The 56360-nt window shown below is 60.5% G+C and carries 51 protein-coding genes and 3 pseudogenes (2 of these 54 running past the window's edge); 28 read left to right on the top strand and 26 right to left on the bottom strand.

Going from position 1 to position 56360, the window contains the following annotated elements; translation table 11 throughout:
- The 5 genes from AC3IX1_RS16000 to AC3IX1_RS16020 all read right to left on the bottom strand — a co-directional run.
- A protein-coding gene (locus tag AC3IX1_RS16000; RefSeq protein WP_489384905.1) for an ArnT family glycosyltransferase crosses the window boundary here: on the bottom strand, positions 1–1378 show its 5' portion. The gene continues 173 nt to the left of window position 1, outside the view; 1378 of the gene's 1551 nt are visible here — the first part of the coding sequence; it begins with the start codon at positions 1376–1378; the stop codon falls past the left edge of the window.
- A 3-nt stretch (positions 1379–1381) separates the two neighbouring features.
- Complete coding sequence (locus AC3IX1_RS16005) at positions 1382–1660, bottom strand: lipid-A-disaccharide synthase N-terminal domain-containing protein (RefSeq protein ID WP_150754601.1); 279 nt, start codon at positions 1658–1660, stop codon at positions 1382–1384.
- Positions 1657–2397 carry a glycosyltransferase family 2 protein gene (locus tag AC3IX1_RS16010; RefSeq protein WP_489384906.1) on the bottom strand — a complete coding sequence of 247 codons (741 nt, stop codon included), beginning with the start codon at positions 2395–2397 and terminating at the stop codon, positions 1657–1659. Before AC3IX1_RS16010 ends, AC3IX1_RS16005 begins: the two co-directional genes overlap by 4 nt.
- A gap of 49 nt (positions 2398–2446) precedes the next feature.
- Positions 2447–3424 (bottom strand): NAD-dependent epimerase, encoded by a 978-nt coding sequence (locus AC3IX1_RS16015; protein WP_489384907.1) that lies wholly within the window; start codon positions 3422–3424, stop codon positions 2447–2449.
- A 198-nt stretch (positions 3425–3622) separates the two neighbouring features.
- On the bottom strand, positions 3623–4255 hold the full coding sequence (locus AC3IX1_RS16020; RefSeq protein ID WP_489384908.1) for a cell wall hydrolase: 633 nt from the start codon (positions 4253–4255) through the stop codon (positions 3623–3625).
- Between the two features lie 142 nt (positions 4256–4397).
- On the opposite strand from AC3IX1_RS16020, the gene AC3IX1_RS16025 reads away from it, so the two are divergent.
- Complete coding sequence (locus tag AC3IX1_RS16025) at positions 4398–5249, top strand: CAP domain-containing protein (RefSeq protein WP_489384909.1); 852 nt, start codon at positions 4398–4400, stop codon at positions 5247–5249.
- Positions 5250–5378: 129 nt separating this feature from the next.
- On the opposite strand, the gene AC3IX1_RS16030 is transcribed toward AC3IX1_RS16025, so the two are convergent.
- The 4 genes from AC3IX1_RS16030 to AC3IX1_RS16045 all read right to left on the bottom strand — a co-directional run bounded on the left by AC3IX1_RS16030 (position 5379) and on the right by AC3IX1_RS16045 (position 10422).
- Positions 5379–5534 carry a DUF2474 domain-containing protein gene (locus AC3IX1_RS16030; protein WP_489384910.1) on the bottom strand — a complete coding sequence of 52 codons (156 nt, stop codon included), beginning with the start codon at positions 5532–5534 and terminating at the stop codon, positions 5379–5381.
- On the bottom strand, positions 5521–6537 hold the full coding sequence (gene cydB / locus AC3IX1_RS16035; RefSeq protein ID WP_489384911.1) for a cytochrome d ubiquinol oxidase subunit II: 1017 nt from the start codon (positions 6535–6537) through the stop codon (positions 5521–5523). Before cydB ends, AC3IX1_RS16030 begins: the two co-directional genes overlap by 14 nt.
- A 17-nt stretch (positions 6538–6554) precedes the next feature.
- Positions 6555–7976, bottom strand: coding sequence for a cytochrome ubiquinol oxidase subunit I (locus AC3IX1_RS16040; RefSeq protein WP_489384912.1), 1422 nt, complete (start codon positions 7974–7976; stop codon positions 6555–6557).
- A gap of 121 nt (positions 7977–8097) precedes the next feature.
- Positions 8098–10422 (bottom strand): FdhF/YdeP family oxidoreductase, encoded by a 2325-nt coding sequence (locus AC3IX1_RS16045; protein WP_489384913.1) that lies wholly within the window; start codon positions 10420–10422, stop codon positions 8098–8100.
- Between the two features lie 456 nt (positions 10423–10878).
- On the opposite strand from AC3IX1_RS16045, the gene moaA reads away from it, so the two are divergent.
- Positions 10879–11877 (top strand): GTP 3',8-cyclase MoaA, encoded by a 999-nt coding sequence (gene moaA / locus AC3IX1_RS16050; RefSeq protein WP_489384914.1) that lies wholly within the window; start codon positions 10879–10881, stop codon positions 11875–11877.
- Between the two features lie 5 nt (positions 11878–11882).
- Positions 11883–12782, top strand: a complete 900-nt coding sequence (locus AC3IX1_RS16055; protein WP_489384915.1) for a bestrophin family protein — start codon at positions 11883–11885, stop codon at positions 12780–12782.
- Positions 12783–12903: 121 nt separating this feature from the next.
- Here AC3IX1_RS16055 and AC3IX1_RS16060 read toward each other — a convergent pair whose 3' ends face one another.
- Together AC3IX1_RS16060 and moaB are read right to left on the bottom strand one after the other, a co-directional pair.
- A complete protein-coding gene (locus AC3IX1_RS16060) occupies positions 12904–14109 on the bottom strand; it encodes a molybdopterin molybdotransferase MoeA (RefSeq protein WP_489384916.1) in 1206 nt (401 codons plus the stop codon).
- Complete coding sequence (gene moaB / locus AC3IX1_RS16065; protein WP_007976036.1) at positions 14106–14645, bottom strand: molybdenum cofactor biosynthesis protein B; 540 nt, start codon at positions 14643–14645, stop codon at positions 14106–14108. The genes AC3IX1_RS16060 and moaB overlap by 4 nt, the downstream gene beginning before the upstream one ends.
- A gap of 286 nt (positions 14646–14931) precedes the next feature.
- On the opposite strand from moaB, the pseudogene AC3IX1_RS16070 reads away from it, so the two are divergent.
- The 6 genes and pseudogenes from AC3IX1_RS16070 to AC3IX1_RS16095 all read left to right on the top strand — a co-directional run bounded on the left by AC3IX1_RS16070 (position 14932) and on the right by AC3IX1_RS16095 (position 19310).
- Positions 14932–15821: pseudogene (locus tag AC3IX1_RS16070) on the top strand (LysR family transcriptional regulator).
- Between the two features lie 248 nt (positions 15822–16069).
- A pseudogene (locus AC3IX1_RS16075) lies at positions 16070–16180 on the top strand (formate dehydrogenase accessory sulfurtransferase FdhD); the annotation flags it as partial.
- 43 nt (positions 16181–16223) lie between these two features.
- Positions 16224–16730, top strand: a complete 507-nt coding sequence (gene moaC, locus AC3IX1_RS16080) for a cyclic pyranopterin monophosphate synthase MoaC (protein ID WP_489384917.1) — start codon at positions 16224–16226, stop codon at positions 16728–16730.
- Positions 16727–16978: a molybdopterin converting factor subunit 1 gene (gene moaD, locus AC3IX1_RS16085; protein WP_489384918.1), complete on the top strand. Its 252-nt coding sequence runs from the start codon at positions 16727–16729 to the stop codon at positions 16976–16978. The genes moaC and moaD overlap by 4 nt, the downstream gene beginning before the upstream one ends.
- A gap of 3 nt (positions 16979–16981) precedes the next feature.
- Complete coding sequence (moaE, locus tag AC3IX1_RS16090; protein WP_489384919.1) at positions 16982–17497, top strand: molybdopterin synthase catalytic subunit MoaE; 516 nt, start codon at positions 16982–16984, stop codon at positions 17495–17497.
- 529 nt (positions 17498–18026) lie between these two features.
- A complete protein-coding gene (locus AC3IX1_RS16095) occupies positions 18027–19310 on the top strand; it encodes an NAD(P)/FAD-dependent oxidoreductase (RefSeq protein ID WP_489384920.1) in 1284 nt (427 codons plus the stop codon).
- Positions 19311–19519: 209 nt separating this feature from the next.
- Here AC3IX1_RS16095 and AC3IX1_RS16100 read toward each other — a convergent pair whose 3' ends face one another.
- The gene (locus AC3IX1_RS16100) at positions 19520–20302 is read right to left on the bottom strand and encodes a DeoR/GlpR family DNA-binding transcription regulator (protein WP_489384921.1); all 783 of its coding nucleotides are present in this window, start codon (positions 20300–20302) and stop codon (positions 19520–19522) included.
- Between the two features lie 401 nt (positions 20303–20703).
- Here AC3IX1_RS16100 and speF point away from each other — a divergent pair, with 401 nt between their 5' ends.
- The gene (speF, locus tag AC3IX1_RS16105) at positions 20704–22887 is read left to right on the top strand and encodes an ornithine decarboxylase SpeF (RefSeq protein ID WP_489384922.1); all 2184 of its coding nucleotides are present in this window, start codon (positions 20704–20706) and stop codon (positions 22885–22887) included.
- Between the two features lie 50 nt (positions 22888–22937).
- On the opposite strand, the gene ppk2 is transcribed toward speF, so the two are convergent.
- Entirely contained in the window at positions 22938–23756 is an 819-nt protein-coding gene (gene ppk2 / locus AC3IX1_RS16110; protein WP_489384923.1) for a polyphosphate kinase 2, read from the bottom strand.
- Between the two features lie 58 nt (positions 23757–23814).
- Entirely contained in the window at positions 23815–25536 is a 1722-nt protein-coding gene (locus tag AC3IX1_RS16115; RefSeq protein WP_489384924.1) for a SulP family inorganic anion transporter, read from the bottom strand.
- A gap of 322 nt (positions 25537–25858) precedes the next feature.
- On the opposite strand from AC3IX1_RS16115, the gene AC3IX1_RS16120 reads away from it, so the two are divergent.
- Positions 25859–26311 carry a hypothetical protein gene (locus AC3IX1_RS16120; protein WP_489384925.1) on the top strand — a complete coding sequence of 151 codons (453 nt, stop codon included), beginning with the start codon at positions 25859–25861 and terminating at the stop codon, positions 26309–26311.
- 280 nt (positions 26312–26591) lie between these two features.
- On the top strand, positions 26592–27539 hold the full coding sequence (locus AC3IX1_RS16125; protein WP_489384926.1) for a helix-turn-helix transcriptional regulator: 948 nt from the start codon (positions 26592–26594) through the stop codon (positions 27537–27539).
- Positions 27540–27652: 113 nt separating this feature from the next.
- Here AC3IX1_RS16125 and AC3IX1_RS16130 read toward each other — a convergent pair.
- The 3 genes and pseudogenes from AC3IX1_RS16130 to AC3IX1_RS16140 all read right to left on the bottom strand — a co-directional run bounded on the left by AC3IX1_RS16130 (position 27653) and on the right by AC3IX1_RS16140 (position 30920).
- A pseudogene (locus tag AC3IX1_RS16130) lies at positions 27653–29572 on the bottom strand (tyrosine-protein phosphatase).
- Positions 29573–29856: 284 nt separating this feature from the next.
- Positions 29857–30372 (bottom strand): hypothetical protein, encoded by a 516-nt coding sequence (locus AC3IX1_RS16135; protein ID WP_489384927.1) that lies wholly within the window; start codon positions 30370–30372, stop codon positions 29857–29859.
- Between the two features lie 98 nt (positions 30373–30470).
- Positions 30471–30920, bottom strand: a complete 450-nt coding sequence (locus tag AC3IX1_RS16140) for an anti-virulence regulator CigR family protein (RefSeq protein WP_489384928.1) — start codon at positions 30918–30920, stop codon at positions 30471–30473.
- Positions 30921–31536: 616 nt separating this feature from the next.
- Here AC3IX1_RS16140 and AC3IX1_RS16145 point away from each other — a divergent pair.
- A complete protein-coding gene (locus tag AC3IX1_RS16145; RefSeq protein ID WP_056727952.1) occupies positions 31537–31830 on the top strand; it encodes a hypothetical protein in 294 nt (97 codons plus the stop codon).
- 53 nt (positions 31831–31883) lie between these two features.
- Here AC3IX1_RS16145 and AC3IX1_RS16150 read toward each other — a convergent pair whose 3' ends face one another.
- A complete protein-coding gene (locus tag AC3IX1_RS16150; protein WP_489384929.1) occupies positions 31884–32306 on the bottom strand; it encodes a hypothetical protein in 423 nt (140 codons plus the stop codon).
- Between the two features lie 235 nt (positions 32307–32541).
- On the opposite strand from AC3IX1_RS16150, the gene AC3IX1_RS16155 reads away from it, so the two are divergent.
- From AC3IX1_RS16155 to AC3IX1_RS16170, 4 genes are all read left to right on the top strand, one after another.
- Entirely contained in the window at positions 32542–32958 is a 417-nt protein-coding gene (locus AC3IX1_RS16155) for a YMGG-like glycine zipper-containing protein (RefSeq protein WP_414918587.1), read from the top strand.
- Between the two features lie 251 nt (positions 32959–33209).
- Positions 33210–35240 (top strand): alkyl/aryl-sulfatase, encoded by a 2031-nt coding sequence (locus tag AC3IX1_RS16160; RefSeq protein WP_489384930.1) that lies wholly within the window; start codon positions 33210–33212, stop codon positions 35238–35240.
- A gap of 201 nt (positions 35241–35441) precedes the next feature.
- Positions 35442–35732, top strand: a complete 291-nt coding sequence (locus AC3IX1_RS16165) for a hypothetical protein (protein ID WP_489384931.1) — start codon at positions 35442–35444, stop codon at positions 35730–35732.
- A 265-nt stretch (positions 35733–35997) separates the two neighbouring features.
- Positions 35998–36705: a CatB-related O-acetyltransferase gene (locus AC3IX1_RS16170; RefSeq protein ID WP_489384932.1), complete on the top strand. Its 708-nt coding sequence runs from the start codon at positions 35998–36000 to the stop codon at positions 36703–36705.
- 129 nt (positions 36706–36834) lie between these two features.
- Here AC3IX1_RS16170 and AC3IX1_RS16175 read toward each other — a convergent pair whose 3' ends face one another.
- The 4 genes from AC3IX1_RS16175 to AC3IX1_RS16190 all read right to left on the bottom strand — a co-directional run bounded on the left by AC3IX1_RS16175 (position 36835) and on the right by AC3IX1_RS16190 (position 42205).
- Positions 36835–37383 (bottom strand): cupin domain-containing protein, encoded by a 549-nt coding sequence (locus AC3IX1_RS16175; protein ID WP_046042404.1) that lies wholly within the window; start codon positions 37381–37383, stop codon positions 36835–36837.
- A 437-nt stretch (positions 37384–37820) separates the two neighbouring features.
- Entirely contained in the window at positions 37821–39104 is a 1284-nt protein-coding gene (locus tag AC3IX1_RS16180; RefSeq protein WP_489384933.1) for an NAD(P)/FAD-dependent oxidoreductase, read from the bottom strand.
- A gap of 52 nt (positions 39105–39156) precedes the next feature.
- Entirely contained in the window at positions 39157–40647 is a 1491-nt protein-coding gene (locus AC3IX1_RS16185) for an aldehyde dehydrogenase (RefSeq protein WP_489384934.1), read from the bottom strand.
- A 181-nt stretch (positions 40648–40828) separates the two neighbouring features.
- Positions 40829–42205, bottom strand: a complete 1377-nt coding sequence (locus AC3IX1_RS16190; RefSeq protein ID WP_108232164.1) for a glutamine synthetase family protein — start codon at positions 42203–42205, stop codon at positions 40829–40831.
- A 283-nt stretch (positions 42206–42488) separates the two neighbouring features.
- Here AC3IX1_RS16190 and AC3IX1_RS16195 point away from each other — a divergent pair, with 283 nt between their 5' ends.
- The 5 genes from AC3IX1_RS16195 to AC3IX1_RS16215 all read left to right on the top strand — a co-directional run bounded on the left by AC3IX1_RS16195 (position 42489) and on the right by AC3IX1_RS16215 (position 47834).
- Complete coding sequence (locus AC3IX1_RS16195; protein ID WP_489384935.1) at positions 42489–43250, top strand: gamma-glutamyl-gamma-aminobutyrate hydrolase family protein; 762 nt, start codon at positions 42489–42491, stop codon at positions 43248–43250.
- Positions 43251–43585: 335 nt separating this feature from the next.
- Positions 43586–44728: a polyamine ABC transporter ATP-binding protein gene (gene potA, locus AC3IX1_RS16200; RefSeq protein ID WP_489384936.1), complete on the top strand. Its 1143-nt coding sequence runs from the start codon at positions 43586–43588 to the stop codon at positions 44726–44728.
- Positions 44725–45639: an ABC transporter permease subunit gene (locus AC3IX1_RS16205; RefSeq protein ID WP_489384937.1), complete on the top strand. Its 915-nt coding sequence runs from the start codon at positions 44725–44727 to the stop codon at positions 45637–45639. The genes potA and AC3IX1_RS16205 overlap by 4 nt, the downstream gene beginning before the upstream one ends.
- Positions 45636–46520, top strand: a complete 885-nt coding sequence (locus tag AC3IX1_RS16210) for an ABC transporter permease subunit (RefSeq protein ID WP_489384938.1) — start codon at positions 45636–45638, stop codon at positions 46518–46520. Before AC3IX1_RS16205 ends, AC3IX1_RS16210 begins: the two co-directional genes overlap by 4 nt.
- Positions 46521–46736: 216 nt before the next feature.
- On the top strand, positions 46737–47834 hold the full coding sequence (locus AC3IX1_RS16215) for a polyamine ABC transporter substrate-binding protein (protein ID WP_489384939.1): 1098 nt from the start codon (positions 46737–46739) through the stop codon (positions 47832–47834).
- Positions 47835–48093: 259 nt separating this feature from the next.
- Here AC3IX1_RS16215 and thpR read toward each other — a convergent pair whose 3' ends face one another.
- Complete coding sequence (gene thpR, locus AC3IX1_RS16220; protein ID WP_489384940.1) at positions 48094–48636, bottom strand: RNA 2',3'-cyclic phosphodiesterase; 543 nt, start codon at positions 48634–48636, stop codon at positions 48094–48096.
- A 122-nt stretch (positions 48637–48758) separates the two neighbouring features.
- Between thpR and AC3IX1_RS16225 the strand changes: the two genes are divergently transcribed.
- On the top strand, positions 48759–48953 hold the full coding sequence (locus AC3IX1_RS16225; RefSeq protein WP_056727280.1) for a hypothetical protein: 195 nt from the start codon (positions 48759–48761) through the stop codon (positions 48951–48953).
- Positions 48954–48966: 13 nt separating this feature from the next.
- On the opposite strand, the gene AC3IX1_RS16230 is transcribed toward AC3IX1_RS16225, so the two are convergent.
- Together AC3IX1_RS16230 and AC3IX1_RS16235 are read right to left on the bottom strand one after the other, a co-directional pair.
- Positions 48967–49320 (bottom strand): DUF1428 domain-containing protein, encoded by a 354-nt coding sequence (locus AC3IX1_RS16230; protein ID WP_489384941.1) that lies wholly within the window; start codon positions 49318–49320, stop codon positions 48967–48969.
- Positions 49321–49337: 17 nt separating this feature from the next.
- Entirely contained in the window at positions 49338–50402 is a 1065-nt protein-coding gene (locus tag AC3IX1_RS16235) for a hypothetical protein (RefSeq protein ID WP_489384942.1), read from the bottom strand.
- 383 nt (positions 50403–50785) lie between these two features.
- Between AC3IX1_RS16235 and AC3IX1_RS16240 the strand changes: the two genes are divergently transcribed.
- Positions 50786–51046: a hypothetical protein gene (locus AC3IX1_RS16240; RefSeq protein WP_489384943.1), complete on the top strand. Its 261-nt coding sequence runs from the start codon at positions 50786–50788 to the stop codon at positions 51044–51046.
- Between the two features lie 37 nt (positions 51047–51083).
- Here AC3IX1_RS16240 and AC3IX1_RS16245 read toward each other — a convergent pair whose 3' ends face one another.
- Positions 51084–51320, bottom strand: coding sequence for a hypothetical protein (locus AC3IX1_RS16245; RefSeq protein WP_085728697.1), 237 nt, complete (start codon positions 51318–51320; stop codon positions 51084–51086).
- A 178-nt stretch (positions 51321–51498) separates the two neighbouring features.
- On the opposite strand from AC3IX1_RS16245, the gene AC3IX1_RS16250 reads away from it, so the two are divergent.
- The 4 genes from AC3IX1_RS16250 to glcF all read left to right on the top strand — a co-directional run.
- A complete protein-coding gene (locus AC3IX1_RS16250) occupies positions 51499–53262 on the top strand; it encodes an L-lactate permease (protein WP_489384944.1) in 1764 nt (587 codons plus the stop codon).
- 178 nt (positions 53263–53440) lie between these two features.
- Complete coding sequence (glcD, locus tag AC3IX1_RS16255; protein WP_489384945.1) at positions 53441–54940, top strand: glycolate oxidase subunit GlcD; 1500 nt, start codon at positions 53441–53443, stop codon at positions 54938–54940.
- The gene (glcE, locus tag AC3IX1_RS16260) at positions 54940–56004 is read left to right on the top strand and encodes a glycolate oxidase subunit GlcE (protein ID WP_489384946.1); all 1065 of its coding nucleotides are present in this window, start codon (positions 54940–54942) and stop codon (positions 56002–56004) included. Before glcD ends, glcE begins: the two co-directional genes overlap by 1 nt.
- Before the next feature lie 3 nt (positions 56005–56007).
- Positions 56008–56360, top strand: partial view of a glycolate oxidase subunit GlcF gene (glcF, locus tag AC3IX1_RS16265; RefSeq protein WP_489384947.1) — the 5' portion only. 865 nt of this gene lie beyond the right edge of the window; the window shows 353 of its 1218 coding nt (coding positions 1–353); its start codon is at positions 56008–56010; the stop codon falls past the right edge of the window.

Consider the following 56360-nt stretch of genomic DNA (forward strand, 5'->3'; position numbering starts at 1 on the left):
AGCACTGGTTCAGTACGTCATCGGGCACCAAGGCGTAGGCCTTGGGGTGTTCGCGCAAGTAAAGCGCGGCCTTTTCGATGGTCGAATTGTCCATGCCGAAATGCACGATCGGTTGCCGGGCGAACAACCAGTGCCCCTCCTCCCAGTTGACCAGCACCAGATCGGCGCCCTGGGTCATGGTCGCCGCCTGGGTCATGAGCACCTGATCAACGTTGGTGCCGTCCTTGAGCGGTTCGATGAAACCACGGGCGAACCACAACGCGAACCAGGTCGCCACCAGTGCCGGGAACACCCGACGCAAACGCGGGTGCCGTTTGAACCAGCGCTTGAGCAGCCACGGGATCAAGGGCGCGGCGACCAGCACCAGACCGGGCAGCGCCGGGTAGATGTACAACTTGCGCTTGCCCGTGCTGATGCAGAAAAACAGCACCACCAGCAGCACCCAACCGAGCAATACCAACACCCGGCCGTCGCGTTTTTGCAACTGACGGCGCCAGGCCGGCACCAGCCATGGCAGCACCAACACCAACGGCAGCCAATACTGCGGAATTACCTTGGTGAAGAAGTACCAGAACGGTTCGCGGTGATGCCACGCGGCGGCATAGCGGCCCGCGGTCTGGCGCAGGAGAATCTCCCGCGCATAGGCCACTTCGTCTGCGCTGCCATTGAAGATGATGGACAAGGCCAGGGGCAGCAGCCAGATCGCAATCGCCGCAAGCATCAGTGCAAACCCGAGCAACCACTTGCGCGCCTCGCCGGGCATCGCCACCACACCGGGCCAGCCTTTGCGCACCCCATAGGCGTAAGGAATCAGCAACAGCCCCGGCAGGAAACCCACGCCTTTGGTGATCACGCCAATGCCCATGGCCGCGCAGCCCGCGTAGAACCAGCGCCACGCAGGTCCCAGCAGCAGGTGTCGCGCCAGGCCGTACAGGCCCAGGGAGGTGAACAGAATCAGCAAGCTGTCGATCTGGCCGGTGCGCAGGATGCTGTAGGTCTGGTACGTCGCCAGGTACAACAGCGCGGCGTTGCGCCCGGTACGCTGGGTCCACAGGCGACGGCCCAGGTCATAGACCATCGCCGTGACCGTCACCGCCGAAAACAGTCCCGGGATATAAAGGGCGATGTTGGGCTTGCCGGTCAACCAGGTGAAGAACGCCACCGTCCACATGAAAATCGGCGGCTTGTCGCCGTAGATCTCGGCGGCCCGGTGCGGGATCAGCCACGACCCGTTCTGCAGCATCTCCAGTGCGACACCGAGGAAACGCTCCTCATCCACATTCTGCGCCTGACGCAGCCCCATTCCCGCGCCGATCAGCAACAGAGCAAGCAGCATCAGGCCCAGGCACTCGACCCTGGGCGACAACGATCTACGCATTGCTTATTCCTTTACGCTTCTGCTTTTGGCAATCAATTGCAGGTTGCGAAAATAGACGAGGGAGCCAAAGGCCTGCCCGACGATGAACACCGGGTCCTGGCGGTAAATGGCGTAGGCGAGCAACAAGGTGCTGCCGACGATGCTCAGGTACCAGAAGTTGGTCGGGATCACGCTGCGTTTCTTGTACTCGCTGTACAACCACTGCAAGACAAACCGCCCGGTAAAGGCCGCCTGCCCGGCAAAGCCGACCAGCAACCACAGGGTTTCACGGGTCAGAATCATCCTTCGAGCTCCTGGGCCTGGGTGTTCAGGCGCGTGCGTTTGATCAGCCACCAGACGCCGATCAGGTCAAGAATGCCGACCAGCGCGCGGTCGAGGTTGCCGTATTTCGAGACCCCGGCCGTACGCGGACGGTGGTTGACCGGGTGCACGATCATGCGCCCGTTATGACGCTGGATCAGCGCCGGAATATAGCGATGCATGTGGTCGAAGTACGGCAGGCGCAAGAACGCCGCGCGCTCGATCAGCTTCAGGCCGCAACCGGTGTCCGGGGTGGCGTCCTTGAGCAGGCGCCGGCGCAGGTTGTTGGCGAACCGCGAGGCGTAGCGTTTGCTCGCGGTGTCACGGCGATTGACCCGGTGCCCGGCCACCAGTTGCACATCGACCTTGCCCGGTTCGCCACGCACCAGCGCGAGCATGCCGGGAATGTCCGTCGGGTCGTTCTGGCCGTCGCCATCGAGAGTCGCCAGCCACAGACCGCGAGCCTCACGGGCCGCGTGGTACAGCGAGGTGCTCTGCCCCAGCGAACGTTCGTGATGCAGGATGCGCAAGGTGTGCAAGCCGTTTTGGCGGATCTGCCGCAGTTCATGCAGGGTCCCGTCGGTGCTGCCATCATCGACCACGATGATTTCGTAAGCCTCATCGGCCAGCGCCACGCGGATTTCCTCAAGCAATGGCTTGAGGTTGTTTGCTTCGTTCTTGGCGGGAATCAGTACGGATACAAAAATGTCTTGGCTCATGGGGTCTCTCTCGCCCTTTTTGATTTTTTCGAGATCAGAGGCGAACGCTTCAAATCCGGTAGAACTGCCGATACCACTTCACAAATTCTTTAACGCCGGTTTCCAGCGTCACCTGCGGGCTGAAGCTCACCCACTCGGCCAGTGCCGAGACATCGGCCCAGGTCTTGACCACATCTCCGGCCTGCATCGGCAGGTAGTTGCGCCGAGCCTGCAGGTCCAGGGCGGATTCCAGGCACTCGACGAAATCCAGCAACGCCACCGGCATGCCACGTCCGATGTTGAACAGCCGGTTGACGCCGACGGCGGAGCCTTCCGGCACCGGAGGCCTTGGGCGCAGTCGGGCGATACCTTCGACAATGTCGTCGACGTAGGTAAAGTCGCGGGACATCTGGCCCTGGTTGTAAATGTCGATGGGCAGGCCTTTGAGGATGGCGTCGGTAAACCTGAACAGCGCCATGTCCGGGCGCCCCCACGGGCCATAGACGGTAAAGAAGCGCAGGCCACTGGCTTTCAAGCCATACAAATGGCAGTAACTTTCGGCCAACAGTTCATTGGCGCGCTTGCTGGCGGCGTACAGCGAAACGGGATGTTCGACAGGGTCCTCGACACTGAACGGCATCTTGCTGTTGGCGCCGTACACCGAACTGCTCGAGGCGTAGATCAGGTGCTCGGGGCGATGGTGCCGACAGGCTTCCAGCACATTGAGGAAACCCACCAGGTTCGATTGCCCATAGACATCCGGGTTGTCCAGCGAGTAACGCACCCCTGCCTGGGCGGCCAGGTGCACCACCTCGGTAAAAGCGTGTTGTTGAAACAGGCTGATCAGGGCCGGTTTGTCGACGATGTCCATTTTCCGGAAGCGAAAACCCGGCAGCGTCTCCAGCACCCTGAGGCGTGCGTGCTTGAGTTCCACATCGTAGTAGTCGTTGAGGTTGTCGATACCGACGACCTCCTGCCCCTCGCGGCACAAGCGCTGGACCGTATGAAAGCCGATGAAACCGGCCGCACCGGTGACCAGGACGGTCATGGGAAACGCGCCGGCGACTGCGTCGCGATCGACGCGAGGTTACTGATCCGGGCCCTCGTCAACTTCATGTGTAGTCCCTGTTTATGGCGTCATTCACGCACGGTTGCGTTATGAAGCTTATAAAACAGACACATTTCAGTTTGGATAACGCCTGGCACTACCTCGGAAAAATAAAATATCTGGCCGAAAACACCGCGGTTATCTGGCCGATCCGCCATGGGGTTTGTAAAACCGGAACAAGCCGATATCCACGGTCCTGATGTATTCCCTGGCCCAGTCCGGCTTGACGGTACGATCATGGAAATACAGGGCACCCTGGGTGCGATCCGGCAGTTCCTTGTTCAGGGCCTTGCGCGCGATTTCCTTGGCCATCGTGTAAGGCACCTCTTCCTGAACCGAATCGGATTTGCCGTCGCACCACCAGGAGAACTGGCAACTCTTGGTCTCCGAACCCTGCTTGACCACTTTGCACACCGTGTCAGGAAAGCCTTCGTGGCCCAGGCGATTCATGACCACATTGGCCACCGCCTCCATGTCGGCGGCGTCATTGCCCTTGGCCTCCCAGTAAATGGACCGGGCCAGGCAGGTGATCGCATCGTCCAGCGGCGCGGCGCCGGCCGGGTCGACGGCCGGGTCGACGGCCTGGACTTCGGACGGGGTAATGGCTTCGGCCTTGGGCGCCGGTGCGGGGCTTTTATTCTCGGCGGCTTTCTGTTCCAGCACCTCGGCCTTGTTCTCGGCCGCTTGCTGTTTTTGCGCTTGATCCGCAGCGGACACCGGGCCGGCAAGCAACGTCAGGGCGAGGCAGGTGGCGATCCAGTCGAGGCGCATGGTCGGTGTCACTCGGTGAGTGGTTCAATTGAGTCTAGTAGTGAAATGATTTCGCCCACCCCACTACACTCTGGATAAATCCGTTGTCTTAGCTGGGCCAACTTCGCGCATCATGGGCGCAATCTGCTCAAGGGGGATTTTCATGGGTTTCATTTCATCCGCAATGCGTTTGGCCGGTGTGTCACTGGGCCTGGTATTCGCTGCCAACGCTATGGCGGCGGACGAAGCGCAATTGATCGAATCAATCAACGTCTACCGCAGCCAGTTGCAGCGCTGCGCCGGCCAGGTTTCATCGGAGCTGCCGCCACTGTCGGCCGACCCGCGCCTGGTGCTGACCGCCCCGAGCATCGGCAACCTGCAACAGGCCATGGCCACTGCCGGTTATCCGATGAAGAATGTGCAGGCCATCAGCCTGTCCGGACCTCGCGATGCCGCCTCGGCGATGAAGGCGATTCAAGAGAGTTTTTGCCAGATCGTCCTCGACCCGCAATTCGTCGATGTCGGCGTCAGCCGCCAGGACCGTGAATGGCGCATCGTCGTCGCACGGCCGTTGTTGAGCGCACGCCTGGGCGACGCGCAGGCCGAAGGCCAGAAGCTGCTCACCGAACTCAACGCCGCACGCACCCGGCCACGCCAGTGCGGCGCGCAATCCTTCGCCGCCGCGCCACCGCTGGCCTGGAACGCCACACTGGCCAGCGCCGCCGAAGGCAACTCGCGCTCCATGGCCAACAACAACTACTTCGATCACAAGGACCGCGATGGCCGCACCCCGGGCGACCGCGCGGAACTGGCCGGCTACGACTTCCAGCAGATCGGCGAAAACATCGCCGCCGGGCAAGACAGCGTACGCAAGGTGGTCGAAGGCTGGCTGACCAGCCCCGGTCATTGCGCCAACCTGATGAACCCGCAATTCCGCGAACTGGGCGCGGCGTATGCGACCGATCCGAAGAGCGATGCGGGGATTTACTGGACGGCGATGTTTGGAGCGCAGTAACCAAAACCGAAGTCCCTGTAGGAGCGAGCTTGCTCGCGAAGAACGTTTGGGCAACGCGTTCAATCAGGCAGCACGCGTTATCGTTGACGCTCTTCGCGAGCAAGCTCGCTCCTACAGAGGGTTGATCCGTCAGTGAGAACTCATCCCGGCCGCATGCATCAACATCCGCAACACCCCCGCCACCACACCCAAGGCAACCACACTGCCCAGCCAGATCACCACCAGCCATCCCAGGCGCTTGTACCAGCGCGCGGGTGCCGTTTGATTCGTCTTAATGGTAGCCATCGCCAATCCTCACTTTGCCGCGGAAAACGTAATAGCTCCAGACCGTGTACATCAGGATGATCGGCAGGATGAACAGCGCGCCGATCAGGATGAACAACTGGCTGGTCGGCGGTGACGCCGCTGCCCACAGGCTGATTGATGGCGGCACGATGTTCGGCCAGATGCTGAACGCCAGGCCGATGTAGCCCAGGAACACCAGCATCAGGGTGAAAGCGAACGGCCAATGGGTGTGGCGTTGGCGCAGGGTCTTGAGCAAGCCAAACATCGCCAGCAAGGCCAGCACCGCCAGGCCAACGAACACCGCCAGGTGCGCATGGGCAAACCAGCGGGTGGCGATTTCCGGATGCAGGATTGGCGTCCACACGCAGATCACGCCGATCACCGCCAACAGCAGCCAGGCCAGGGGCCGGGTGAACAGGCGCATGCGCGATTCGAGCATGCCTTCGGTCTTGACCAGCAACCAGGTGCTGCCGAGCAACGCATAGGCGACGATCAGGCCGAAACCGCAGAACAGCGGAAACGGCGCCAGCCAGTCCAGCGCACCACCGGCGAACTGGCGGTCGACCACGGGAATACCGGCAATGTAAGTGCCGATCACCACGCCCTGGGAAAAGGTCGCCAGCAGCGAACCGCCAATGAACGCCATGTCCCAGACATGCCGCTTTTCAGGGCTGGCCTTGAAACGGAACTCGAACGCCACGCCGCGAAAGATCAAGCCACACAGCATCAGGATCAGCGGCAGGTACAACGCTTCCAGAATCACCGAATAGGCCAGCGGGAACGCGCCATACAGCGCCGCGCCACCCAGCACCAGCCAGGTCTCGTTGCCGTCCCAGACCGGTGCCACGGTGTTCATCATCACATCACGCTCCTTCGCATCCGGGATCAACGGAAACAGAATGCCCAGCCCCAGGTCGAAGCCGTCCATGATCACGTACATCATCACGCCGAAGGCGATGATCACGCCCCAGATCAGCGATAAATCGATACCTTGAATACCCATGACTCAACTCCCTTCCTTCAATTGACGCGGGCGTCGGTTTCGAGGATTTCAGCGTCGGCGGACAGCGGCCGGCGCGGTGTGATGACCTGATCGGAATGCCCGTCGACCGGATGCCCGTGATGCGGCTGCGGGCCTTTGCCAACCAGTTTCATCATGTAGCCGATGCCCACCGTGAACACCGAGAAATAGATCACCACGAACAGCGCCAGCGAGATGCTCAACTGCGCGACACTGTGGTTCGACGCGGCATCGGCAGTACGCAGCAGGCCGTACACCACCCACGGCTGGCGCCCGACTTCGGTGGTGATCCACCCGGCCAGCATGGCGATCAGGCCACTTGGCCCCATCCACAGCATCAGGCGCAGGAACCAGCGATTGCGGTAGATGGCACCGCTGCGACGCAGGACCAGGCCAAGCACGCCGGTCAGCACCATCAACATGCCGAGCCCGGCCATGACGCGGAAACTCCAGAAGACCACCGTCGCATTGGGCCGGTCCTCTTTCGGGAAGCTCTTGAGCGCCGGGATCTGCTTGTCGAGGCGGTGGGTCAGGATCAGGCTGCCCAGGTACGGAATTTCGATGGCGTATCGGGTTTTCTCGGCCTGCATGTCGGGGATGCCGAACAGCACCAGCGGTGTGGCTTCATTGCCGTTGTTTTCCCAGTGCCCTTCGATGGCGGCGATCTTCGCCGGTTGATGTTCCAGGGTGTTCAAGCCGTGGGCGTCGCCAACCACTGCCTGGATCGGGCAGACGATCAAGGCCATCCACAACGCCATCGACAGCATCTTGCGTACTTGCTTGGTGTCGTTGCCGCGCAGCAGATGCCACGCCGCCGACGAGCCGACAAAGAACGCAGTAGCCACGAACGCGGCAATCGCCATGTGCGCCAGGCGGTACGGGAACGACGGGTTGAACACGATGGCCAGCCAGTCCAGCGGCATCACGCGACCGTCGACGATCTCGAAACCTTGGGGCGTTTGCATCCAGCTGTTGGACGCAAGAATCCAGAAGGTCGAAATCAGCGTGCCGATGGCGACCATGACCGTCGAGAAGAAGTGCAGGCCGCGCCCTACCCGGTTCCAGCCGAACAGCATGACCCCGAGGAAACCGGCCTCGAGGAAGAACGCCGTGAGCACTTCATAGGTCAGCAAGGGCCCGGTGATGCTGCCGGCGAAATCGGAGAAACGGCTCCAGTTGGTGCCGAACTCGTAGGCCATGACCAGCCCCGAGACCACGCCCATGCCGAAGTTGACGGCGAAGATCTTCGACCAGAAATGGTAGAGATCGCGGTAGGTGTCGTTGTGGGTCTTCAGCCAAAGCCCTTCGAGCACCGCCAGGAAACTGGCCAGCCCGATGGTGATGGCGGGAAAGATGATGTGGAACGAAACCGTGAACGCGAATTGCATGCGCGCCAGGTCCAGTGCCTCCAGGTTAAACATGTCGATATCCTCATCGCGGCTGAAAAACGACGGCACACGGTCGGGCCACCGTCAGGCCGGGGGGCCTGCAGCCAACACAAGTCGAAAGGGTTACGTGAGCGGCATCGGGCCGCCCCCGGTGCTAGGCGGCGGAAGTCGAAATCAGGTTGCTGGCCTTCGCCTGTTCCAGCCGGATGGCGACGAACTTGGAAGTCGGGGTGAAGGTGCGGTCACCGTAACTTTCCAGCGGCACCAACGGGTTGGTCTCGGGGTAGTACGCCGCTGCCTGACCAGCCGGAATGTCGTAGGCGATCAGGGTGAAACCGCTGACCCGACGCTCACGCTCGTCGTCCCACAGCGCCACCAGGTCGACCTTCTGCCCCGGCTCGAAACCCAGCCGGCGAATGTCCTGCTCGTTGGCGAACACCACGTCGCGCATGCCGTACACCCCGCGATAGCGGTCATCCAGGCCGTAGAGCGTGGTGTTGTACTGATCGTGGGAGCGCATGGTCTGCAGAATCAGATGCGGCTTGACCGCCAGGTTGCGCACGCCTTCGCTGATCAGGTGCTCCGGCAACACGCTCGGGGTGAACTGGGCTTTGCCGCTGGCGGTTTTCCAGATGCGCTTGGCCGCATCATTCGGCATGTGGAAACCGCCCGGATGCAGCAAGCGCCGGTTGAAGTCTTCGAAGCCGGGAATGGTGTCGGCAATCATGTTGCGGATGCGGCCGTAGTCGCCGATGGCCCAGTTCCAGTCAATCGGGTGCTTGCCCAGGGTCGCGGCGGCAATGCCGGCAATGATCGCAGGCTCGGAGCGCAGGTGTTTCGACTTCGGTTTCAGTTGACCGTGGGAGATGTGGATCATGCTGAAGGTGTCTTCCACGGTGACGCCTTGCGGGCCTTCGGCCTGGATGTCGATGTCGGTGCGGCCCAGGCACGGCAGGATCAGCGCCTCACGGCCGGTGACCAGATGGCTGCGGTTAAGCTTGGTGGCGATGTGCACGGTGAGGTCGCATTTGCGCAACGCAGCGTGGGTGCGCGGCGTGTCGGGGGTGGCCTGGGCGAAGTTGCCGCCCAGGGCGATAAACACTTTCGAATGCCCCTGCTCCATCGCGCCGATCGCCATCACGGTGTTGTGGCCATGCTCGCGCGGCGGCTTGAAGGAGAAGCGTTTTTCCAGGGCATCGAGCAAATCCACAGGCGCCAGTTCGTTGATGCCCATGGTGCGGTCGCCCTGTACGTTACTGTGACCGCGCACCGGCGACAGCCCCGCGCCGGGACGGCCGACGTTGCCGCGCAACAGCATCAGATTGATGACTTCCTGCAGCGTCGGCACCGAGTGCGTGTGCTGCGTCAGGCCCATCGCCCAGCACATGATCACCCGCTTGGACCGGGCGTACATGCGGGCGGCGAGTTCGATGTCCGCCAAAGTCATGCCCGACTGCTGCTCGATGTGCTCCCAACTGGTTGCGTCGACTTCCCCCAGGTAGGTGCCCATTCCCGAGGTGTGTTCGGCGATGAACGCATGGTCGAACACCGGCTCGCCGCCGCTGACCTGTGCTTCGCGCTCCCACTGCAGCAGGAACTTGACCATGCCGCGCATGACCGCCATGTCACCGCCCAGTGCCGGGCGGAAGTACGCGGTGTTGGTGGGCTCGGAGCCGTTCAGCAACATTTCGATCGGGTGCTGTGGATGCTGGAAGCGCTCCAGTCCACGCTCCTTGAGCGGGTTGATGCAGATCACCTGTGCGCCGCGCTTGACCGCTTCGCGCAAGGGTTCGAGCATCCGCGGGTGGTTGGTGCCGGGGTTCTGGCCGATGACGAAGATCGCATCGGCATGCTCCAGGTCGTCAAACACCACGGTGCCTTTACCCACGCCGAGGCTTTCGATCATGCTCACCGCGCTGGCTTCGTGGCACATGTTCGAGCAGTCCGGGAAGTTGTTGGTGCCGTAGGCGCGGACAAACAGTTGATAGATATAGGCGGCCTCGTTGCTGGCCCGGCCCGAGGTGTAGAACTCGGCCTGATCCGGCGATTCCAGCGCATTGAGGTGCCGGGCGATCAGCGCGAACGCTTCGTCCCAGGTGGTTTCGACGTAGCGGTCGGTGGCCGCGTCATAACGCATCGGGTGGGTCAGGCGGCCCTGATACTCCAGCCAGTAATCGCTCTGTTCGGCCAGCGCCGAGACGCTGTATTTGTTGAAGAAGGCCGGGTCGACCAAACGACCCGTGGCTTCCCAGTTAACCGCCTTGGCGCCGTTCTCGCAGAACTTGACCATGCCGTTTTCCGGCGACTCGCCCCAGGCACAACCGGGACAATCGAACCCGCCGTTCTGGTTGGTCTTGAGCATGGCGCGAATGTTCTTCAGCGCGTTTTCACTGCCCAGCCAGTTCTTGGTAACAGCGATCAGCGCGCCCCAACCAGCGGCGGCACCTTTATAGGGTTTGTAGCGGTCGACTTGAGACATGGTACTTCTCCGTGACAATGCACACAGGCTTCGACCTGATTCAGGTCATTGTTCGATTTGCGGAGAAAGCATATGAATGGCGTTTAATTATTGTCTAATCGCTATTTACGACCACATTATCGAAACGCTCTATCACGGATTTTATTCTTTTATATTCAACAACTTAAATATTGCTAAAAGCACTTCAACAACAAAATAAAGTTCATCATCGACCCCGTCGATCACCCGGTAATTAATAGTGATTGGACGCCCACTTAAGTTGCTCTTAGCCTGCGCTCAACAAGTCTGAAAACAACCCGACTCATACCTGTAGGAGCGAGCCTGCTCGCGATGGACTCAAGGGCACCGCGTTCAACCAGAAAGGGCGCGTAATCGTTAACGACCATCGCGAGCAGGCTCGCTCCTACAGGTTTTTCGGATACTCATTCAATGCGTGCGTTGCCAAGAGAGAAAATCATGTCAGAACGAGTCCTGATCGATGGGTTTGCAAGGCGCGTGGACTATCTGCGGATGTCGGTCACCGACCGCTGCGATTTCCGTTGCGTCTATTGCATGGCCGAGGACATGCAGTTTCTGCCGCGGCAACGGGTGCTGACCCTGGAAGAGATTTATCAACTGGCACAAAGCTTCGTGGCACTGGGCACCCGCAAGATCCGCCTGACCGGGGGCGAGCCGCTGATCCGTCCGGGGGTGGTGCAACTGTGCGAGAAGATTGCCGCCCTGCCCGGCCTGCGTGAACTGTGCATGACCACCAATGGTTCGCAGCTGGCCAAACTGGCCGGGCCGCTGTTCGAAGCCGGGGTCAAGCGCCTCAACATCAGCCTCGACTGCCTGGACCCGCAACGTTTTCGCGAACTGACCCGCACCGGTGACCTGGCGCAGGTGATCAAGGGCATCGACGCCGCCAACCAGGCCGGATTTCGCAACACCAAGCTCAATTGCGTGGTGATGAAAGGCCGCAACGATCACGAGATCAATGATCTGGTGAGCTTCGCCATCGACCGTAATCTCGACATCTCCTTCATCGAAGAAATGCCTTTGGGCACCATCGACGAGCACAGCCGCGCCGAAGCGTTTTTCGCAAGCAGCCAGGTCCGCGAACGCATCGCCGAACGCTACACTTTGATTGATTCCGCCGAGTCGACCCAGGGCCCGTCGCGCTACTGGCGCCTGGCCGAGGCGCCGCAGATACGCCTGGGGTTCATCTCGCCCCACAGCCACAACTTTTGCGGCACCTGCAATCGGGTGCGGCTGACCGTGGAAGGACGTCTGCTGCTGTGCCTGGGCAATGAGCACTCGGTGGATCTCAAGGCTGTCCTGCGCAGCCACCCCGGACAGCCCGAGCGCCTGGAAAAGGCCATTATCGAGGCGATGAAACTCAAGCCTTATCGACACAACTTCGAAGTGAACGACGATGTCCAGGTTGTTCGCTTCATGAACATGACGGGCGGCTGAAACCCATGATCGTGAGACCCAAACCCAACCTGATCGGCGTTTTGACGTCGCTCAAGGGTTCGATTGCCAAACGCATCGCCTGGCGCAGCCTGATGGTGACGCTGCTCGCTTCGGCCATCGTGCTCATCGAAACCTTGCACCCCAGCTACTTTTCCAAGGTCAGTGCCACGCCCTTCACGCTGCTGGGTTTGTCGCTGTCGATCTTCATGAGCTTTCGCAACAACGCCTGCTACGACCGCTGGTATGAAGCGCGCAAGGCCTGGGGCGATGTGATCGTGGAGATCCGCTCGATGATTCGTGAAACCCTGGTGATCAAGGACACGGCTGAACGCCACACGATCCTCAGCAACCTGTGCGGCTTCGCCCATGCCCTCAACGCGCGGCTGCGCCAGGAAAACGAAATGGCCGCCAGTGGCGACTGGCTGCACCCGATGCCCAAGGGCAACACCACGGACATCAGCGGGCAGATCCTGATGCAGGTCGGTCAACAGTGCTCGGCACTCAACGAGTCCGGGGCGATCAGCGACTGGCGCTACACGCTCATGGCCAACCATCTGACCAGCCTGACCCATGCCCAGGCCGTCTGTGAACGGATCAAGAACACCCCGCTGCCGTTCCCCTACACCCTGCTGCTGCACCGCACCATCTACCTGTTCTGCATCCTCCTGCCGTTCGCCATGGCGGAACCCCTGGGCTGGCTGACACCGATATTCACGGCGATTGTCAGCTACACCTTTTTCGGCCTGGATGCGATTGCCGATGAACTGGAGGACCCCTTCGGCCGCGACGAAAACGACCTGCCCACCGACGCCATCGTGCGCAACATCGAACGTGATGTGCTGGCGGCGCTGGGTGTGACGGAGTTGCCGCCACAACTGGAGCCGGTGGATTTCGTGTTGAACTGATATTCAGGAAACACGCAAAACCTGTGGGAGCGAGCCTGCTCGCGAAAGCGGTGGGTCAGTCGACAACTCTGTTGAATGTGCCGACCTCTTCGCGAGCAGGCTCGCTCCCACAGGGGCTGTGTCAGAACAGCTCGCTGAAGGGTATGAACCGCGCCATGTCGCCCATTTCCAGTGTGCAGCCTTCCAGCACTTCTACCAGTCCATCGGCCCAGGATGCTCCCAACAAAACACCTGAGCTCTGGTTCGGATAGAGCACCGCGCGACCGGCTTCGAGTTTCGCCCGCAGGTACTCGCGGCGGCTCCCGGGTTTGGGCCAGGCAAAGCCGACACTGACCGGGAAGCTCAAAGGCTCGACGTCTTCCACACCCTGAATCCGCAACAGATAAGCCCGGGCCAACAGGCCGAAAGTCACCAACGCCGAAGTCGGATTGCCCGGCAGTCCAATCACTGGCACGCGGCCGAAGTGGCCCACGGTCAATGGCTTGCCGGGTTTGATCGAGAGTTTCCACAGCAACGGCTTGCCGCACTCGCGCAGTACCTGGCCGAGGCAGTCGGCGTCACCGGCAGACACGCCGCCCGTGCTGAGCATCAGGTCCGCCGTGTGTTGCAGCTGTTCGAGCTTGAGCCGCGTCTGGCGTGGCTCGTCGGGGAGAATGCCGGCATCGATGACCTCGCAACCCAACGCATTCAACCAATGGCTCAACAAGGTGCGGTTGCTGTTGTAGATGCTGCCGGGCTTGAGTGGCGTGCCCGGCTCGACCAGTTCATCGCCGGTGGACAACAACGCCACCCGTGGTCGCCGCACGACCTGCACATGGGTGCAGCCCTGCGCCGCCGCGACTGCCAATTCGAACGGACCGAGACGCTTGCCGGCGCGTAGCAGCACATCGCCGACGCGGTTCTCCTGGCCTTGCGGGCGGATGTTGCTGCCCGCGCTCAGGGGTTGCTTGAAGCGGATACGCCCGTCATCCAGCACCTGCGTGTTCTCCTGCATCTCCACGCAGTTGGCACTCGGCGGAACCGGGGCGCCGGTGAAGATGCGCGCGCAGGTTCCAGGTGCCAGGGCTTCGGGGGCGCGCCCGGCAAATACCTGCTGCGACACGGTCAGTGGCTCCCCGCCCCAACTGTCGAGATTCAGGGCATAGCCGTCCATGGCGCTGTTCGGCCACGGCGGCAGATCAAGGGACGCCACCAGGTCATTGGCCAACACCCTTTGCCTGGCGGCAATGAGCAGCACCGCTTCGCTGTCTTCAATCCACTGTGCCTCGGCCATTGTCAGCAGCCGGTCGACGGCTTGCTCCACCGATATCAGCGGTGAAGTGCTCATCCCCGCGTCCCGCAGGCTTGCACCGGCTTGAGGTGCGGCACGAAATTGCACGGCCGGTGGCGCGCGTCGAGTTGCTCGGCGAGGATGCCTTCCCAGGCGGTGCGGCAGGCGCCCGTGGAGCCCGGCAGACAGCAGACCAGCGTGCCATTGGCCAGCCCGGCCAGCGCCCGGCTCTGCACCGTGGAGGTACCGATGTCGAGGATCGAAATCGCCCGGAACAGCTCACCGAAGCCATCGATCTGTTTATCCAGCAAACAGGCCACGGCCTCGGGTGTGCTGTCGCGGCCGGTGAACCCGGTGCCGCCCGTGATCAGCACCACCTGGATGCCGTCGTCGGCAATCCAGTTCGCCACCTGCGCGCGGATCTTGTACAGGTCGTCCTTGAGCAGATTGCGCTCGCTGAGGGTGTGGCCGGCTTCCAGCAAACGACTGACGAGTAATTGGCCGGAGGTGTCATTGGCATATTCACGGGTATCGCTAACGGTCAGCACGGCAATATTCAGGGGTATAAACAATGCATCCGGTTTGACGCTCATGGGGTTCTCCGGCAGATATTTATTAAACAACTTCCGGAGACTAATTCGATAAATAAATCCGTGTCTAATCACTCTAACAAACCAGACCATCGAGCCAATCTATCAATATAAAAAGGCCAGAAACAACATCAATCATAGAGCCCGTCGATAACCCCTTAGATAGCAGTGATTGGACGCACACCAAAGACAATGAGATCGTCCGCTCCTCACGATTCCTGCCTCGCCTTGTGTCTTGCGCACCTGAGTCAATACTTACCCCTTCACTCCCCCGCCAGCAGGTGCCTTCATGGACATCAAACAACTCAAGTTCCTGATCGCCCTGGAGCAAACCCGCCACTTCGGCCAGGCCGCCGCGCGCTGCCACATCACCCAGCCCACGCTGTCGATGCGCCTGCGCAACCTGGAGGATGAACTGGACCTGGTGCTGGTCACCCGGGGCCAGCGCTTCGAGGGTTTTACCGAGGCCGGCGAACGCGTGCTGGCGTGGGCCAGGACCCTGCTGGCCGCCCACGACGGGCTCTTCGCCGAGGCCGCCGCGTGCCGGGCCAGCTCGTCGGCAACCTGCGCCTGGGGCTGGTGCCGCTGAGCAGCTTCAACCCGGTCACCTACATCCAGGGCCTGTCCCGCAGCTTTCCCGAGCTCAAGTACAGCCTGTCGTCCTTGAGTTCCGACCAGATCATCGAGGGCCTTGGCAACAATCAGCTGGACCTGGGCGTGTGCTACCTCGATCACGTCAACCCGAGCTATTTCGAGTTTTTCGAAATCGGCGAGACCCGCGTCGGCCTGTTGTACGACACCCGCCACTTCCATTTCGACGGCACGCAAATGAGCTGGGAGGACGCCGCCGAACTGCCGCTGGGGATGCTCAGCAATGGCATGCACTACCGAAAATCCATCGACCTGAGCTTCCGCAGCCGCGGACTGGACCCGCAGCCGATCCTCGAAAGCGACTCGACCTACCAGCTGCTGCAGGCGATTCACGAGGGTTTCTGCTGCGCGATCATGCCGCTCGACAGCGGCCTGGAAGAACCCATCGAACACCTGTCCTTCATCGAATTGCCCGATGCCAGCGTGCTCGCGCCCCTGGGCCTGGTGATGCGCAAGACCGAACCGCGCTCGGCGATTGCCGAGAAGTGTTTCGCCGAAGCGCGAACGTTATTCAGCCGGACCCACTGATCCAGTTTCGGCTTTATACAATACCGAACCGAACATGCTTTCCCGGCTTGATAGACATCACCAATCAGCACATCGGAACAAGCGATTGGACGCGTTGAAAAGTTACCCGTAGCCTGAACTTAATTCAGCGCTTCGAGATTCTTTTCATGTTGTGCCAAGTTGAACAAGCCGATGTTCGAAGCGACACTAACGCCCCCGCGCCAAAACCGCTGAGTGTGAACTTTCGCGAGTACGACAATGCCGCGTCAGTTTGTCAGGCGACGCCCACCGCCCTGACCGTGCAATGGGCGATCAAGCACCGCCTCAACCTGATTCACGTCCCCCACCGCAACGCACCACGCATTTACAGCCCGGCATGATGCCTTCACCCGATCACCGCGCTGGCAAGCGCAGGAACCTCCCATGACAGACATTGCAGATGCATCCCCCGATGGCCTGACCCACCTCGACCGCCAGGGTCGCGCCAACATGGTCGATGTCAGCGAAAAAACCCCGACGCAGCGTGAAGCCCAGGCCCAGGCCTGGGTGCGCATGCGCCCGGAAACCCTGAAGCTGATTCAAAGCGACGGCCACCCCAAGGGCGATGTATTTGCCGCGGCGCGGATCGCCGGAATCATGGCGGCGAAGAAAACCCATGAGCTGATCCCGCTGTGCCACACCCTGCTGCTCAGTTCGATCCACGTCGAACTCAAGGCCTGCACACCGGACAGCGTGAAAATCGTCGGCACCTGCCGCGTCGAGGGCCAGACCGGGGTCGAACTCGAAGCCCTCACCGCCGTCAGCGTGGCGGCGTTGACCCTCTATGACATGTGCAAGGCGGTGGACCGCGGCATGGTCATCAATGACATCCGGCTGCTCAGTAAACAAGGTGGCCGCTCCGGTCATTTCAAGTTCGAGGACGCCCAATGATCCTGATCAATTACTTCGCCCGTTACCGCGAACAGCTCAACCTGGGCGGCGAAAAACTGCCCCTGACCGCCAGTCTCAAGACCATCGAGGACGTGCGCCGACTGCTGATGGCCCGCGGTGAGCTGTGGAGCCATGTGCTCGGTGAAAACAACCTGATGTGTGCGCTGAATCAGGAGCTGTGCCATCCGGACCAGGTGATCGAGGACTATGACGAGATCGCCTTTTTTCCGCCGGTCACCGGAGGTTGAGACATGACGGTTCGGGTCCAGCGTGAAGTGTTCGACGTCGGCGGCTTGATCGACAGCTTGCAAGCCAACGATCCGGGCGTGGGAGCCGTGGTCAACTTCGTCGGCTACGTACGCGACATCAATCAGGGTGAGGCGGTCGCCGGGTTGTTTCTGGAGCACTACCCGGGCATGACCGAACGCTCGCTGCAGACAATCATCGACAACGCCAGGGCCCGATGGCCACTGAGGTCCGTGGAGATCGTGCATCGGATCGGCCCGTTGTCGATCAGCGAACCGATCGTGTTTGTCGGCGTCAGCAGCCCGCACCGCCAGGCCGCTTTCGAAGCCTGTGCGTTCATCATGGACTACATGAAAACCGACGCGCCGTTCTGGAAATGCGAAGACGTGGCGAACGGTGCTCGCTGGGTCGATGCCCGAGACAGCGACCGGTCAGCCGTCGCGCGCTGGGCAGGTGCACAGCATCAGGCGGCTATCCAACGCGCTCCGGCATTGCCTTGCTTCGTTTCAAGCGCGCAGTGATCAAGGTGTTGATCGGCTGCGGGTTGATCGGCCTCGGTGTGCACCTGATGTTCTGAATCAAACATTTACACGCACCACAATCCTCCCTAGTATCCAGCCATCCCCGGATGGCTTGTTCCACTCGCCACCGACGATTTCCGCCGCCGGAAACCTGCACCATGCGTACTTTGCCGTCAGAACAGCACCTGCTGAACCTCTCGAACCTGGCCACCTCGCTGCTGGCCGTGGACGGCATTGCATGAAGCGCATCGTCAACCTGCCCATGGCCCTGCGCCGCTCCAAACTGCGTCACTCCGCACGTCCGCCGGATAGCGCCCTGCTCGCCTGATCGGCGAGCCCCCCTCCTTCGCTATCCCTGCGTTTGCCCAGCGTATGCAATACCTGTAGGAGCGAGCTTGCTCGCGAATGCGGAATGTCATTCGACATCAACGGTGAATGACACTCCGCTATCGCGAGCAGGCTCGCTCCCACAGGTTGCGCACTTCGACTGGCTGGCATTGGGTTCTCCCAAATTTGTGTGGACACCGACATGACTCAACGTTGCAATTCCTACTACACCGCCACCCTCAACCAGGACACCGATTACCCGACGCTGCAAGGCCGGCACCGGGTTGACGTGGTGATCATCGGCGGCGGTTTCACCGGCGTGGCCACCGCCGTCGAGCTGGCGGAAAAAGGCCTGAAGGTCGCCATCGTCGAAAGCCACAAGATCGGCTGGGGCGCCACCGGGCGCAACGGCGGCCAGGTCACCGGCAGCCTGTCGGGCGATGACGCCATGCGCAAACAGATGCGCCGCAGCATTGGTGATGAAGTCGACGATTTCATCTGGAACCTGCGCTGGCGCGGGCACCAGATCATCCAGCAGCGCGTGGAAAAATACGGCATCGCCTGCGACCTCAAGCACGGCCACCTGCATGCGGCGTACAAACCCGCGCACATGGTCGGCTTGCGCAAGGATTACGAAGAGGCGGTGCACCGTGGCATGGGCGACGAGGTCAGCCTGCTCGACCGCAGCCAGGTACGCGACCTGCTGCAAAGCGAGCTCCACCACGGCGCGATCAAGAACACCCGCAACATGCACCTGCATCCGCTCAACCTGTGCATCGGCGAAGCACGGGCGGCCGAGAGCCTGGGTGCGTTGATCTTCGAGAACAGCGAAGTGCTGGAGATCACCCATGGAGACACGCCAGGCGTACGTACCGCCCACGGGCACATCGATGCCAATCAGGTGCTGCTGGCCGGCGACGTCTACCACAAGCTGGAACCGGGCAAGCTCAAGGGCAAGATTTTCCCGGCCATGGGCGGCATCGTCACTACCGCGCCGCTGGGCGATCTGGCCAGGCAGATCAACCCCGAAGACCTGGCGGTCTACGACTGCCGTTTCGTGCTCGACTACTACCGCCTCACCGCCGACGGTCGCCTGTTGTTTGGTGGCGGTGCCAACTACAGCGGCAAGGATTCGCGGGACATCGCCGCCGAACTGCGCCCGTGCATCGAGCAGACCTTCCCGGCGCTCAAGGGCGTGGCCATTGATTACCAGTGGAGCTGCGCGATGGGCATCGTGATCAACCGCATTCCGCAACTGGGCAAGCTGTCGGATAACGTCTGGTATTGCCAGGGCTACTCCGGCCACGGCATCGCCACCACCCACATCATGGGTGAAATCATGGGCCGGGCGATCACAGGAAAACTGGAGCAGTTCGACACCTTCGCCGCCTGCCAGCACATCCGCGTGCCCATGGGCGACCTGCTCGGCAACCCGATGCTTGCTGCGGGCATGTGGTACTACCAGATGCTTGAGCGATTGCGCTGAGCCATTGGCTGCACATCCGGCATTGATGTTGTTTGTGCTGACCTCTCGCGAGCAGGCTCGCTCCTACAAGGGTTGTTTGCCGGCCTCGATATTTATGGTCGACATCAATCCCTGTGGGAGCGGGCTTGCCCGCGAAGAGGCCGGTACATTCAACACACATTCAGCGCCAGTCACACCGCCATCGCGAGCAGGCTCCCACAAAGACCTAATCAAGCCTGCACCACCTCAATCCCCAGCGCCCGGTAGTCCTCGACATTGCCTGACGCCACATGCCGTTCGGTGATCAGCGTGTGCACGCGGCTACAAGGCGCGACGACAAAGGGTTCCACCGCACCGAGCTTGTCCGCCGTAGTAACGGCGATCACGTGGGAGGCACAGTCGAGCATCGCCTGTTTCACCGGCACCTCATCGAAATGCAGTGAGCTCAAGCCCACCTGCGGGTGAATCGCGCAGACCCCGGTAAACAGCAGATCGGCCTTGATCCCCGCCAGCAACCGCAGGGTTTCGTGGCCGTTGGCCGACATCGTCGCCGGGTTGAGCTGGCCGCCGGCCAGGATCACCTTGATGCCTTTGTATTCGGACAAGGTGATGGCCGTCATCGGCGACGCGGTGATCGCAGTAATGGCGATGTCCGCCGGCAACGAGCGCGCGATCTGCAAGGTGGTGGTGCCGGAGTCGAATACCACGATCTGACCGTCCTGCACCTGTCGCGCCGCCAGTTGCGCCAGATGGGTTTTCACTTCATCGGTTTCGCTGATCCGGGTGAAATAGTCCTTGCCCGTGTCTTTGGGTCGCGGCAACGCCCCGCCGTGCACCCGCTGCACCAGGCCGACGCTGGCCAGCTCCGCCAGATCGCGGCGGATGGTGTCTTCGGACACCGCGAAATGCTGGCTCAATTCCGAGGCCATGACCTTGCCATCACGTTCGAGGATCAACAGGATTTTTTGCCGGCGTACGGATGGAAGTTCGGCAGCGGAATGGTTGTCGTGCATGTTTTTGCTCGTTTATGCATGTAATTGCGTGTTACACGAGAGTATCCGCAACCCTGGGCAAAAACAACGAACCGGCCAAGTATCATTTTTTTCGATCTTTCAAATCATTACACCGAATTTTTTATTTTCCCGTGACCTGTTCAAGATGGCGCCGTCAATCATGTTTCGGATGGAAACCTCATGAATATCAATTTTGCTTTTGCGTGCATGATCGTGGTCTCGTTCACGATCGCGCTGGTGCACGCCTGACCGACAGGTCGCGGTAAAAAGCCTGACAGATCAGGAATATGCTCTATAACCAGTGGTGACACGATTTCCGAGCAGGGGAACTGGAAGGCTCCCCGGAAGTTGATCTCTAAAAAAGCTGCGGACAATTGAGTGCCCGCCAGGAGACACCACCGATGAAAGCCCTGAAAATCGCCGCCAGTGAAGGCGCATCTGCTTGTTTCCTGAACGCCCGGGAGGTGGTTCCGCTCGGTCACACCGACTTCACCGACGTCGCCGTGGCTGTGGTGTCGGTCAATGATGTGTTGGCCGGATCCCTCGATATCATTCAGCGCACCGGTTTTGATATTCCGATCTTCCTGGTGGCGTCCCCCGGCACCAGCACCCGCCCCCGAGAGGTCTACAAACACCTCAATGACGTGCTGCTGCAGGTGAACGGCATCTTCGACCTGTCGCCCAGCAACGTCGAATACCACGGCAACCAACTGGAGACCGCCGCCAAGGCCTACGAAGAAAGCCTGCTGCCACCCTTCTTCGATGCCCTCAAACACTACACCGAGGCGGCCAACGCCACCTTTGCCTGCCCCGGCCACCAGGGCGGCCAGTTCTTTCGCAAGCACCCGGCCGGGCGGCAGTTTTTCGATTTCTTCGGCGAGACGCTGTTTCGCGCCGACATGTGCAACGCCGACGTCAAGCTCGGCGACCTGCTGATCCACGAAGGCCCGGCGCTGCTGGCGCAGAAACACGCAGCGCAAGTGTTCAATGCGGACAAGACCTACTTCGTGCTCAACGGCACCTCGGCCTCGAACAAGGTGGTGACCAACGCCCTGTTGACCCCCGGTGACCTGGTACTGTTCGACCGCAACAACCACAAGTCCAACCACCAGGGCGCGCTGCTGCAGGCCGGTGCCACGCCGGTCTATCTGGAAACCGCGCGCAACCCCTACGGCTTCATCGGCGGCATCGACGCCCACTGTTTCGACGAAGACTACCTGCGCGAGCTGATCGCCGAAGTCGCCCCGGACAAGGCCCAGCTGCCCCGACCGTTCCGCCTGGCGATCATTCAGCTGGGCACCTACGACGGCACCATCTACAACGCCCGGCAAGTGGTCGACCGCATCGGCAAGCTGTGTGACTACATCCTGTTCGACTCGGCGTGGGTCGGCTACGAGCAGTTCATCCCGATGATGAAGGACTGCTCGCCACTGTTGCTCGACCTCAACGAGAACGACCCGGGCATCTTCGTCACCCAGTCGGTGCACAAACAGCAGGCCGGTTTTTCCCAGGCCTCCCAGGTGCACAAGAAGGACCGGCACATCAAAGGCCAGGCGCGCTATTGCAACCATCACCGGCTCAACAACGCGTTCATGGCCCAGGCCTCCACCAGCCCGTTCTACCCGCTGTTCGCCTCACTGGATGTGAACGCGCGCATCCACTCCGGCCGCAGCGGCCTGCGCCTGTGGGAAGACTGCGTGAAGTTCGGCATCGAAGCGCGCAAGTTGATCCTCGAAGCCTGCACCATGGTCCGCCCGTTCGTGCCCTACAGCATTGAAGGGCGCGCATGGGAAGACTATCCAACGGACGAGATTGCCAACGACATCCGCTTCTTCGAGTTCCATCCCAAGGACCGCTGGCACGCCTTCGCTGGCTACGCCGAGAAGCAGTACTTCATCGACCCGTGCAAGTTGCTGTTCACCACCCCGGGCATCGACCCGGTGGACGGCAGCTACACCGACTTCGGCATTCATGCCGGCATCCTGGCCAACTTCCTGCGCGAGAACGGCATCGTCCCGGAAAAATGCGACCTCAACTCGATCCTGTTCCTGCTCACCCCGGCCGAAGACTGGGCGAAGATGACCCACCTGGCCGCGCAGATCGCCCGCTTCGAACGTTTCATCAGCGATGACGCACCGATGAGCCGGGTGCTGCCAGCCATCTACGCGCAGCATGAGGAGCGCTATCGCAACTACACCATCCGCCAGCTCTGCCAGGAAATGCACGACCTGTACCGCCACCACAATGTGCAGCAGTTGCAGAAGGACATGTTCCGCAAGGAGCACTTCCCGAAAAAGGCCATGAACCCGCAGCAAGCGCAAATCGAGTACATCCGCGGCAACGTCGAACTGGTGGCGCTGGCGGACGCCGACGGGCGTATCGCCGCCGAGGGTGCGCTGCCTTACCCGCCGGGCGTCTTGTGCGTGGTGCCGGGTGAAATCTGGGGTGGCGCGGTGTTGAAGTACTTCCTGGCGCTGGAGGAAGGCATCAACCGCTTGCCGGGCTTCACACCGGAACTGCAAGGCGTGTACCTGAAGCAGGAAGGCGGTCGTACCCGGGCCTATGGGTACGTGATCAAGGCCTGATGGCATGCGGCAGGAGCCGGCGTGGGCCGGCTTCTGCCCAATGCATCGTTCTAGAATTTTTCCGCGATGAACTTGAACGGATAGTTCGGATCCCGATAGTTACCAGGACTTTGGCGCTTGGGCAGTTTCACTTTTGCCCGCGGTACTTCCTCGTAAGGAATACTGCCCAGCACATCGCTGATGATGTTCAGTCGCGCCCGTCGCTTGTCATTCGAGTTGGCGACCCGCCACGGGGCGAATTTGGTGTCGGTGTACTTGAACATGTCGTCCCGGGCACGGGAGTAGTCGTACCAGCGGTTATAGGACTTGAGGTCCATGGGTGACAGCTTCCAGATCTTGCGCCCGTCGGTGATACGCGCCTTGAGGCGTCGGGTCTGTTCCTCCTGGCTCACTTCAAGCCAGTATTTGATCAGGATGATTCCGGACTCGACCAAGGCCTGCTCGACGCGCGGCGCCACGGTGAGAAACGTGCGCACCTGCTCTTCGCTGCAAAAGCCCATGACCCGCTCGACACCGGCGCGGTTGTACCAGCTGCGATCAAATATCACCACTTCACCGGCCGCCGGCAGGTGCGGCAGATAACGCTGCAAATACATCTGGCTTTTTTCCCGGTCGGTCGGTGCCGGCAACGCCATCACCCGGAATATCCGCGGACTGACTCGTTCAGTGAGCGCCTTGATCGTCCCACCCTTGCCGGCACCATCGCGGCCCTCGAAGATGATGCATATCTTGGCGCCCGTGTGCTGCACCCACTCCTGCAGCTTGACCATCTCGACATGCAGCTTCGCCAGTTCCTCGAGATAAACCTTGTTCTTGAGCTTGTCGCCTTCAACCGGTCTTTTTTTCGGTACAGCCTTCTTCTTTGCCATGCCCGTTACCTCCTTCAATGCGTCACACAGTGTCCGGAGTGCGCCCGGCCGCGTTCATTCAGGGTCTACTGCGCTGGTAGTGTTCCACCGCCTGCTCCAGGTTCAGGAACATGCGCGCCTCGCCCAGCGTATGGCCCAACGGTGCCTTGATGACCATGTCCCATACACCCGGGCTCATGCCCACCAGCCACAATGAAATGCCTTTTTCCTGCAGTTGCTGTTCCGCCCCGGTGAGCATTTTCAGCGCGGTGTATTCCAGGTCGAACACGCTGCGCAGGTCCAGAACCACGACCTTGGGGTCCGCCACGTCAATCAGCGGCCGGATCTTGTCGGCGATGCGCTCGGCATTGGCGAAGAACACCCGTCCTTCGGGCCTGAGCAACAGCAGCCCGTCAAAGTGTTCGTCTTCGAGGTGTTCGGCGGACTGCGGGCGATAGACGTTGGTGCCGGGCTTGCGTCCCAGGACATGCACGGGCGGGTCCGAGACCTGATAGGCCAAGGCCAGCAACGAGACGATGATCGCCACGACGATCCCTTGCAGTGTGCCCAGCAACATCACGCCGATCATGGCCACCACGGCCCAGGCAAATTCGGTACGGCGAACCGACAGGATTTCGCGAAATTCCGCCGGCTCGATCAGGCCCACCGAATACACGATCACCACGGCGGCGAGCGTGGCGTTGGGCATCAGACCAATGAGCGGTGCCAACAGCAGGCACGTGCCCAGTGCCAGGGCAGCGGTGACCAGTGCAGCCAGTTGCGAACGGGCGCCGGCCAGGCGGTTCACCGCCGTTTGGGTGGTCCCGCCACCCGCGACCATGGCCCCGAGAAACGCACCGCCGATGTTGGCAACGCCGGTGGCCAACAGTTCCCGGTTCGGTTGTGGCGCAGGCTCGTCACCGCGGGCAAAAGCGCGCCCCGCCGCGATGGTTTCGGTGAAACTCATCAGCGCGATCCCCATCGCCGAGGACCACAGGGTCTCGGCCATCGACCATACCGGCAGGGTCGGCGCGGGCAACCCGATCGGCACCACGCCGACGGCGGACACACCAAAGCGCTCCAGGCCAAACAGGCTCATGCCGATGATGCCAAGCGCCACTGCAATCAAGGGTGCGGGCAGCCGGGGCGTAAACCGCTTCATGCCCACCAGCAGCAGGACCATGAACACACCGACCGCCACGGTCGGCAGCGAGGCATGACCGACGCTCTGGACCGTGGCCACCAGGTTGTGCAGGAAGCCGCCTTTGTCGATGTGCGTGCCCAACAGCTTGGGCAACTGGTCGAGCACGATGACCACGCCGATGCCGGCCTTGAAACCCACCAGTACCGGTTCGGAAATGAAATTGGCGACGAAACCCAGGCGCAGCAGCCCGGCGACGATCAGGATCGCGCCCACCATCAGGGCCAGCGTGGCGGAACCGGCGAGCAAGGTCGCCGCATCGCCAGCGGGGCTGATCTGGCCCAGCGCGGAGCCGGCGAGAATGGCCAGGGTGGTCGTGGTGCTGACGCTAAGCGGGCGCGACGTGCCGAGCACGGCATAGATCACCATCGGCACCAGCACCGTGTACAGCCCGACCTGCACCGGCAGGCCGGCAATGGTGGCGTACGCCAGCGCCTTGGGAATGACCACGGCCGCTGCCGTCATCCCGGCGACCACATCGCCTCGCAACCAGTCTGGCCGATAGCTGCCGAGCCATTCCGGGATCAACAGGCTGCGCACGGTACCCCGCTGTGGAGTACCCGGAATCCGCTCTTGCGGATGGCTGCCTTGTTGATTCATCAGTCACTCCAGTGGCAAATCTTCCACGCGGATGATGAGTGGGCTCAACTGACCGCACAATCCTTTAACTGCACGCGCAACCATTGCAAACCCTCATCGGCATCAAGGCGCGTGTGCCAGCAGGCAATCCACGCAGACTCGACCAGTTACAAATGTAGCCGGTTTGCACGGCTACGCCGCCACATGGCTGGCGAAGGAGACAGATGCCCCACCATCACCACTAAAAAATGGAAAGCCTTATATGGACGACGTCATGAAAGCGATAAATGAGCTATACCCGCTAATTCCCCCCATTGCAGTTCTTCAACTCAGGAGTTTGGCAATGAAGCTCAGAACCCCACTGGCAGCACTCATGGTTGCGGCATGCCTTTTCGGCTGCACCACTTCATCGACCCATGGCGTGAACGTTAACCTGACCGCAACCCGGCAAAACGCCGGTCAGATCGGCACCGTCACCTTGACCGACTGGGACAAGAAAACCGGGCTCAGTTTCTTCATCAGCGGTGCTCCAATGGGGGTTACCCTGCCCCTGCGCCTTTACTCGTTCATCAATAACGGCACCTGCCAGCAACCCGGGTCAGTCGCCTACGCGATGAACGACACCGTCAACACCGAAGCCCAACCCGTACGCGGCTGGTCTTTTACCAGAACCGCGCCTGTGCCGTTGCAAACCCTGCTTGACGGCAAGTATTCGGTGGTCGTGCGAACGGCTTCGACCGATGGCAACGTCGATATCTTTTGCGGGGATATCAAGGCAACAGAGCCGGTGAAATAGCCGCGGCCCTTGCAGGCCAGCCCACGCCCGAGTACCGCTCGCGCCACCGGTTGTCCGGTGCGAGCGGTGGCGTCGGGTGAACTGAAAGGGGGCCGGCGGCAACAACCAGTAACAAACCTGTCATTACTCACTGATAACGTTCAAGCGCTTTCCCGAACCGCATCCGCTCGATCTTCGATCGCCCAGTTCCCTGTACCAGGGCTTTGCCCATCCTCTCAAGGTGCCACTTCAGGTGTACTCAAGCACAACGCGCAAGCAAATCATCATCAGATCCAACGACATGAGCTGTGACGACTTTGGCGCGTTGTTCTCGAATATGTTCGGCAACCTCTATTCCGACTCTCCGCCACCGCCGAAAAACATCATCATTGGCGGGGTCTATGGCCGGCACGAAGGTGTCAGTTTTCGTCGCATGCACTATCGCGGTGACTTCACGGTGGCTTTTCCCGCCCCACTTGATGAAATCACCTTCGTCATTCCCACCGCCGGCAAGATCATTTTCAACCACGTCACCGAGTCGGTCGGTTTCGCGCAAATAGGCCTGGCGATCGACAAGGCCGAGGTCCGCTCGGCGCGCTTTGTCGACAACCACGCACAGCACGGGATTTCGATCAGCCGCCGGCTGATTACCGAGCGCCTGTCGACGCTGCTGGGCAAACCTATCCTGCAAAAGGTGCATTTCGAACCGGTGGTGGACCTGAATGTGTCGGCCTTGCAGGGCATCCGGGCGTTGATTGAACTGGCCACGGGCACCGAGTTCGACCTGCTGATCAATACAGGTTCGCTGATGCCTTCGCGCCTTCGCGAGATGCTGGTCGATGCGGTACTGGAAGCCTGGCCGCACAACTTCACCGAAGCCCTCCAGCGCCCTTCCCCACTGATAGCGCCGCGGCATGTGAAGCTGGCCGTCGAGTACATTCAGGAGCATCCCGACCACCTGGCCAGCGGCACCGAGCTGGCGCAACTGACCAACGTCAGCCTGCGCGCATTGCAGGAAGGTTTTCAGCGTTTCATGGGCACTTCAATCGTTGCCTATCAGCGCCAGGTCCGCCTGGAGCGCGCCTATGCCGCGCTGTCCCAGGGGGTGTCGCCATCGGTGACAGACGTGGCCTTGCAACACGGCTTCAGCAATGTCGGCCGGTTTTGCCAGTATTTCCAGAGTGCCTACGGCATCAGTCCCGCAGACGTGAGAAAGGGCTTGCGAACGCGGTCAATGGCGATCAATTGAGAAATTGTGGGAGCGAGCCTGCTCGCGAAGGGGCCTGAAGACTCAATATCAATATTGCCTGCCTGTCAGATCACTATCGCGAACCAGCTCCCACAGATTGCCTCAACTGATCGTCAGAACAGATAACTGGCCTTCAGCCCGCCATTGAAGCCGTGGCTGTCGCCGCCACCGCTGGCGCCGATTTCCGCACCCACACTCCACGGCCCAAGGTTGGCCATGACATTGACCCCGCCCGTGAACTGGTCACGGTTGTCGAAGGCGGCTTGCTGTTCAATGTCCAGGCCCAGCAATTGCCCTTCGCTGTCGACTTCAGGGTCGCCCAACACATGCTCGTAGCCCACTTGCACCCCCGGCACCACTTGCCAGGCGCCGAGGCTGACAGGTGCAAAGGATGCGTTGAGGTTGGCCACCGCGCTCTTGCGGGTCTCGTGGATGCCGTCGACGTCCAGGGCCAGTTCGCTGCCTTTTTCCTGGAAGCCCGACAGGTTGACGTGGCTGACACGCAGGCCGAGGCTCGGCTCGAGAGTCACGCCGTTCACCGGCACACGGTAACCGAGCGCCAGGGTCGCGCCGGTGAGGTTGCCATGGCTGTCGCCCTTGGCCGTGCCCAGACCGCCGCCCAGTTCGCGCTTGCTCTCGTAATCGAGGTAGCCGGCGCTGGCATCGGCATCCACAAACAGGCCACGCTCCAGACCGTTCGGGGCAAAGCGTGCGCCGACGCTGAAGAAGGTCAGGTCGGTATCGGCCTCGCCACCTGCGCCACCGACATTGCCGCTGCTGTAGCCGAAGCCGGCATGGGCGCTGAGCTGTTCGGAAAAGCGCTGGGTCAGGCCAATCATCATGCCCTGGCTATGCTCGTTGCTGCTGGAGGCCTGGGACGAACCGTCGGTGCCCAGATACCCCGCCAGGGCGGTGCTCCACAGGCGATATTGCCCGGCCTTGAGGTCGATGCCGCTGGTGAACGGCGCAGCGGCCTGCTCGATCATCGCGCCCTGGCGCAGCAGGTAGCTGGCGGCGTCGGCGTGCACCTGACCGCCGACGGTGGACTCTACGCCACCGAGGCTACGGGCATCGATGGCCGACTGCAGGTAGTAGTTTTAAGCGCTGTAGGTGCCCGACAGGTTGCTGTTCTGCAGTTGTTGCAACAACTGCGCGCCGGCCGCGGCGTTGCCCGCCAGGTCCGCCGCGCCCGGCAGGCTGTTGTAGAACACCATCTTGCCGCGCAGCACGTAGATGGTTTCCTGGGACAGGCCGAGGCCTTCCTTGAGGTAGTTATCCATCGTGCCGTACTGCGCGGTCACCTCGTCCAGGCCGGCTTGCAGGTAACTGGCCTCCACACCGATCAACGGTCCATAGATGGTCGCCAGGCGCGGTGGCAACGCCGCCAGAGTCGCCTTGATGCGCGCGGCGGTGTAGTCGTTGGTCGCCAGGTAGTTGCTCATGATGGTGGCATCGTCGACCCCGGCGATGCTTTGCAGCACCGCGGCGGTCCAGCCCGTACGGTCCTTGCCGGCGGTGCAATGGAACAACGCGGCGCCGTCGACCGTGGCCAGCTCATTGAACAGCTGGTTGAACTCGTTGCGCATCCCCGCGTTCCTGACGAAATCGCGGTTGGTGTCCTGCATCATCGCGGTGGCTTCGGCGGCGCTGTGGAACGCAACGTTGGTGATGTTCGCGCCGGACGTTGAGCCGCCGATGATGTCGATGTTGGTGTAGGTCGCGCCCGTGGGCATCGTGTCGGGCGTGGCAGCGATCTCGCTGGGTGTGCGCAGGTCGTAGACCGCCTTGATGCCCTGGCCGTTCAGGGTCGCCAGATCCGCCGCCGACGGCGTCAACGCATTGGAGCGGTAAAACACCCCGCCACGCATGGTGCCGTCATTGGCCGTCGAATACGCGGTGGTGAGACCGGCGACATCGCGGAAGTTGTCGATGCTCTTCAGGCGTGGGGTGTTGAGGGAGACAGTCTCGGCAGCCTGGGCGGCAGCGATGGACAGGCTCAAAACAGACAGCGAACACACAAGTCGTTGGAACACAGTGCAGCCTCATTGAAATCGCGTTGGGCTGACTAATATCTACAATGAAATGGCGCTGAACATGACAAAACGCCTGCAAACGCAAATCACTGCGCGATGTGTCCAGGCGGCTCGTTTTCTGTCCGTGTAATGCCTGTTGTGCGGCCAGCTTTGGCGCGGGATGTGAGTGATGCACTTGGCAGGGTGCGAGATGCGCAATGACCGATGATCAAATTCCAGTTGCAAAAAACCCGCCTTTCAGCGGGTTTTTGGCTTTTCAGAAACTGATGTCTACAACCGCGAACTCAATGGGTTTTTTTCGAGGTCGACAGCCCGGCTTTACTCAAGCCTTTGGTGTTGTGCTCACCCGGCGTCGAGGCCGAAATAGCCCTGGCCTTGGAGATGCCGCGAGTATCTTTGGAATGGGCGATGCCTGAGGTCGTGGAGCCATGACCGTTGTCATCGTTGCGCTCACTACCGTAGTGGTTCCCGCTCAGGCCATGGTCGCGCACGGATTTGCCGGCATGGTCGCTGTCCAGCCCGTTGCCGCGGCCGTTACTGCCGGAGTGGCCTGAGCCGGCGTGTCCGCCACCCATACCGCCGCCGTGGCCTCCACCGTTTCCACCGCCGTTTCCGCCACCATTTCCGCCGCCGTTTCCACCACCGCCACCGCCGCCGTTTCCGCCGCCACCACCACCGCCACCGCCGTCCTTCGCGTATGCGGAACCCATGATCGACAGGCCATCAGGGAGTAACGGGGCGGCTGCAAGCATCATGGCGCATGACATTACAGCAACGAGACTCTTGTTTTTAAAAAGCATGATTGCTTCCGTAGGAGGTTGATATCGCGTGACGTATGACGCGATATCCCTCCAACAGTTCCAGCTCGACGACAGACGGCCAGGCTGCCATCCATACGTTAATCAAACGCACCGTCGAGAATTTCATAGACAAGCCCGGTGGCCAGCGCAACCAGGATCAGGTCCGTGCCGACTTGCTGCCATTCGTAGCCATCATAGTGGGGCAGCCTGCCGACCAGTCGGCCATCGAGTTTTTTGGCGATACCGGGTGGAAGCGGCTTGCCTCGGGCAAGGTTCTTTTGAATACCCGGTGGCAAATCAGGACCGGGGCTCCAGTAGCCCGTATTCACGCCAATGATCTCCAGCACGCTGCTCCGGTTGATGCTCGGGCCATTGCTCCAGTCCCCGCCGCCGCCGGAATTCTTGTTCTTGTTGCCATGACCACCCTGGTTGCCATGGTTGACCTTCCCGTTGCCCTGGCCGTTACCGGGATCGGCCAGCGCCGTCACCGAGCCGCAGACCAGAGTCAAACAGGTAACAGCTGCAATCAATGATCGAGTCCTGAACATGATTCATTCCTTCGTGGTGGGGAATATTCCCTGAAATTTAGACGTTATAGACGAAGTTGGTTCCATCGAGTCACCCACCGCCAAACCGTCTACGCTCGTCCGATCGAAGCCTTGCAGGCGTTTGCCGGAGGATGGGGCTTGTCGATCGCACATCCCTGACATCCGAAAAATATGTAGGAATTTACCCCCCGTGGCGAGGGAGCTTGCTCCCGCCGGGCTGCGAAGCGGACCTCATCCATTGCAACTCATTTCCTCAGACACACCGCAGTGCCCGGTTTTACGGCGGCAGAGCCGCCGAACGGGAGCAAGCTCCCTCGCCACAGGGGGCTTTGGGCGTCCTACAGGCCGGTTGCAGCAGTCGAAATCCATGCCTAATGTGCGCCGGTCGCTGACTTGAGTTGGCGATCGGGTTTCGCAGCCCTGTAGAAGATGGAACACAGCTAAATGACAACTGTGGCAAAATTTGCCGCCGTTTCGTTTTATGGCGGCTGTGTGTGGGAGACCTTCGGGTCTGCCGGCTTGACTCTTCTCCGGTCTGCGAACCCGCACATAGCTGCCACCCATTTGTTTCGCAGCAAAAGGTGGCACTTCATGAACCTTTGAAGAGTTCTACCTTATGACAATGCAAAATCCGCCTCGCCGCTTCACCCCCATGAAACAAATCGCCACCAGCTACCCCGTCCTCCTCATCGACAGCGACGCCCCGCTACGCGAACTCCACAACTGCGCCGCCGAACGCCTCAATGCCGTCCTGCAATACCTCAACCTCATGGCCTGCACCAGCCTCCCCGACTACGCCGAAAACGACATCAACACCGTCACCAACATTTCGCGGATTCTGCTTCAGGATGTGCGGGATGTGTTTGGCGTGATCGAGCAGCGAGGGTTTGAGGGGCCGAAGAAGCAGTGACATTCTTCAGGCACAAAAAACCCGCATTTCTGCGGGTTTTCAATGACCACCGTTCAGTTGGCTACAGCAGCCATCAGCAGACTGACGCACCGGAACTGTTTTTGAATACCGTCTAAAAAATTCATCTCCTCCGCCGATGGGTAATTGCACTGACTTGACCAGTTGTTTGCATAGGACCTGACCAGCTGTTTGCATGGGACTTGACCATCACGCTGCGTGGCCATGACCGGCAGAGAACGACCGATTCTGTTGAAAAAGTCGGTTCGCCCAAACAGCCTGGTCATTGACTGGTTAAAACGCCTTTTTTGCACACTGCTACGTGAAATCTGAGTCCGGAAGCCTCTGCCGAAAGTAAAGACTTCAATCTCGGACGCATACTTTTCTGCTGCGGAAACCATGGTCGACTTTTTCAACAGAATCGACCCAAAGCAGCCTTTCACGAAACGAAAACGATCGACCACCTTTTGCCGGGGCATGGCATGTTGCAGCTGTATGGGAAGCTTACCCATCGTAACTTTGAATTCAAAAACGGCAGCTTCAATGCAGCATCCGAGTGAGAAAAGTATCGTAAATTAGAGTTTTTACTCGATAAGTGGTTATCTTAATCGGCGATTGATTGATTCAGATTAATACACGGCCGAATACGCATTGACCTGACTATTTCAGGCCACCAGACTTTCCTGCTCTTGTGAATTTCTAGAGGTCTATTAGATGCGTAAATCATTGTCTGTCGTTGCGTTTAGCCTTTTTGTATCTCATCACGCCTTCGCCGGTGAAGCTACGAACACAGCAGTCGGTGGAGGTATCGGTGGTGCTCTCGGAAGCGTTGTCGGTCAGGCCGTAGGGGGTAGCACTGGCGCCGCGATCGGAGCTGGCGTAGGTGGCGCCGCTGGTGGCGCAATGACGGCGAAGAGCGGCAAGAAGACTGAATCAGCCATTGGCGGAGGTCTCGGGGCCGCTGGTGGGCAGGTGATCGGCAACAGCGTTGGTGGTTCCACAGGCGGTCTGATCGGCGCAGGACTTGGGGGCGCAGCAGGCGGTGCGGTCGGCAACAATCTGGCCGACGATAACGACCATCACTCCGACTATAAGCATAAGAATAAATACAAACACAAGCATGGCGGTTAATCCGATAAGTCTTCCGTAGCGCTATTCCACTCGGCCGCATTGAAGCATTTTCGTTTTGAACGCACGCAAGACTGAACGTGCTTCTGGCTGATTTCTGCCTGTCGCGAAGGACGGGAAATGATCAGAGGCGGCCGTTGAACTGACCATCGAAACTTCAATTTCTCGATTTATCTTCAACAAGGACTACTTTTATTTGAGCCTGCCGCTACGCCTTTCGGGGTAGCGCGTTTCGACTAAAAGGAGTTTGGAAGATGAAATTCAATATGAAGGCGTCAGGTCCTACGCTGCCTGGTAGCGAGTATCGACCCCTGAAGGTGGCAGGAGTCATCTGCTCATTGGTAGCGGCAATCGCACTGGCCACCCAGGCGGTTGCGGCGGATGCAGAGAAACCAAAACCAGCCTCCGAGGCTACCAAGGCTGCTAACAACGCGCTGCTCAAGGAGCTGCCGTTCAACGACAAGACATCCTTTGAGCTGGCACACAAAGGATTTATTGCGCCCCTGCCGTCGACTGTCATCAAAGGCGCCTCGGGCAATGTGATCTGGGACCCGGCCAAATACGCGTTCATCAAGGAAGGTGAAGACGCGCCGGACACTACCAACCCCAGCCTCTGGCGGCAGTCCCAGCTGATCAACATTTCCGGCTTGTTCGAGGTTACCGACGGTATCTATCAGGTTCGCAACTACGACCTGTCGAACATGACCATCGTCGAGGGCAAGGACGGCATCACCGTCTTCGATCCGCTGATTTCCGCCGAAACCGCCAAGGCAGCACTCGATCTCTACTATCAGCATCGACCGAAAAAGCCCGTCGTGGCGGTGATTTACACCCACAGCCATGTTGACCACTACGGTGGTGTACGCGGTGTGGTGAACGAAGACGATGTGAAAGCCGGCAAGGTGAAGATTTATGCCCCCCTTGGATTCATCGAGCATGCGGTAGCCGAAAACGTCATGGCCGGGACCGCCATGAGTCGTCGCGCCAGCTACATGTACGGCAACCTGTTGCCTCCGGCTCCGACCGGTCAGTTGGGTGCCGGTCTGGGCACCACGACATCGGCTGGCACGGTGACGCTGATCCCGCCGACCGACATCATCAAGGCGACCGGCGAAACCCATATCATTGACGGCCTGACGTACCAGTTCCTGTACGCGCCTGGCAGTGAAGCGCCCGCTGAGATGCTCTATTACATCAAGGAGAAGAAAGCACTCAACACCGCCGAAGACTCAACCCATACCCTGCACAACACCTACTCGTTGCGCGGTGCGAAGATCCGCGAACCGCTGCCTTGGTCAAAATACCTCAACGAGGCGCTCAAGCTGTGGGGCGACGATGTCCAGGTGATGTATGCCATGCACCACTGGCCAGTCTGGGGCAACAAGGAGGTGCGCGAGCAACTATCCTCCCAGCGTGACATGTACCGCTATATCAACGACGAAACCCTGCGGATGATCAACAAGGGTTACACCATGGTCGAGATCGCCGAGCAGTTCAAACTGCCCAAGGCGATCGCCAACAAATTCTCCAACCGTGGTTACTACGGTTCGGTGAACCACAACGTCAAAGCCACCTACGTGTTGTACCTGGGCTGGTTTACCGGTAACCCGGCGCAGTTGCATGAGCTGCCACCGGAGGAAGGCGGCAAACACTATGTCGAGATGATGGGCGGCGAAGAGGCTGTCCTCAAGAAAGCCAAGGAATATTTCGACAAGGGCGAGTTCCGCTGGGTCGCCGAGGTGGTCAACCATGTAGTGTTCGCCAATCCGAGCAATCAGGCAGCGAAGAACATGCAGGCCGATGCCCTGGAGCAATTGGGTTACCAAGCCGAAAGTGGGCCATGGCGTAACTTCTACCTCACCGGCGCCAAGGAACTGCGCGAAGGTGTGATGAAGCTGCCAACACCCGATACCGCGAGCCCCGATACGGTGCGGGCCATGGATCTGGACTTGTTCTTTGACTTCCTGGCCATGCGCTTGAATGGGCCAAAAGCCGAAGGCAAGCGTCTGTCGCTCAACTTTGATTTCACCGACCTCAAGCAGAAATATTCGGTGGAAATGGAGAATGGCGTGCTCAACCACACTGAAGGCGTTGAAGCAAAAGATGCCGATGCGAAGGTGACCCTGACCCGCGACACGCTGAACAAGATCGTGTTGAAAGAGACCTCGTTGAAAGATGCACTGGCCTCGGGCGATATCAAGATAGACGGGGCGCAAGGCAAGCTGGAGGAGCTGGTGTCCTACATGGACAACTTCGATTTCTGGTTCAACATCGTGACGCCGTAACGCAATCCCATCACGTCGCAGGCAACTCTGCGACAGACCCATCGTCCCTGGAGGATGGCAGCGTGCGAAAGCGCTGCCGTCACTCCGGTAAAACATTCAGCCTTTCTTGATTGGATTTCCTGTCAACGCGGACGGAACAATATGAAATCAGTCATATGGGTATTGGCTTTAGTGTCATTGGCAGGATGTGCGACGCCAACCATGAACGAGATGCGCCAGGAAGCACCTCGCGAGGTGCTGCATTCAAAAAAAGCCGATAAGGTCATCGCGGATTGCGTTCAGCGCGAGTGGCAAAGCCTGTTCGTTTTTGAAGGACGGGACGGGGCAACTCAGGAATCTAGCAGCAGCGGCGGCTACACAGTAGCAACGAGTGGCTCAGCGTATTTTGTCGACATCTGGCCAGAAGCGTCCGGCTCGGTGGCTAAGTATTACGCTGCGACGTATCGCTGGATATCAAAAAAACATCTAGCCGCGTTACAGGGCTGTCTGTGAGTTCATCCAACTACAAAGACTGAATCGCCCCTAATTTCATTCGCGATGAACGACTGCTATTGGCCGTTCTCTGCCGATCATGGTTACAAAGCGTGCTGGTCAAATCCGATGCAATCGGTGGTCAGAACGAATGCAAATGACTGGTCAGGTCGAATGCAAGCGGGTGGTCAAGTAGAGTGCAATTTCGCAGCCGATTCATTTAGACTCGACTGTTGGCTCATGGGGCCAGGCCAAGCCCTATAACGGATATCCAAGACAGCTTTTCATGAAAAAAATAATCAGTTATTTGCGAAATAGTTACTGGAAAAGATGGATTCGCAAACACAAATGCAAAGTGGCGGGCGGTTTATTGTCACTGCACAAAAGAACGACACTGACCATAGAAGAAGGCGTGACGCTTGGGAATGTGGTCATAGAGTCGAAAAAGCTGGAAATCGGTGCCCATACCTATATCCGCAGTGACTGCTTCCTTTCGGCGGTCTCATCCATTGGCAGGTTTTGCTCCATCAGTAGCAGCTGTTTTATCGGCCAGCAAAAGAGCTCGCATCCGTTGGATTGGCTCAGTTCACATCCCTTTCAATATACCGACACTACGCTGGTTTACGACCCGGAGGTTGCGGACATCACGATTGGGCATGACGTCTGGATCGGCCATAGCGCGATGATCCTGGAAGGCGTGACCATTGGCACCGGCGCTGTCATCGCAACCCGCGCCCTGGTTGCCCATGACGTGCCACCGTACGCCATTGTTGCCGGCACCCCGGCAAAAATTGTCAAGTATCGGCACACACCCGAGTTGATTGAGGCGCTGATCAACAGCAAGTGGTGGGATGTTGATGTCGAGGTACTCAAGACATTACCGCTCAATGATCCGCAAGCCACTTTGTCCCTGTTGGCCACCCTGCAGAAAGAATCGCGCGCCGACTACCAACAGATCGATATAACCCGCAAAGGGTGCAGTGTTTCGTCTTGAGCAGCGGGAATGACCAACGCTGCACTTCAAGATGCCTGGCAGTCACCAGATTCGAATGATAAAAAAACCCGCATCAGCTGCGGGTTTTTAACGACTGGTTCCTGATGAACCCTGCCCGCAAAGCGGTTATCAGAAGTTAGCCGGTGTGTTGGCGCTGATGATTTCCGCCTCATCCGCCCCGATATTGCGAAACCGGTGCGGCAAGGTCGTCGGGAAGTAATAGCCATCCCCGGCGTTGAGCACGCTCACCTGGCCATCCACGGTCAATTCCACGGTACCCCGGGTCACCAACCCACACTCCTCGCCTTCGGAATGCACGATCGGCTCCTCGCCGGAGCTGGCGCCCGGTGCGTATTGCTCGCGCAGCAGGCGCATCTGCCGGCTCGGCACGGACGCGCCGATCAGCAGCAGGCGCAGGCCATGGCGGCCGAGGTCGGGCTGTTCGTTGGCGCGAAAGACGTATTGGTGTTCGCGTGGTGGCTGATCGAAGGTGAAGAAGTCGGCCAGGGACATGGGGATGCCCTCCAGCAATTTCTTCAGGGAGCTGACGGAAGGACTGACCCGATTCTGTTCGATCAGGGAGATGGTTGCATTGGTGACGCCGCTACGCCGGGCCAGCTCGCGCTGGGACATTTTGTAGCTTTCGCGTACTAATTTGAGTCGTGAGCCCGTGTCCATGACAGCCTTATGTGCCAACCCGTAGGAGCGAGCTTGCTCGCGATTGCGATCTGACCTTCAACATTGATGTCGACTGAACCAACGCCTTCGCGAGCAAGCTCGCTCCTACAGGGATAATGGATGGGTGGAGTACAGGCGCGGATCACGCCGTTTTCCGGTCCCGGAAACGTGAAAGGCGGCTATTAAATCACGTTTGTTCATAATGCTCAGCAGGTTCGATAAACGGCAGAAGAAAAGAACCGGTTGATGATAATTCTCAGTCAAGACACAAGACCTGTGGGAGCGAGCTTGCTCGCGATGGCGGCGGGTCAGTCAACATCAATGTCGAATGTCAGACCGCTATCGCGAGCAAGCTCGCTCCCACAGGGGACCGTGGTGGTTCAGGTATTAAAAAACCGGCGGCATCCTTTTGGGGGATGCCGCCGGCGAGGTAAAGCCTAGATGCCGAAACGGTCGCGCAGCGAGTAGTACACGGCGCCGAGGGCGGTCAACGGTGCCGAGAAGGTGCGCCCGCCGATCATCGGCATGTGCGGCAGCGAGGCAAACGCGTCGAAGCGCTCGGCGTCGCCACGGATCATTTCCGAGATCAGTTTGCCGGCCAGGTGCGAGCAAGTGACGCCGTGGCCGCTGTAGCCCTGCATGTAGTAGGCGTTTTTCTCGATACGGCCGAATTGCGGCATGCGCGACATGGTCAGCAGGAAGTTGCCGGTCCAGCGGTAGTCGATCTTCACTCCCTTCAATTGCGGGAAGGTCTTGAGGATCTTCGGGCGGATCAGTTGTTCGATGTCATCCGGCTCGCGTGCACCGTAGACCACGCCGCCGCCGTACAGCAGGCGGTTGTCGGCGGTCAGGCGGTAGTAGTCGAGCAGGTAGTTGCAGTCTTCGACGCAGTAGTTGTTCTTGATCAGGCTGCGGGCCTGCTTTTCCGACAACGGCTCGGTGACGACGATCTGCGAACCGCACGGCATGCTCTTGCTGGTCACGCGGTTGTCCAGGCCCTGCGGCAGGTAGGCGTTACCGGCGATCAGCAGGTACTTGGCCTTCACCACGCCTTTTGCAGTGCGCACGGTGATCGGCTCGCCGTAGGTGATTTCCACCGCCGCCGACTGCTCGTAGATCTTGCCGCCCAGGCCGATGATGGCCGAAGCCTCTCCGAGGGCCAGGTTCAGCGGATGAATGTGGCCACCCTGCATGTCCAGCAAGCCACCGACGTAGGCCTCGGAACCGACTTCGCGCTTGATGTCGGCCGCGTCGAGCATCTTCAGGTTTTTGTTGCCGTAGCGTTCCCAGCTCTTCTTCTGCTCGGCCAGGCCCTTGAGTTGCTTCTTGTTCATCGCCGCGAAGATGCCGCCGGGACGGTAATCGCACTGGATGTCGTAGTGCTGTATGCGCTGACGGATGATGTCGGCGCCTTCGAAGATCATGCTGCCGAGGATTTCGGCGGTCTTGTCGCCATAACGTTCTTCGATGACATCGACGTCGCGGCTGTAGGAGTTGACCAGTTGGCCGCCGTTGCGACCGCTGGCGCCGAAACCGACTTTGGCCGCTTCCAGCACGGTCACGCTGTAGCCCGCTTCAGCGAGGAACAGGGCCGAGGACAAGCCAGTGTAGCCAGCGCCGATCACGCAGACGTCGCAGTCCACCGCGCCTTCCAGCACAGGGAAATCGCCGGTGAAGTTACGGGTGGCGGCGTAGTAGCTGTTTACATGCGTTTGTTTCATAGGTTTCTCCGAGGGCCGCCGCAGATTGCCGGCGACCGTCGCTTTATTGTTATCAGAGCTTGATCCAGGTCGCTTTGAGTTCGGTGTACTTGTCGAACGCGTGCAGCGATTTGTCCCGACCGTTACCCGACTGCTTGAACCCGCCGAACGGCGCGGTCATGTCGCCGCCGTCGTACTGGTTGACCCAGACACTGCCGGCACGCAGGCCACGGGCGAAGGTATGGGCTTTGCTCAGGTTGCTGGTCCACACGCCGGCCGCTAGGCCGTAGATGCTGTCGTTGGCGATTTGCAGCGCTTCTTGCTCGCTGTCGAAGGTGATCACCGACAGCACTGGGCCGAAGATTTCTTCCTGGGCGATGGTCATGGCGTTGGTCACGCCGTCGAAAATCGTCGGCTCAACGTATTGGCCACCGGTCTCTTCGAGGGTGCGGCTGCCACCGGCGATCAACTGAGCGCCCTGCTCCTTGCCGATGTTGATGTAGCGCAGCACGTTGTCAAGTTGACGCTGGTCGACGACCGCACCGACGGTGGTTGCAGGATCGAGGGCGTGGCCCGGTTTCCAGGCTTGCAGTGCTTCGACCAACAGCGGAATGAACTGCTCGCGAATCGAGCGTTCCACCAGCAAACGCGAACCGGCGGTGCAGACTTCGCCCTGGTTGAAGGCAATGGCGCCGGCGGCGGCCTGCGCTGCGGCGCGCAAGTCCGGCGCGTCGGCGAACACCACGTTGGCGCTCTTGCCACCGGCTTCCGCCCAGACGCGTTTCATGTTGCTTTGCCCGGCGTAGATCATCAGTTGCTTGGCAATCGCCGTGGAGCCGGTGAAGGCCAGCACGTCGACGTCCATGTGCAGCGCCAGCGCCTTGCCGACGGTGTGACCGTAGCCTGGCAAAACGTTGAACACGCCTTTCGGGACGCCGGCATCCAGCGCCAGTTGCGCGATGCGGATCGCCGTCAGCGGGGATTTTTCCGAAGGCTTGAGGATGAACGAGTTGCCCATCGCCAGGGCCGGGGCGAATTTCCAGCTGGCCATGATCAGCGGGAAGTTCCACGGCACGATGGCCGCGACCACACCGGTCGCTTCACGCGTCACCAGGCCCAGTTGATCGTGGGGCGTGGCGGCGACTTCGTCGTAGATTTTGTCGATGGCTTCGGCGGTCCAGCGGATCGCGTTGGCGGCCGCCGGAATATCGATGCTCATGGAGTCGCTGATCGGCTTGCCCATGTCGAGGGTTTCGAGCAGCGCCAGTTCTTCCTGGTTGGCCAGGATCAGGTCGGCAAAACGGATCAGGATGCGCTTGCGCTCGGCCGGGGCGAGGTTGGCCCAGACGCCGGATTCGAAGGTGCGGCGCGCGACGGCGACCGCTGTATTGGCGTCGGCCTCGTCGGTGCTGGCGACGTTCGCCAGGAAACGACCGTCAACGGGGCTGACGCATTCGAACGTCGCGCCATCGGCGGCGGCGCAGTATTGGCCGTCGATGAATGCGCGACCTTCAATAGAGAGGGACTGGAAGCGTTGCTCCCAATCGCTGCGAGTGTTTGTCATGGTTGTGACTCGACGCAGGGGGATTGGATGGCAGGCGAACGCCCGCCAATCAAAATTTGGTAATCCGCCCCCCCTGTAGGAGTGAGCCTGCTCGCGATAGCGGCGGATCAGTCACCATCACTATTTAATGTGATGACGCTATCGCGAGCAGGCTCACTCCTACAGGGATTTGGGAGGGCCTTTAGACAGTGTGCAAGTACCAGTTGTACTCAAGGTCCGAGATGGAGTTCTCGAACTCGGCCAGCTCGCTTTCCTTGCACGCTACGAACACGTCGATGTACAGCGGGTCGATGTACCTGGCCATGACTTCGCTGTCGTCCAGCTCGCGCAGGGCATCGCGCAGGTTGTTCGGCAGGCTCTGCTCGTTCTGCTCGTAGCTGTTGCCTTCCACCGGGGCGCCCGGTTCGATCTGGTTGGTCAGGCCGTGGTGCACGCCCGCCAATACCGAAGCCATCAGCAGGTACGGGTTGGCATCGGCGCCCGCTACGCGGTGTTCGATGCGCACCGAGTCTGGCGAACCGGTCGGTACACGCACGGCCACGGTGCGGTTGTCGATGCCCCAGCTCGGCGAGTTCGGTACATAGAACTGCGCGCCGAAACGACGGTAGGAGTTGACGTTCGGGCACAGGAACGCCATCTGCGCCGGCAGGGTCTCGAGCACACCGCCGATCGCGTGTCGCAGCGCGGCGTTCTGCTCGGGATCCTCGCTGGCAAAGATGTTGTTGCCTTCTTTGTCGAGAATCGAAATGTGCACGTGCAGACCGTTACCTGCCTGGCCCGGATACGGCTTGGCCATGAAGGTAGTGTCCATCTCGTGGTCGTAGGCGATGTTCTTCACCAGACGCTTGAGCAGGACGGCGTAGTCGCAGGCCTTGATCGGGTCAGCCACGTGATGCAGGTTGACTTCGAATTGCGCCGGGGCGCTTTCCTTGACGATGGCGTCAGCCGGGATGCCCTGCTCTTTCGCGCCTTCGAGGATGTCTTGCAGACAGTCGACGTATTCGTCGAGGTCGTCGATCAGGTACACCTGGGTCGACATCGGACGCTTGCCGGACACCGGCGAACGTGGCGATTGCGGACGACCGTTCACGTTGTCCTGGTCGATCAGGTAGAACTCCAGTTCGAACGCGGCGCAGATGGTCAGGCCCATATCGTCGAACTTGCGCACGATATTGGCCAGCACTTCACGCGGGTCGGCGAAGAATGGCTCGCCTTCGAGTTCGTGCATGGTCATCAGCAGTTGCGCGGTTGGGCGCTTCTGCCAGGGTTCGATGCTCAGGGTGCCCGGGATTGGGTAGCAGATCCGGTCGGAGTCGCCGATGTCCAGACCCAGGCCGGTGCTTTCCACCGTGGAACCATTGATGTCCAGAGCAAACAGAGACGCCGGCAGGTTGATGCCTTTCTCGTAAACCTTATGAAGACTGGTGCGTTCGATGCGCTTACCGCGCACCACACCGTTCATATCCGCAATCAGAAGGTCGACGTACAAAACCTCAGGATATTTCTTAAGGAATGCGTTTGCTTCGTTGAGTTGAACGGTACGCAGAGGGACCGACATGATGCACCTATTTTTTACTGTTAATTATTATGTTCACCGCCCTTTCACGAGCCCAGTCAATCCGAAAGGCAAAGTGAAGTCAATAGCGAACACCTGGCCTTTCAACGTTTATTTTCGGGCCTCTCAGGGGGACGAGAGTGCCAGATACGCCCTCAAACACGCGTAAACCCTGAAGATCGGACGTGCGGCGTTTAGAATTTTTTACATGAGAGTTGTTAATTAAAATCAACAAGGCTAAGCTCCAGAAAAGCTCGTTCAAGTGTGAAACTTCGAGGTGATAAAAATGGCATTCAAGCCATTGATCGGCGTTACTGCATGCGTCAAACAGATTGGCCTGCACCCCTACCACATCAGCGGTGACAAGTACTTGCGTGCTGTCAGCGTTGCGGCGCTGGGGCTGCCTGTCGTTATTCCTTCCTTAGGCGACCTGACCGAAATCGATGACCTGCTGCCGCAGCTCGACGGTCTGTTGCTGACCGGCTCGCCGTCGAACGTGGAACCCTTCCACTATCAAGGCCCCGACAGCGCCCCCGGCACGGATCACGATCCGGCGCGGGATGCCACCACCCTTCCCCTGATCCGCGCCGCTATTGCAGCGGGCGTTCCGGTGCTCGGCATCTGCCGTGGCTTCCAGGAGATGAACGTGGCGTTCGGTGGCAGCCTGCATCAGAAGGTCCATGAACTGCCTGGCTTCCTCGACCATCGCGAGGCCGACCACCCGGACCTGGCCGTGCAATACGCTCCCGCTCACGGGGTGAATGTGCAGCCGGGCGGCGTGTTCGAAGCGCTGGACCTGCCTGCGGTGTTCCAGGTCAATTCGATTCACAGCCAGGGCATCGGCCGCCTCGCTCCCGGCCTGCGCGCCGAAGCCGTCGCTCCCGATGGCCTGATCGAGGCGATCTCGGTCGAACACAGCAAGGCCTTCGCCCTCGGCGTGCAATGGCACCCGGAATGGCAAGTGCTGAACAACCCTCCTTATTTGAGTATTTTCCAGGCGTTCGGCGAAGCCTGCCGGCAACGGGCGGCACTGCGTCACTCGAGCTGACGACCTGATACCCACATTCAACGATTAACTGCCCAACGCGAGCGGGCAGGCGCTTGTGCGTGCCCCGTTCGCGAAAACAACACACTGCAATAACAACAAGTACGACCAGGCAGCCAGGATGGCGGCGCCGAATAAACCCGAGCGGGAGTGCGCAGATCTTTGTAGGAGCGAGCCTGCTCGCGATGGGGTGTCAGTCGACACCACAGTGGCTGACACACCATCGCGAGCAGGCTCGCTCCTACAAGGGGCCAGCGCGAACCGGCTTCACGGGTTTGCAATCCACTATTAAGCCGGGCCGTGTTGGCCGGGCGACTGAAACCTGTTGGGAGTTTCACATGGCAAACGCCTCCAGCATCTACAGGAAGGCTCTTGAGGGTCACCAGGCACCGAAAAAGGTGTTGGTGAAAATCGATCGCGTCACCAAGAAGTTCGACGAAACCACCGCCGTGGACGATGTGTCCCTGGAAATCCACCAGGGTGAAATCTTCGCCCTGCTCGGTGGTTCCGGTTCCGGCAAATCGACCCTGCTGCGCATGCTCGCCGGTTTCGAGCGCCCGACCGAAGGCCGGATTCTGCTCGACGGTGTCGACATCACCGACATGCCGCCGTATGAACGACCGATCAACATGATGTTCCAGTCCTACGCCTTGTTCCCGCACATGACGGTGGCGCAGAACATCGCCTTCGGTCTCAAGCAGGACCGTTTGCCAGCGGCCGAGATCGAAGCCCGCGTGCAGGAGATGCTGCGCCTGGTGCACATGACCCAGTACGCCAAGCGCAAGCCGCACCAACTGTCCGGCGGCCAGCGTCAGCGCGTGGCCCTGGCCCGTTCCCTGGCCAAGCGCCCGAAACTGCTGCTGCTCGACGAACCGATGGGCGCACTGGATAAAAAGCTGCGTTCGCAAATGCAGCTTGAACTTGTCGAGATCATCGAGCGCGTGGGCGTGACCTGCGTGATGGTGACCCACGACCAGGAAGAGGCCATGACCATGGCCCAGCGCATCGCGATCATGCACCTGGGCTGGATTGCCCAGATCGGCAGCCCGGTGGACATTTATGAAGCACCGGTCAGCCGCATGGTCTGCGAATTCATCGGCAACGTGAATGCCTTCGACGGCACCGTGGTCGAGGACCTGGAAGGTCACGCGATCATCCACAGCCCGGACCTGGAGCAGAAGATCTACGTCGGTCACGGCGTCAGCACGTCGGTGCAGGACAAATCGATCACCTACGCCATCCGCCCGGAAAAACTGCTGGTCAGCACGATCAAGCCAGACAACCGCTACAACTGGTCCAGCGGCAAGGTGCATGACATCGCCTACCTCGGCGGCCACTCGGTGTTCTACGTCGAGCTGCCTGGCGGCAAGATCGTCCAGTCGTTCATGGCCAACGCCGAACGCCGTGGCGCGCGTCCGACCTGGGACGATCAGGTCTACGTGTGGTGGGAAGACGACAGCGGCGTGGTACTGCGCGCATGAAAACCTTCAATCAGCAATTCCTGAGGTGGGTCCCCAGCGGGCGCAAGTTCGTCATCGGGATTCCGTTCATCTGGCTGTTCCTGTTCTTCATGTTGCCGTTCTTTTTGGTGATGAAGATCAGCTTCTCGGAAGCGGCCCTGGCCATTCCGCCCTACTCGGAGATTTACACCTTCGCCGAGCAGAAATTCCAGCTGTTGCTCAACATCGGCAACTACACCCTGCTGGGCCAGGATGAGCTGTACCTGTCCGCCTACCTGGGTTCGTTGAAGGTCGCGCTGTTCAGCACGCTGATGTGCCTGGTGATCGGCTTCCCGATGGCCTACGCCATCACCAAGGCCAGCAAGGAAGCGCAGAACGTGCTGATGCTGCTCATCATGATGCCGACCTGGACCGCGATCCTGATCCGCGTTTACGCGTGGATGGGCATCCTCAGCAACAACGGCCTGCTCAACGGGTTCCTGATGTGGACCGGGCTGACGTCGCACCCGATCGAGATCCTCAACACTAACATCGCCGTCTACATCGGCGTGGTGTATGCGTACCTGCCGTTCATGGTGCTGCCGCTGTACGCCAACCTGGTCAAGCACGACCAGAGCCTGCTGGAAGCCGCATCGGACTTGGGTTCGAGCACCTTCAACAGCTTCTGGAAAATCACCGTGCCTTTGGCCAAGAACGGCATCATCGCCGGTTGCATGCTGGTGTTCATTCCGGTGGTCGGTGAGTTCGTGATTCCGGAACTGCTGGGCGGTCCGGAAACCCTGATGATCGGCCGCGTGTTGTGGCAAGAGTTCTTCAACAACCGCGACTGGCCGGTGGCATCCGCCCTGGCGGTGGTGATGCTATTGATCCTGATTGTGCCGATTCTGCTGTTCAACCGCAGCCAGGCCAAAGAGATGGAGGCACGGGGATGAAACGCTTCGGATTTTCAAAGTTCATGCTGATTTTCGGCCTGTCGTTTATCTACCTGCCGATGCTGATTCTGGTGATCTACTCGTTCAACGCCTCCAAGCTGGTGACGGTGTGGGGTGGCTGGTCGATCAAGTGGTACGCCGGTTTGCTCGACAACAGCCAGCTGATGGGCTCGGTGGGGCGCTCGCTGGAAATCGCCTGCTACACCGCGATTGCGGCAGTCGCACTAGGGACGTTAGCCGCGTTCGTCCTGACTCGCGTTACGCGCTTCAAGGGTCGCACGCTGTTCGGTGGCCTGGTCACCGCGCCGCTGGTGATGCCTGAAGTGATCACCGGTCTGTCGCTGTTGCTGCTGTTCGTGGCCATGGCGCAGTTGATCGGTTGGCCGATGGAGCGTGGCATCGTCACCATCTGGATCGCCCACACCACGTTTTGTGCCGCTTATGTTGCGGTGGTAGTCTCCGCCCGCCTTCGCGAGCTGGACCTGTCCATCGAAGAAGCGGCCATGGACCTGGGTGCGAAGCCGTTCAAGGTGTTTTTCCTGATCACCATTCCGATGATCGCGCCGTCACTGGCGGCCGGCGGCATGATGTCGTTCGCCCTGTCGCTGGATGACCTGGTGCTGGCGAGCTTCGTGTCGGGCCCGGGTTCCACGACCCTGCCGATGGAAGTGTTCTCGGCGGTGCGCCTGGGCGTGAAGCCCGAAATCAACGCCGTGGCCAGCCTGATCCTGTTGGCCGTGTCGATCGTGACCTTCATGGTCTGGTACTTCAGCCGCCGTGCCGAAGCCACCCGTAAGCGCGCGATCCAGGAAGCCATGGACCAGACCGCCAGCGAATCCTGGCAGCAACCTGAAAAGAAAATGCTGGAAGCCACGGCCTAAGGCACTGTGGTTTGCTCTTTGTGGCGAGGGGGCTTGCCCCCGTTGGGTCGCGAAGCGGCCCCAAAACCGGAACCTCGGTGTTTCAGTTACACCGAACTCACTGGTTTTACGGCTGCTGCGCAGCCGAACGGGGGCAAGCCCCCTCGCCACAAAAGCTCGCTCGCCACAGGTTTTGTGTTCACTGTTTTTGAATAAAAAAGAAATGGAGTTGTACCGATGAAAATGTTTGGCAGGACTCTGCTGACACTGTCCTTATTGGGCGCAATCGCCACTGGCGCCCAGGCCAATGACAAGGTTCTGCGCGTCTATAACTGGTCGGATTACATTGGCCCGGACACCGTCAAGAAGTTCGAAGACGAGACCGGCATCCAGGTGACCTACGATGTCTTCGACAGCAACGAAACCCTTGAGGCACGCCTGCTGGCGGGCAAATCCGGCTACGACATCGTCGTGCCTTCCAACAGTTTCCTGGCCAAGCAGATCAAGGCCGGCGTCTATCAGGAACTGGACAAATCGAAGCTGTCGAACTGGAAAAACCTCAACCCGGTGCTGCTGAAAAACGCCTCCGCGAGCGATCCCGATAACGCCCACGCCATCCCGTACATGTGGGGCTCGATCGGCATTGGCTTCAACCCGCAGAAGGTCAAGGAAGTGCTCGGCGCCAACGCCCCGACCAACTCCTGGGACCTGCTGTTCAAACCGGAAAACGCCGAGAAGCTCAAAGCCTGCGGCATCAGTTTCCTCGATTCGCCGACTGAAATGATCCCGACCGCCCTGCATTACCTGGGCTACCCGGTGAACGATCAGAACAAACAGCACATCGCCGAAGCCGAGGCGCTGTTCATGAAGATTCGCCCGAACGTGGCGTACTTCCATTCGTCGAAATACATCTCGGACCTGGCCAACGGCAACATCTGCGTGGCCGTCGGTTACTCCGGCGACGTGCTGCAGGCCAAGGCCCGCGCCCAGGAAGCCGGGGACAAGGTGAAGATCGACTACAGCATCCCGAAAGAAGGCGCCGCCAGTTTCTACGACATGCTCGCCATCCCGAGCGATGCCGCCAACGTCGAGAACGCGTACCTGTTCATGAACTTCCTGATGCGCCCCGAGGTGATCGCCGACGTCACCAACAACATCGGCTACAGCAACGCGAACGCGGCGGCCACGCCGCTGGTCGACGAAGCGATCCGCAACGATCCGGGCTCCTACCCGCCGGAAGCGGTGATGGCCACGCTCTATGCCGTGCCGGACCAGCCGATTGCCGTCCAGCGGATCATGACCCGTGGCTGGACCAAGGTGAAACTCGGCCAGTAATTCACTCAATTGATCTGCTGAGCCTGACATAGCCATCGCGAGCAAGCTCGCTCCCACAGGGATAGCGCGAACTTCAAGGTACATGCCGTACCTGTGGGAGCGAGCTTGCTCGCGATGAGGCCAGAACATCCAGCACACATTTCAGCTCTACCAGTTTCCGTTCACGCAGCGCCTTACCACCGCTGCCTCTCCTGCAAGTAGAACGGCCTCACCTGGCTCCCTCGGTTCAGGTGAATTTTGGCGCCCTCGGGCGCCTTTTTTATTGGGAATCAGTCAGAGGCCATTCGGCTAGCGCCCGATAGCGTCCCTTGTGGGATTCGAACAGGGTGAACCGGTCGGCACGCAGGAAGAACTCCGGCGCCGTTGCGGACTCCGGCACCGGCGCCCGATAGTCCCGCGCCAGGGTCAGGTGCGGACGGTATTCCCTTGGGGCTTGCTCCAGGCCGAACGGCAACATCGCCTGTTCCAGGGCATACACCAGGCGCAGCAATGCCGGGGGCGCCTGCTGCGGCGCGAGCACCAGCGCCCCTGCCCTGCGCCACACATCCAGCCGATCAAGCACTACCGTCAGGCGCTCGCCCGGTGTACGGATCGACGCCGCAGCGCTGCAGATCTCGGCAATCTGTGCCGCGCCCACCGCCCCCAAAAACTTCAGCGTCAGGTGAAAGTTGTCCGCCGGCACCGGCCGTCCGTTGCGCAGTTGCAGCGCACTGCGCCACTGCGCTATCTCCCGGCGCTGGGCCGGGGCGCAGTCCAGCGCAAAGAACAGGCGTTTGAACGGTTCGCGGGGTTCGTCGTTCATGCCGGACACCTCCTGGGAAGACTGCCTGAGTGTACTCAACACCCGCTTGCCGGCTAGCGCATTTGTGGCGCCGTGGGGCATGCGCGTTATAGTTTCAGCATCCCGAAATACCGGAGGGGGCCATGCGACAGATCATCAGCAAAGAGCCTTGGTGGGCCAGACCGCCCGAGCCCGGCCAGGACGAACTCAAGCTGGAATGGGGCTGGCTGGTGCATTACAGCGAAGGTGAGCCGCGCTTCGAGTTCATCCGCGAGCGACCGACGGACGACGAAATCCGCCAGCGCAAGAGTTGCAGGATCACCCCGACGCCGGAGTGATCCCAAGGTAATGTCAGACTTTGAGGAGCACTTCAAACCCGCCATACACCATGCGCTGACCGTCAAATGGCATCGGATTGACGTCTGGTTTCATGCGCGGGTCCTGCATCATCTTGTCCATTCCGGCATTGCGGGTGGCCTTGTCCGGCCAGACGATCCAGCCAAAGGCAACGGTTTCGCCTTCCTTGAGCTTCACCGACATTGGAAACGAGGTGACCTTGCCTTCCGGCACATCTTCGCCCCAGCATTCGACCACATTCAAGGCACCGTTTTCCTTGAAGATCAAGGCGGCCATTTCGGCGTGTTTGATGTATTGCTCACGGTTGGCGGTGGGTACGGCAGCGATAAAACCATCGACGTAAGACATGAGTGCTTCTCCTTCGGTCATGGGGTGTTCTGCTGGGTAGTCGGTTGCGATGGCGTCAAATCGACAGTCCCGGCGCTCAAACCGACCGGCGGTGCAGTGCGGTCCGCCAGGCTGCCTTCGATCTGCCCCGCCATATAAAGCGTGCCGGCCATGACGCCGCTGGTCGGGTTCTGCACCAGCTTGATCCACGCCTTGTCGAAGGTATTGCCCAGGCTGCTGCGGATCAGCGCCTCGCTGTCGGGCCGGTCATTGGCCTGAATCAGTGCGCGAATGCCCGCCACCCCTACCGTGATCAAGCCACCGGCGAGTCTCCCGGCTGCCGCGGCCACGGCGCTGGCGGCCCCGCGCGGGGCCATCTCGGCTTCCATTCGCCGGCTGGCGCGCCTGGCCACCGGCGCCATCGCGGTGTCGGTCGAGCCCACGCCCCTGTCGCCGCCGGCCTTGTGGATTTTGTCGATCAGCGCGGCGAAGGCCGGCAAGGTTTTCAGCGATTCGGTGTGCACGATCTGGTACAACGAGGCGTCCCGCGCCGGCGGCGGCCCGAGGGCGATGGCCGGGATTTTCTGGATGCGCCCGTTGAGCTGGGCCATCGGCACGCCGTGGCGGGTGGAGATTTTCTGCAGATCCTCCTTGAGGATGTCGACGTAGAACGCCGCTGCCAGGCCGAGAATCGCATCGGGATCGATTTCAACCGCCACCGGGGCCAGGACCTTCTCCTGGTACGCTTCGAGCAGGTAAGCCGCCAGGCGTTTTTCCGATGCGTTCTGCTCACCCTTGGCGCTGATGGTGTACCAGCTGACCTTCATCGACAGCCATTCCTGGGTCCAGTAGCTGCTGAACCACGGAATGAAATTCTGTTCGGTCAATTCATAGACCCGTGTGCGCCAGTAATCCATGGCGCCGCGGGCGTAGATTCGGGTCTGCTCGGTGGCCGACTGCGACGCAGCGACGATCTCCCGGTCCACTTGCTGCCAGGTACTGGCGGGAACGATGACCGGCGCCACTTCCACTGGCGCACGTGGCGGTGTGGCGCAGCCTGCCAACACCACCAGCACGGCAATGATCAGCGAACGCAGGCTCAAGATTGCGACTTCCTGCAGTGTGCACCGGGCGAAATGCCCGACACCCAAAACCCTCGGTTTAAGTATAGGTGGCGGTGTCCCTGAGGCCGCCTTCGCGAGCAGGCTCGCTCCCACAGGTTCATCGCCGTCCAAGGTGGGAGCGAGCCTGCTCGCGAAGGGGCCCCGACAAACAGCGCAAATTGCACCATCACTTGCGTCGATATTCACCATCGCCGCGATTGCCTTCCGCTTGAACGCCGTCAGCGTAGGATCGGTCCCAAGCCAACACGAAACCCCGAATCGGAGGGGAACCTCATGCTGATCCATCTGCTGACCTGCCTGGCCCTGACGGCGTTCACATTGAGTGTGTTTGCCTGGTACGCCCTGAGCGAGGAGCAAACATCATGATTCACACGGTCACCCTCGCCGTACGTTTCCCGGTGTTCGGCAACAATTTCTACGCGCAGGAATTCGAGTCACGTAAAGAGTTGACTCTGATGTTCGACAAAAATTTCGAGGCGTTGCTGATCCCGGCGGCCGATCATCACTTCAGCAACGAAGTGGTCGGGCTCAATGATCAGTTCCGTTTTTTGAATGACATGCTGGTCGAGCATCTGCTGGATGTCGAACTGGCAAAAGGCTCGGCCCGTTCGTTCGGGTTCTGACAGCGACCGCCGGTCGCCCGGGCACGGACGGCACCGCTCACAACGTTCGCTGGCTATTGCCGATCCCCTTGGCAATATCAATCCCCCAATCCATCGCCGCTTCCATGTCGAGCATGTGCGGCCGTGGGTCGTGGTTTTCATCGATGGCCGTGCCGTCCGGCCGATAGACACCGATGAACATGCCCAACGAACCGTCTTTCAATATCTCGGCCTTGACTTTGATATTGCATCCGTTCGATAGCGTTTCCTTGTGCTCCATGTGGCGCTCGGTCATGACTGCATTGCTCCCCTGACAGAATTCAAACCCTACTGGCCATGCTAGCTCAGCCCCCGGAAATGCGCCGATTGGCAGGACCAGAGGCCGGCCCTGACAGCGGCGCGATGCCACCTATACTGAAGGCCACCTCCCCCTGGGGATCTGCACGTCCAACAATAAAAAGCAGAGGTGGAACATGGTCTGGCAGCAAGTCTACGATCCGTTCGGTAACCCGTTGCTTTCAACGCTCATGGCGGCTGTGCCGGTGGTGGTGATGCTGGCGTCCCTCGCGTTTTTTCATATCAAGGCGCACCTGGCGGCGTTGCTCGCCCTGGTCTCGGCCTTGCTGATCTCGATCTTCGCCTTCGGCATGCCGGCGGACATGGCAGGTTCGGCGGCGCTGTTCGGTGCGGCCAACGGCCTGCTGCCGATTGGCTGGATCGTGTTGAACATCATCTTCCTGCATCGCCTGACCACCGAGAACGGCTCGTTCAAGGTGTTGCAAGACTCCCTGGCGCGCATCACCGATGACCGGCGCCTGCAATTGCTGCTGATCGCCTTCTGCTTCGGTGCGTTTTTCGAAGGCGCGGCCGGTTTCGGTACGCCGGTGGCGGTGACCGGGGCGATTCTGATCGGGCTGGGCTTCTCGCCACTCGCCGCCTCGGGGCTGGCGCTGATCGCCAACACTGCCCCCGTCGCGTTCGGCGCCCTCGGCACGCCGATCATCACCCTGGCCAAGGTCACCGGGCTGGATGAAATGGAACTGTCGATGATGGTCGGTCGGCAGTTGCCGTTCTTTTCGGTGCTGGTGCCGTTCTGGCTGATCTGGGCCTTTGCCGGCTGGCGCAAGATGGTGGAAATCTGGCCGGCGATCCTGGTGGCCGGGGTCAGTTTTGCCGTACCGCAGTTCCTCGTGTCGAACTATCACGGGCCGATGCTGGTGGATGTGATCGCCGCGCTGATTTCCATGGCCTGCCTGACCGGTTTCCTCAAGGTGTGGAAACCGGCCACCGTACACACGTCCGCCGCCCTGTCCGGCCGGGTCGACAACTCGCAGATCGACACCGAACACGACGAAAAGCCCGTACCGACTGCAACCTTCGCCAATGAGGCAAAACCGGCAGTGATGCGCGCATGGATGCCGTGGCTGATCCTGACGGTCTTCGTGTTCATCTGGGGCACCCAGGGCTTCAAGAACACCTTCGACACCCGCCCCGCCATCGACCCGCAAACCAGCGCCGCCAAGCTCGATCCCCAGGGCAAGCCGATGCGCGAGGCGAACCCCGTGTTTGCGCCGGTCGTGACCTTCACCACCCTGCACTTGCAGGTCGAGAAAGTCCCGCCCGTGGTGGCCGCGCCGAAAACCGAAGAAGCGGTGTACAAGTTCACCTGGTTCACCGCCACCGGCAGCGGCATTCTGCTGGCGGCGATTGTCGGCGGCTTGCTGATGGGGTACTCGATCCCGCAATTGATTCACCAGTACCTGCGCACCCTGTGGGTGGTGCGTTACTCGCTGATCACCATTGCGGCGATGCTCGCGCTGGGCTTCCTCACGCGCTACTCGGGGCTCGATGCGACCATGGGCCTGGCCTTCGCCGCGACGGGCATTTTCTATCCGATGTTCGGCACCCTGCTCGGCTGGCTCGGCGTGGCGCTGACCGGCTCGGACACCGCGTCCAACGTGCTGTTCGGCGGCTTGCAACGGGTGACGTCCGAGCAGCTGGGCATCAGCCCGGTGCTGATGGCCGCCGCCAACAGTTCCGGCGGGGTCATGGGCAAGATGGTCGATGCCCAGTCGATCGTGGTCGCCTCCACCGCCACCCGCTGGTACGGCCATGAAGGGGAAATCCTGCGCTACGTGTTCTTCCACTCGATTGTGCTGGCGATTCTGGTCGGCGGGCTGGTGACGTTGCAGGCCTATGTCGCACCGTTCAGCCACATGGTGGTGGGCGGGCATTGAGTCTGCGTACCCTGCTCCCAACGCTTGCAACGCCCGGGCTCCGTCGCCCGGGCGTTGGCATTTTCCGCACAGATTTATTGAATCAATGCCCGCTTCAGGCTGACAAACATCCCATGGACAGTCAGCCGTTGCAGGCCAATGATGTACATCAGTGGCCTCCAGCGAGAATCGTGATCCCATGAACATTCTCTACGATGAACGCGTTGACGGCGCCCTGCCCGACGTCGACAAACAGGCGCTGTTGCGAGCCCTGCAAACCCGCTTGCCGAATCTGGAAGTCCTGCATCAGCGCGAGGAACTCAAGCCCTACGAATGCGACGGGCTGTCGGCTTATCGCACCACGCCGATGCTGGTGGTGCTGCCCCGATACATCGAGGAAGTCCAGGGGGTGCTGCGGGTCTGCCATGAGCTGCACGTCCCCGTCGTGGCCCGTGGCGCGGGCACCGGTTTGTCCGGCGGTGCGCTGCCCCTGGAGAAAGGCGTGCTGCTGGTGATGGCGCGCTTCAACAACATCCTGCACATCGACCCTGCCGCCCGTACTGCGCGGGTTCAGCCCGGCGTACGCAATCTGGCGATTTCCCAGGCGGCGGCACCCTTCGGCCTGTATTACGCGCCGGACCCATCCTCGCAAATCGCCTGCTCCATCGGCGGCAACGTCGCGGAAAATGCCGGTGGCGTGCACTGCCTGAAGTACGGCCTGACGGTGCACAACGTGCTCAAGGTCGACATCCTCACCGTCGATGGCGAGCACCTGAGCCTGGGCTCCAACGCCCTCGACGCCCCCGGTTTCGACCTGCTGGCGCTGTTCACCGGGTCCGAAGGCCTGCTCGGGGTGATCACCGAGGTCACGGTCAAGCTGCTGCCCAAGCCCCAGACCGCCAAAGTGCTGCTGGCGGCGTTCGATTCCGTGGAAAAAGCCGGGCGCGCGGTCGGCGACATCATTGCCGCCGGCATCATCCCCGGGGGTCTGGAAATGATGGACAACCTGGCCATCCGCGCCGCCGAGGACTTCATCCACGCCGGTTATCCGGTGGATGCCCAGGCAATTCTGTTGTGCGAGCTCGACGGCGTTGAAGCCGATGTCTGCGATGACTGCGACCGGGTGCGCCAGGTGCTGCAACAGGCCGGCGCCATCGAGGTGCGCCAGGCCAGGGACGAAGCCGAGCGCGTGCGTTTCTGGGCCGGGCGCAAGAATGCCTTCCCGGCGGTGGGCCGCCTCTCGCCTGACTACTACTGCATGGACGGCACCATCCCCCGTCGCGAACTGCCCGGCGTGCTGCACGCCATCACCGAGCTCTCGAAAGAATACGGCCTGCGGGTGGCCAACGTGTTCCATGCCGGCGACGGCAACATGCATCCGGTGATCCTGTTCGATGCCAATCAACCCGGTGAACTCGATCGCGCCGAAGCCCTGGGCGGCAAGATTCTGGAGTTATGCGTGAAAGTCGGCGGCAGCATCACCGGTGAACACGGCGTGGGCCGAGAGAAGATCAACCAGATGTGCGCGCAGTTCAACAGCGATGAGCTGACCCTGTTCCATGCCGTCAAGGCCGCCTTCGACCCCGGCGGCCTGCTCAACCCCGGCAAGAATATTCCGACCCTGCACCGCTGCGCCGAATTCGGTGCCATGCACATACACGGCGGTCAATTGCCCTTCCCTGAGCTGGAGCGTTTCTGATGCGCAGCCCTGAAGACTTCGATGACAGCCAGTCACTGCTGGAACAGGTCAATCAGGCGCTGGAAAACGCCACGCCGTTGCGCATCCAGGGCTCCAACAGCAAAGCCTTTCTCGGCCGCACCACGGCCGGGGAAATTCTCGACACCCGCTCGCACCGGGGCATCGTCAGTTACGACCCGACTGAACTTGTGATCAGCGCCCGTTGCGGCACACCGTTGTCACACCTGGCGCAAGTGCTGGACGCCGCGCAACAGATGCTGCCCTGCGAGCCACCGTCCTTCGGCGACGGCGCCACCGTCGGCGGCATGATCGCCTGCGGGCTGTCCGGGCCACGGCGCCCGTGGTCCGGTTCGGTGCGGGACTTCATTCTTGGCACGCGGATCATCACCGGTCAGGGCAAACTATTGCGCTTTGGTGGCGAGGTGATGAAAAACGTCGCCGGCTACGACCTGTCGCGCCTGATGGCCGGCAGTCATGGCAGCCTCGGGGTTATTACCGAAGTCTCGCTCAAAGTGCTGCCAAAACCCCGGCAAGCCTTGAGCATCAGCCTGGAAATGGACCCAGAACGCGCCTTGTTGCGCCTGGCCGAATGGGGCCAGCAGCCGTTGCCGATCAGCGCGGCCTGTCACGACGGTTCACGCCTGCACCTGCGGCTGGAGGGCGGTGAAGGTTCGGTGGCGGCGGCCCATGAGCGCCTTGGGGGCGAACGGCTGGAGGCTTCCTTCTGGGACGACCTCAACGAACAGCGCTTGAGTTTCTTCGATGAGGACCAGCCGCTTTGGCGCCTGTCCCTGCCGCACAACACGCCGCTCCTGTCGCTGCCGGGGCGCCAGTTGATCGACTGGGGCGGCGCCCAGCGCTGGCTGAAATCCGATGCCGATGCAGCGTACATCCGCCAGGTCGTCGACGAGGTCGGCGGCCATGCCACCTGCTTCAGCCACGGCCTGACCGACAGCCCCTTCCACCCGTTGCCCCCGGCGCTGATGCGTTATCACCGCAACCTGAAACAACAACTCGATCCACGGGGCATCTTCAACCCCGGACGCCTGTACGCGGAGCTTTGAACCATGCAGACGACCTTGAGTGAACGCGCCAGTCAACTGCCCCGCGCCGCAGAAGCCGAAAGCATCCTGCGCACCTGCGTGCACTGCGGCTTCTGCAATGCCACGTGTCCGACCTATCAATTGCTCGGCGATGAACTGGACGGACCACGGGGCCGTATCTACCTGATCAAGCAAGTGCTGGAAGGCAACGACGTCACGCAAAAGACCCAACAGCACCTGGACCGCTGCCTGTCGTGCCGCAACTGCGAAACCACCTGCCCGTCGGGCGTCGATTACCACAACCTGCTGGACATCGGGCGCGCGGTGGTCGATGCGGCGGTGCCACGCCCGCTCGGTCAACGCCTGTTGCGCGAGGG

It is taken from the genome of Pseudomonas sp. KH_046_2 (assembly GCF_057838985.1).

Coding starts and splice junctions, on each gene's coding strand:
- AC3IX1_RS16005 (WP_150754601.1), bottom strand. CDS start 1,660: ATGATTCTGACCCGTGAAACCCTGTGGTTGCTGGTCGGCTTTGCCGGG.
- AC3IX1_RS16010 (WP_489384906.1), bottom strand. CDS start 2,397: ATGAGCCAAGACATTTTTGTATCCGTACTGATTCCCGCCAAGAACGAA.
- AC3IX1_RS16015 (WP_489384907.1), bottom strand. CDS start 3,424: ATGACCGTCCTGGTCACCGGTGCGGCCGGTTTCATCGGCTTTCATACG.
- AC3IX1_RS16020 (WP_489384908.1), bottom strand. CDS start 4,255: ATGCGCCTCGACTGGATCGCCACCTGCCTCGCCCTGACGTTGCTTGCC.
- AC3IX1_RS16025 (WP_489384909.1), top strand. CDS start 4,398: ATGGGTTTCATTTCATCCGCAATGCGTTTGGCCGGTGTGTCACTGGGC.
- AC3IX1_RS16030 (WP_489384910.1), bottom strand. CDS start 5,534: ATGGCTACCATTAAGACGAATCAAACGGCACCCGCGCGCTGGTACAAG.
- cydB (WP_489384911.1), bottom strand. CDS start 6,537: ATGGGTATTCAAGGTATCGATTTATCGCTGATCTGGGGCGTGATCATC.
- AC3IX1_RS16040 (WP_489384912.1), bottom strand. CDS start 7,976: ATGTTTAACCTGGAGGCACTGGACCTGGCGCGCATGCAATTCGCGTTC.
- AC3IX1_RS16045 (WP_489384913.1), bottom strand. CDS start 10,422: ATGTCTCAAGTCGACCGCTACAAACCCTATAAAGGTGCCGCCGCTGGT.
- moaA (WP_489384914.1), top strand. CDS start 10,879: ATGTCAGAACGAGTCCTGATCGATGGGTTTGCAAGGCGCGTGGACTAT.
- AC3IX1_RS16055 (WP_489384915.1), top strand. CDS start 11,883: ATGATCGTGAGACCCAAACCCAACCTGATCGGCGTTTTGACGTCGCTC.
- AC3IX1_RS16060 (WP_489384916.1), bottom strand. CDS start 14,109: ATGAGCACTTCACCGCTGATATCGGTGGAGCAAGCCGTCGACCGGCTG.
- moaB (WP_007976036.1), bottom strand. CDS start 14,645: ATGAGCGTCAAACCGGATGCATTGTTTATACCCCTGAATATTGCCGTG.
- moaC (WP_489384917.1), top strand. CDS start 16,224: ATGACAGACATTGCAGATGCATCCCCCGATGGCCTGACCCACCTCGAC.
- moaD (WP_489384918.1), top strand. CDS start 16,727: ATGATCCTGATCAATTACTTCGCCCGTTACCGCGAACAGCTCAACCTG.
- moaE (WP_489384919.1), top strand. CDS start 16,982: ATGACGGTTCGGGTCCAGCGTGAAGTGTTCGACGTCGGCGGCTTGATC.
- AC3IX1_RS16095 (WP_489384920.1), top strand. CDS start 18,027: ATGACTCAACGTTGCAATTCCTACTACACCGCCACCCTCAACCAGGAC.
- AC3IX1_RS16100 (WP_489384921.1), bottom strand. CDS start 20,302: ATGCACGACAACCATTCCGCTGCCGAACTTCCATCCGTACGCCGGCAA.
- speF (WP_489384922.1), top strand. CDS start 20,704: ATGAAAGCCCTGAAAATCGCCGCCAGTGAAGGCGCATCTGCTTGTTTC.
- ppk2 (WP_489384923.1), bottom strand. CDS start 23,756: ATGGCAAAGAAGAAGGCTGTACCGAAAAAAAGACCGGTTGAAGGCGAC.
- AC3IX1_RS16115 (WP_489384924.1), bottom strand. CDS start 25,536: ATGAATCAACAAGGCAGCCATCCGCAAGAGCGGATTCCGGGTACTCCA.
- AC3IX1_RS16120 (WP_489384925.1), top strand. CDS start 25,859: ATGAAGCTCAGAACCCCACTGGCAGCACTCATGGTTGCGGCATGCCTT.
- AC3IX1_RS16125 (WP_489384926.1), top strand. CDS start 26,592: ATGAGCTGTGACGACTTTGGCGCGTTGTTCTCGAATATGTTCGGCAAC.
- AC3IX1_RS16135 (WP_489384927.1), bottom strand. CDS start 30,372: ATGCTTTTTAAAAACAAGAGTCTCGTTGCTGTAATGTCATGCGCCATG.
- AC3IX1_RS16140 (WP_489384928.1), bottom strand. CDS start 30,920: ATGTTCAGGACTCGATCATTGATTGCAGCTGTTACCTGTTTGACTCTG.
- AC3IX1_RS16145 (WP_056727952.1), top strand. CDS start 31,537: ATGACAATGCAAAATCCGCCTCGCCGCTTCACCCCCATGAAACAAATC.
- AC3IX1_RS16150 (WP_489384929.1), bottom strand. CDS start 32,306: ATGCCCCGGCAAAAGGTGGTCGATCGTTTTCGTTTCGTGAAAGGCTGC.
- AC3IX1_RS16155 (WP_414918587.1), top strand. CDS start 32,542: ATGCGTAAATCATTGTCTGTCGTTGCGTTTAGCCTTTTTGTATCTCAT.
- AC3IX1_RS16160 (WP_489384930.1), top strand. CDS start 33,210: ATGAAATTCAATATGAAGGCGTCAGGTCCTACGCTGCCTGGTAGCGAG.
- AC3IX1_RS16165 (WP_489384931.1), top strand. CDS start 35,442: ATGAACGAGATGCGCCAGGAAGCACCTCGCGAGGTGCTGCATTCAAAA.
- AC3IX1_RS16170 (WP_489384932.1), top strand. CDS start 35,998: ATGAAAAAAATAATCAGTTATTTGCGAAATAGTTACTGGAAAAGATGG.
- AC3IX1_RS16175 (WP_046042404.1), bottom strand. CDS start 37,383: ATGGACACGGGCTCACGACTCAAATTAGTACGCGAAAGCTACAAAATG.
- AC3IX1_RS16180 (WP_489384933.1), bottom strand. CDS start 39,104: ATGAAACAAACGCATGTAAACAGCTACTACGCCGCCACCCGTAACTTC.
- AC3IX1_RS16185 (WP_489384934.1), bottom strand. CDS start 40,647: ATGACAAACACTCGCAGCGATTGGGAGCAACGCTTCCAGTCCCTCTCT.
- AC3IX1_RS16190 (WP_108232164.1), bottom strand. CDS start 42,205: ATGTCGGTCCCTCTGCGTACCGTTCAACTCAACGAAGCAAACGCATTC.
- AC3IX1_RS16195 (WP_489384935.1), top strand. CDS start 42,489: ATGGCATTCAAGCCATTGATCGGCGTTACTGCATGCGTCAAACAGATT.
- potA (WP_489384936.1), top strand. CDS start 43,586: ATGGCAAACGCCTCCAGCATCTACAGGAAGGCTCTTGAGGGTCACCAG.
- AC3IX1_RS16205 (WP_489384937.1), top strand. CDS start 44,725: ATGAAAACCTTCAATCAGCAATTCCTGAGGTGGGTCCCCAGCGGGCGC.
- AC3IX1_RS16210 (WP_489384938.1), top strand. CDS start 45,636: ATGAAACGCTTCGGATTTTCAAAGTTCATGCTGATTTTCGGCCTGTCG.
- AC3IX1_RS16215 (WP_489384939.1), top strand. CDS start 46,737: ATGAAAATGTTTGGCAGGACTCTGCTGACACTGTCCTTATTGGGCGCA.
- thpR (WP_489384940.1), bottom strand. CDS start 48,636: ATGAACGACGAACCCCGCGAACCGTTCAAACGCCTGTTCTTTGCGCTG.
- AC3IX1_RS16225 (WP_056727280.1), top strand. CDS start 48,759: ATGCGACAGATCATCAGCAAAGAGCCTTGGTGGGCCAGACCGCCCGAG.
- AC3IX1_RS16230 (WP_489384941.1), bottom strand. CDS start 49,320: ATGTCTTACGTCGATGGTTTTATCGCTGCCGTACCCACCGCCAACCGT.
- AC3IX1_RS16240 (WP_489384943.1), top strand. CDS start 50,786: ATGATTCACACGGTCACCCTCGCCGTACGTTTCCCGGTGTTCGGCAAC.
- AC3IX1_RS16245 (WP_085728697.1), bottom strand. CDS start 51,320: ATGACCGAGCGCCACATGGAGCACAAGGAAACGCTATCGAACGGATGC.
- AC3IX1_RS16250 (WP_489384944.1), top strand. CDS start 51,499: ATGGTCTGGCAGCAAGTCTACGATCCGTTCGGTAACCCGTTGCTTTCA.
- glcD (WP_489384945.1), top strand. CDS start 53,441: ATGAACATTCTCTACGATGAACGCGTTGACGGCGCCCTGCCCGACGTC.
- glcE (WP_489384946.1), top strand. CDS start 54,940: ATGCGCAGCCCTGAAGACTTCGATGACAGCCAGTCACTGCTGGAACAG.